Here is a 53056-nt window from a genome sequence, read left to right as displayed (position 1 = left end):
ACGCATTACTCACCCGTTCGCCACTCTCACCAACCAGCAAGCTGGCCGGATCCCGTTCGACTTGCATGTGTTAAGCACGCCGCCAGCGTTCATCCTGAGCCAGAATCGAACCCTCCACAAAAAAACAATGCAGAGAAGCCAATAGATGACTCTCAAAAACAAAATTGACAAGCAATCCTTTTAAGGAAAAGGACACACTCACAAAAACCACGCCCCAATTCAACCCCTCCCAGGGAACCCAACCAAAACAAGGCCGGGCTTGAGGCATACTGGCAATCATTGACTATAAAGAAGTAGTACAAACACGCTCTTGAGTTCTCAAACCACCACCACACATCCACCGAGCAACTCTCTGAAGCAGAGAACCACTCGCTGAGCGGCAGCAAGAGATAAACTTACACGGTCATTGCGATTCGCGCAAATCAAGGCGCGCAAGAACCCGAGGAATCGGCTTTATGACGCGGTTCCTTCGGCGTGTCGCAAACAGCCTTCAAACGCTGTTCTGATATCAGAATATCCCTCTTTGCATTGCTGGGGAGTAACACCACTCACCTGTTCATCGGCATGTCACGAGAATTCATCGTTGGTTCACTGACTCCGGTTGTTGTAATGACACCGATACCGAATATGAATCGATAACTTGGATACTTCTGCAGCCGCGACGTTCCGCAAGTCGTTGCCGACGCATCGGGAAATGGGCATGCAAAGGCTCAGTCACATCAAAAGGCTCTGTTAAACCAAGATTGACATGAATCCATGTCTGGCTACCCCTCAGTCGGCTTCGCCGACAGCTCCCCTGACAAGGGGAGCCAAGAATAAGGGCCATGTCAATCTTGGTTTAACAGAGCCATGCAAAAAGGGGACTTCCCTTGACGGGAAGTCCCCTTTAGGTAGCTATGCAGCTAGAGCCTTACTCAGGCCAGGGTGTTCGGATCGACCGGAACGCCCGGGTTCATCGTGGAGGTGATGGTCGCCTTGGTCAGGTAACGGCCCTTCACGGTGGCAGGCTTGAGACGCTTGACCTCGTCGGCCACAGCCTTGAAGTTCTCGTCCAGAGCGGCCTCGTCGAAGCTCATCTTGCCGATGAGGAAGGAGAGGTTGCCGTTCTTGTCGACGCGGAACTCGATCTTGCCGCCCTTGATGTCCTTGACGGCCTTGGTGACGTCCATGGTCACGGTGCCGGTCTTCGGGTTCGGCATGAGGCCACGCGGACCGAGCACACGACCGAGGCGGCCGACCTTGCCCATCATGTCCGGAGTAGCGACCACGGCGTCGAAGTCGAGGAAGCCGCCCTGAACCTTGGCGATCAGGTCGTCATCACCGACGATGTCGGCGCCGGCCTCGGTGGCCTCGGTGGCCTTCGGGCCACGGGCGAACACGAGGACCTTGGCGGTCTTACCAGTGCCGTGGGGCAGGTTCACGGTGCCGCGAACCAGCTGGTCGGCCTTGCGCGGGTCGACGTTCAGACGGAACACAGCCTCGACGGTCTGGTCGAAGTTGTAGGAGGGCATGCTCTTGAGCAGAGCGATGGCCTCGTTGGCGGTGTAGAGGTTGTTGCGATCGACGCGCTCAGCGGCTTCGCGGTACTTCTTGGAACGCTTTACCATCTGTCTATCTCCTTATCAGTCCGTAACCGTGATGCCCATCGAGCGAGCGGTGCCCTCGATGATCTTCATGCCGGCCTCGATGTCGCGAGCAGACAGATCTTCCATCTTGGTCTCAGCGATCTCGCGAACCTGCGCCTTGGTGACCGAACCGACCTTGTGGGTCAGCGGGTTCTCGGTGCCCTTCTCGATGCCGGCGGCCTTCTTGAGCAGAGCCGCGGCCGGCGGGGTCTTGAGAACGAAGGTGAAGGAGCGATCCTCGTAAACGGTGATCTCGACCGGGATGACCTGGCCCATCTTGTCCTGCGTCTGGGCGTTGTACGCCTTGCAGAAGTCCATGATGTTCACGCCATGGGAGCCGAGGGCCGGACCCAGCGGCGGGGCCGGGTTGGCCTTGCCTGCCTGAATCTGCAGCTTGATCAGCGCTGAGACTTTCTTCTTGGGAGCCATATTATGGTTCTTCTTTCTATAACGCGGTTCAAATGGTCGCCGTCGGCGGTCCCGCTCCCATCATGTGCGGTCTTGACTCGTTATTTTTCCGTACATGGCAAGGGGTTGGTGCCGCGGGCGGTCTCCTCCCGCAACTTATATTGCTGTGCTGTGCTAGCGGGTCTTCCCTCCAGACACAAGCTTTCCTATTATGCGGGGCCACCAGGACAACACGCCGACCATGCATGACAATACAAAAAAGCCCGACCACTGGGTCGGGCTTTAGAAAGGTTCTGAAATTCGTCGGCGCGTGCGGAGAACGCCGTCCGAAACCGAAGGCGTACGAAGGTACCGCGACTGAGGAGCAACGCGGAAGGCGCTCCATCATTGTGCGTCAGTCGAGTTTTTGGACCTGGTTGAAGCCAAGCTCCACCGGCGTATCGCGGCCGAAGATGGACACGAGCACGGTGAGCTTCTGGGTGGTGGGCTCCACATCGGAGACGACGGCGGCCATGGTGGCGAACGGACCGTCGGTGACGGTGACCTGATCGCCCACGGAGTAGGAGACCTCGACGGTGCGCTTCTTGGCGGCGGCCGGCTTGTCGCCAGCGGCCTTGAGTGCCTCGGAAGCAATCATCGGAGCCATCATCTGGACGACTTCCTTACGGGAAAGCGGAGCCGGATCCTTGGTGGGGCCGACGAAGCCGGTCACGCCTTCGGTCTCACGGACCACACGGCGGGCGTTCTCGTCCGGCCACATGCGAATGAGCACATAGCCCGGAACACGCACGCGGGTGATGACCTTCTTGCCCTTTTCGGTGTGCTTCTCGACCTCTTCCATGGGCACCTCGACCTGGAAGATCTGGTCTTCCATACCGAAGGAGGCCACACGGGACTCGATGTTGGTCTTCACACGCTTCTCGTAGCCGGAGTAGGTGTGCAGCACGTACCACTTGCCCTCAAGGGTGCGCAAAGACTTGGAGAATTCGTCGACGGCCTGCTGACCGGCATCGGTCTCTTCGGCCTGCTCGGACTCGTTGATCTCGGTGTCCTCATCGTCATCGAAAGAGACGACGGGAGCAGCCGAAGTTTCGGCAACGGGAGCTTCAGGTTCAGCGGAACCTTCGGTTTCAGCCTCGGCTGCAGCGGCCGGCTCGGCCTCGACAGCCGGTTCTTCGGCGGCAGGAGCTTCGGAAGCTTCAGCAGCGGGTTCCTCGGTGGGCGCGACGGCGTCGAGGTTCTCGAGATTCAGTTCATCACTCATGCGTTGTCATTCACCTTCAGGTTGTACGGATCAGCCGAACACCCAGAGCACGAGCTTGCCCAGACCGAAGTCCATGCCCGTGACCAGGGCCATCAGCAGCAGCACGAAGATGAACACGGCCAGAGACCAGAAGAACAGTTCCTTGGCAGTGGGGGTCACGACCTTGCGAAGCTCGTCGACGATCTGCTTGATGAACAGACCGATACGCATGAAGACATTCGGCTTGACTGCCTTTTCACTGTTGCTCGTCTTAGCCATTCCTGTACCTCGCGTCAGCTACTTGATTATCGAAAGACTTGGCAGGGAAGGCGGGACTCGAACCCACAACCTACGGTTTTGGAGACCGTTGCGCTACCAATTGCGCCACTTCCCTAGGTGAAATCCACCTCGGCGTGCATTCCGTAGAGAACGCTTCGCCATGGCGAAACCGCCGAATCGACATATTAGCGGGTGCCGCGGATTATGGCAAATCGCGTGTTGGATGAGCAGGCCGAGAAACGTTGCCGAATACGCGAACAGCCGCCCGGCACAAGGGCTGAGCGGCTGTGGTGATGCGTGGAGGCATCGGCGTGTCTTATAAAATCTATTCGACCCATTCCTTCATACGACGCATGCCTTCGGCGAGGTCTTCGTCGGCGAGGGCGTAGGAGAAGCGGAGGTAGCCGGGAGCGCCAAAGGCTTCGCCGGGAACGGCGGCCACATGGGCCTCGTCCAGCAGGGCGGCGGCGAAGTCGGCGGAGGTGGCGCACACGGTGCCGTTGGGGCCGAGCGGCTTGCCCAGCAGGGCGGTGATGTCCGCGAAGGCGTAGAACGCGCCGGTCGGGGTCGGGCAATTGACACCCTCGATGTCGTTCAGGGCGGCCACGATGGCGCGGCGGCGCACGTCGAAGGCCTTGCGCATCTCGTAGACCTCGTCCAGGGGACCGGCCACGGCGGCCAGGGCGGCACGCTGGGAGACGTTCGCCACGTTGGAGGTCATGTGGCCCTGCAGCTTGGTGGCGGCCTTGGCCACGGCGGCCGGGGCGATCATCCAGCCCACGCGCCAGCCAGGCATGGCGTAGGTCTTGGCGACGCCGTTGAGCACGAGCAGCTGGTCGCGGCATTCGGGCACGGCGGCGCCGATGTACGTGGTGTGGGCATCGTCGTAGTTCAGGTGCTCGTAGATCTCATCGGAGATGATCCAGATGTGGTGCTCCACGGCCCAGCGGCCGATGGCCTCCACGGTCTCCGGCTTCCACACGGCGCCGGTCGGGTTGTTCGGGGAATTGACGATGATGGCCTTCGTGCGCTCGGTACGGGCGGCCTCCAAGGCCTCCAGGGACGGCTCGAAGTTCACGTCCGCGCCCGCGAACACTTCGACGGGCACGCCGCCGGCGAGCTTGACGGCCTCGGGGTAGCTGGTCCAGTACGGGGTGGGGATGATGACCTCGTCGCCATCGTTGAGCAGGATCTGGAAGGATTCGTAGACGGCCTGCTTGCCGCCGTTGGTCACCACCACCTGGTCGGGGGTGATCTCGTAGCCGGAGTCACGCAGCACCTTGGCCGCGATGGCCTCGCGCAGTTCCGGCAGGCCCGGGGTGGGCGTGTACTTGTAGTTCTTCGGATCCAGGCAAGCGTCAGCCGCGGCCTTGACCACGTTGGCGGGAGTCGGGAAGTTCGGTTCGCCGGCGCCGAAGCCGATGACGTCCAAGCCGGCGGCCTTCATTGCCTTGGCTTTGGAATCGACGGCGAGCGTAGCGCTCGGTGCCACATTGTTGATACGGTCGGAGAGAGTCTGCCAATCAGCCATAGTCATGGTGATTATGGTAGGACTACCGCGCGAGAAAACGCCAGGGTCACACGAGGACGAGGTTGTCGCGGTGGACGAGGGGATGGGCGTACTGGGGCCCGAGGAATCGCTTGAGCTGGGCGGTGTTGCGGCCGAGCATCTGCGGAATCTCCTCGGAATCGAAACCGGACAGGCCGCGGGCCAGATGTTCGCCGGATTCGGCGTCCACCCACACCGGGTCGCCGGCGGAGAAGTCGCCGTGGACCTCCAGCGCGCCGGCGGCCAGCAGCGAGGCACGGCCGCCGCGAATCGCCTCGGCGGCGCCGGCGTCGACCACGATGGAGCCTCGAGGGTCGGCCGCGAAGCCGATCCACAGGCGACGGGCGGAACCGCGGGCCTTGACGGGTGCGAACACGGTGCCCACCGGGTCGCCCATGAGCGCGGGACCGGCGTTCGAGGCGCACGTCAGCACGGTCGGGATGCCGGAGACGGCGGCCACGCGGGCGGCCTCCAGCTTGGTGACCATGCCGCCGGTGCCCACTTTGGAGCCGGAACCGGAAACCTGCACGTCACCCAGAGCGTCGATGACGTTCGGCACGTATTCGATGCGACGGGAGCCGGGTTGCGAGGGCGGCGCGGTGTACAGCGCGTCCACGTCCGTGAGCAGCACCAGCGCCTCGGCACGCACGAGATTGGCCATGAGCGCGGAGAGCCGGTCGTTGTCGCCGAAGCGGATCTCGTTGGAGGCCAGCGAATCGTTCTCGTTGATGATGGGAATCACGCCGAGGTCCAGCAGACGGTCCAGCGTGCGTTCCACGTTGCGGTACTGGGTGGCGCGGATCGTATCCTCCGCGGTGATGAGGATCTGGCCCACGTGAATGCCGAAACGGGCGAACGCCGTCTCGTAACGGGCCATGAGCAGGCCCTGTCCCACGGCCGCGGTGGCCTGCTGGGTGGCCACGTCCGTGGGACGGGAATCGAAGCCGAGCGGGCCGAAGCCGGCGGCGATGGCGCCGGAGGAGACCAACACCACACGCGCGCCCATGAGCCGAACCTGCGCCAGGGCGGCGGCCAGCGCGTCGAGTTTGCCGGGGTCGAGATGACCACTCGGCTGCGTCAGCGAACTGGAACCGACCTTGACGACGATGGTGCCCGCGCCGGCGATGGCCCGGCGGACTTCGGCTTGACTCGGAGTGCTCATGGTTCCTCGATTATGTGCGTCGATTGTTTCGCGAAGGTGGCGGTTGAGGCTGTACCACCTCATGATGAGAGCAGACTACCCCTCAGTCGGCTGCGCCGACAGCTCCCCTCACAAGGGGAGCCGAGATTACTCTTCGTCCGAATCCTCGCCGCGGCCGAAGAGGCTGGTCTCGTCGTGGCGGTCGTCGTCGATGGACGGGTCGGCCCAGTGACCGGCCTTACGTTCGGCCATCATCGCCTCACGGACGGCGGCGCGCGCGTCCATCATCTCGTGATACTGGGCGCGGCGTTCGGAGTTGGAACGGCGACGGGAACGCGGGTCCAGCTCCTCCAGGCGGAGGTCCTTGCCTCGGGTGCCCAGGTTGGAGCCGTCCAGCATTTCGGCGCCGGCGGAGATGGTGGGGTCCCAGTCGAAGTCGACCATGCGGTCGCCGCGGCCGATGCGCACTTCGTCTCCCGGATGCGCGCCCTTGCGGCGCAGTTCATCCTCCACGCCGAGCTTGGCCAGACGGTCGGCCAGGTAGCCCACGGCCTCGTCGTTGTCGAAGTTGGTCTGCATGACCCAGCGCTCCGGCTTGGAGCCAAGCACCTCGAAGAAGACGTCGCCGTTGCCGAGCTCGCGGCGTTCCACCGTGAACTCCAGCGCGTTGCCGCCTTCGTCCGCACGGCGGGAGCGGCGGGACGAGGACTCGAGCGGCTTGATGACCACGCGGGCCTCCTCTTCGGCCTGCTCGCGGTTGGCCACCTCCGCGCGCATCTCCTTGACCAGCGCGGACAGCGCGAAGTTGAGCTCCTTCAAGCCCTCGTGCGAGGCGGTGGAGATCTCGAAGACCTTCAGTCCCATGGCCTCGAACTCCGGGCGTACGAAATCGGCCAGTTCCTTGGCCTCCGGCACATCGACCTTGTTGAGGATGATCAGGCGCGGACGTTCGGGGATCGGGATGGCACCGAGCGGCAGCTCCAGCTTGTCCGCGTAGAGCGCCAGCTCCTTTTCGAGCGCCTGGTAGTCGGACATCGGGTCACGGTCCGGCTCCAACGTGGCGCAATCGATCACATGGGCGATGATCTCCGTGCGCTCGATGTGGCGCAGGAACTCCAGGCCCAGGCCCTTGCCCTCGGAGGCACCGGGAATCAGGCCCGGCACGTCGGCGATGGTGTAGCGGGAGTCGCCGGCGATGACCACGCCAAGGTTCGGCACGAGCGTGGTGAACGGGTAGTCGGCGATCTTCGGCTTGGCGGAGCTCATGGCGGCGATCAGGGACGACTTGCCCGCGGATGGGAAGCCGACCAGCGCCACGTCGGCGATGGACTTGAGCTCCAGAATCACGTCGCGTTCCTCGCCGGGCTCGCCGAGCAGGGCGAAACCGGGGGCGCGGCGGGTGCGGTTGGCCAGGGCGATGTTGCCGAGGCCGCCGTTGCCGCCCTGTGCAGCCACGAAACGGTCGCCTTCGTGCCTGAGGTCGGCGAGCTGCTCGCCGGGGTGCTTGGGGGCGCCCTGTGCGCCTCGGGCGGTGAAGATGACGGTGCCGCAGGGCACGGGCAGGATGAGGTCGGCGCCCTTGGAGCCGTCCTTGTTGTCGCCCAGGCCCATGGTGCCGCTGCCTGCGGTGCGGTGCGGCATGAAACGGTAGTCGAGCAGGCTGGTGGCGTTGCGGTCCGCCACGAAAATCACGGAGCCGCCGTCTCCGCCGTTGCCGCCGTTGGGGCCGGCGAGCGGCTTGTACTTCTCACGACGGATGCCGGCCGAGCCGTTGCCGCCGTCTCCGCCCTTGACGTGGACGGTCACGCGATCTACGAAATCACTCATATGGTTAACCTTACAAAAAAGCCGCGTCCTTACGGGCGCGGCTTTACAAGCTGATGATGAATCGCTCAGGCGGCGATCACGTCAACGACCTTGCGGTCACGACGGACACCGAACTTCACGGAGCCGTCGGTGAGGGCGAACAGCGTGTGGTCCTTGCCCATGCCGACGTTCTGGCCCGGGTGGAAGTTGGTGCCACGCTGGCGAACGATGATGTTGCCGGCCACGACGGCTTCGCCGCCGAACTTCTTCACGCCGAGATACTGCGGGTTCGAATCGCGACCGTTGCGAGAGCTGGACGCACCCTTCTTATGTGCCATGATCCATGGTCCTTTCTATGACTCAGGCGATCGCCGTGATCTTGACGGCGGTCAGCTGCTGGCGGTGGCCCTTGCGACGAGCAACGCCGGTCTTGTTCTTGTACTTCTGGATGTTGATCTTCGGGCCCTTGGCCTCGTCATCAACGACCTCAGCCTTGACGGACACCTTAGCCAGATCGGCGGCGGCCAGCGTGACGTTGGCGCCATCCACCACGAGGGCGACCGGGAACTCCACGGTCTCACCCTTCTTGGCGTCGAGACGATTCACGAGGATGGTATCGCCAACCTCGACCTTTTCCTGATGGCCACCGGCCTTCACAATCGCGTACATAGTAATTCCTTTTATGTTTTGGAAAGCTTGCTTGCCCAACGCGCACCGAGCCTGCGGTCAGACACCGAGTTTCGAATCTACACCTACACACGGACGAAATCAAATGATTTTGTTCCGCGTGTCAAGCGCAACACACCAGCTCCCGCGCCGGTTCTTCGGCCGGGTTGGCCGGGTTGGCGCCGGCCCGATACCGCAGTCCGGCACCGGCTGATGCCGGACCGTTGCCGGCTGGTGTGTTGCGACCGTCAAGACTTTAGAAGTTCAGGGTTGGTTCCATGGTCCGCCCACGCGGGGCCGGACTCAGGCCGCCTCCCCCGCGTTGTTCGCCGCGACCGCGGCGGCGGCGATCTGCGCCAGCTTGGCCTTGACGTCCGGGCTGGAACCAGCCGGTTCGGGGGCCGGCGCGGTGCCGCGTCCATGCTTGTTGGTCTTGACGAACGGGTCACCGCCCCTCAGGGCGTACGGATCGTCGTAATCCGCCGAGACCGTGGGCTGGTCGTGGAGGATGAAGCCGCGGCCCTTGCAGGTGGGGCATTCCTCCGAGAACGCCTCGACCAGACCCTGGCCGATGCGCTTGCGCGTCATCTGCACGAGGCCGAGCGAGGTGACCTCCGCCACCTGATGCTTGGTGCGGTCGCGTGCCAGGCATTCGATGAGGCGGCGCAGCACCAGGTCGCGGTTGGCGGGCATGACCATGTCCACATAGTCGATCATGACCATGCCGCCGATGTCGCGCAGGCGCAGCTGGCGGGCGATCTCCTCAGAGGCCTCCAAGTTGCAGCGCGTGACCGTCTCCTCCAGGGACTTGCCCTTGCCGATGAAGCGGCCGGTGTTGACGTCGATGGTGGTCATGGCCTCGGTGCGGTCGATGACGATGGAACCGCCGGAGGGCAGGTAGACCTGGCGCTCCATGCCCTTCCTGAGCTGGGAGTCGATCTGCCACTTGTCGAACACGTCCTTGCCCTCGTGCTCGGCCGGGTCCCACTTCTCCAGCTTGTCCTTGAGGTCCGGGGCCATGGTGTCGAGGTATTCCTCGATGCGGTCGTAGACCTTGTCACCTTCCACGATGAGCTTGGAGAAGTCGTCGTTGAAGATGTCGCGCACCACGCGGATGGCCACGTCCGGCTCGCCCTGCAGCAGCTTCGGGCGACGGCCGTGCCAGAACTCCTCACGCTTGGCGTTGATGCGCTCCCACTGGCGCACCAGCGATTCGAGGTCCTTGACGATGGCGTCCTCGGAGGCGCCCTCGGCGGCCGTGCGGATGATCACGCCCATGTCCTTCGGGGCGATCTTGGAGACGATGTTCTTCAGGCGCGAACGTTCGCGCTCGGACAGCTTGCGGCTCACACCGGTCATGCCACCGGAGGGCACGAGCACCAGGAAGCGGCCGGCGAGCGTGACCTGGCTGGTCAGACGGGCGCCCTTGTGGCCGATCGGGTCCTTGGTGACCTGCACGAGCACCGGGTCGCCGGACTTGAACGCCAGCTCGATGCGGCGCGGCTGGCCTTCGAGGCGGGCGGCGTCCCAGTTGACCTCGCCGGCGTACAGCACGCCGTTGCGGGCCTGACCGATGTCCACGAACGCGGCCTCCATGCTCGGCAGCACGTTCTGCACGCGGCCGAGGTAGATGTTGCCGACGGTCTGGACCTCCTGGATGTCGGAGACGTAATGCTCCACGAGCACGTTGTCCTCGACCACGGAGATCTGGGTGTGATGGTCGCGTTCGCGCACCACCATGAGGCGGTCCACGTTCTCGCGGCGGGCCAGGAAGTCCTGCTCCATGAGCTGGGACTGGCGGCTGCGTTCGCGGCGGTTGTCGCGGCGACGCTGCTTCTTGGCCTCGAGACGGGTGGAGCCCTCCACGTCCGTGATCTCGTCGATGTACTGCTGTTTGCGGGAGCGGCGGATGACCTGCTCGCCGTTCTGGTCGTCGGCGTTGTCGCCGCCCTTGCCACGGCGACGGCGACGGCGACGGGTGACGGTCTGTTCCTCGTCATCCTCGTCACGATCCTCGCGGCGACGGGAACGGGCGTCCTCGTCGGCGTTGGTCTCGGCGTTCTCCTCCTCGCCGGACGCGGACGCGGCCTCGCTGCGGGAGCCGCGGCGACGGCGACGGCGACGGGTGCGGCCGGAATCGGCCTCATCCTCGCCATCCTCCTCGGCGATCGGGTTGTAGACGATGTCGTCCAGCTCGAGGTCCTCCTCGATCTGCTCGACTTCGGCAGCGGCACGGCGCTCCTGGGCGTTCAGACGGCGGGAGCGGCGGGAACGACGCGATTCTGAGGCGTCCGCGGACTCGTCCGAATCGGACTGGCCTTGCTGGCTCTGCTGACCCTGATCCTGGTTCGCGGAGGCACGACGGCGGGTGCGGCGGGAATCGGATTCCTCGCCTTCGTTCTCGTCATGCTCGTCGCCGGAGTCCTGATCGTCACGGTCATCGCGCGCGGGACGCTCGGCGCGGTCATCGCGATTGGCGCGACGGGAGCGGCGGCGGGATGGACGCGCGGAATCGTCGTCCTCATCCTCGTCGTCGGCGGCACCGTCGCGGGAATCACGGCGGTCGTCCGCACGGCGGGAGTCCTCATCAGACTGGTTGCGGGAACGACGGGAACGACGGGACGGACGCGGCTCGTCATCGTCATCGTCGGTGGCGGCGGAATCGGTTTCATCGCCGTCATGCAGGGGTGCGGCGGGCAACACCGGCTCCTGGAAGAGCAGGGAGGTCATCGGCTTGGCGCGACGGGGCGTGTCATGGCCACCGATCGGCAGGGAATCAACGGCGTCCAGCAGACGCTCGTCGGCGGAATCCTCGTGGTCGCCGCGGGGGGTGCGATCGTCACGGGAATCACGGAAGTCGCGCTCGTCATGCTCGTCGCGGAAATCGACGGAACGACGGGAACGACGGCGAATCGGACGATCCTCGTCGTAGTCGTCATCGAACACGGCGGTACGACGGGAGCGGCGCGACGGACGCGGCTCGTCGTCATCCTCGAAATCGGCGGCACGGCGCACACGGGAACGGCGAACCGGACGGATATCGGCCTCGTCATCCTCGGCGGCACGGCGGGACGGGGTGTCCTGAGCCGCGGAATCGTCCTTCGTCTGGGCCTGGGTGATGGCGGACAGAGAGGGGGCCTCGAACAGGGGCGCGGTGCGGGCGGAATGCTCCTGGACCTGCAGCTCGAGGGAGGCACCGGCGGCACCGGCGCCACGCACCACGCGGCGACCGCCACGACGGCGACGCACGGGGGCGGGGGAATCGGCCGGCTGGGATGCCGAGCTTGCGGAGGAAGCGGCGTTCACCGTGTTTTCGGTGCCCGCGACGGCCTCGGAAGCGGCATTGGATACGGTTGAATTATCGGTTTCGCCGTTGACGAAACCCTCACGGTTGTCAGTGGGCACAATGCTCCTCGCGACGCGCTGCATCACGGCGCCATCCAGGCCTGTACGCATGTCACACCGTGCTCTCACCACGGCCGCGCGGTTCCGCGCTTGCGTAGAGGCAACTTCGTCTCAAGTCTGTCCTGCGAACGGCGGACACCGGCGCTTGCGTTGTCTCACTTTCGAGAGCCGCAAGGGGATCGACGCCATCTCGCACGCTGACGGTCATGCAGAACCGCCGTCTTTCAGTATGCCACACTTTTCGACGGCGACGTGCCCGGCCCCGAAAGCCCGACCGCGGGAGCGTTCACACGAGCCAGGCAAGCAGCAGGTCGGCCAGCAGCGTCAGGTCGGATTCGGGCACCTGCTCGTCGTGCTTGTGGGCCAGCAGCGGGTCGCCGGCGCCGAGGTTGACGGCGGGGATGCCGAGCTGGGAGAAGCGGGCCACGTCGGTCCAGCCGAGCTTGGCCAGCGGCTCGCGGCCGGTGCGTTCGCGGACCAGTCGGACCAGATCCTGGGCCAGCGGGGCGGCGAGGCCCGGACGCGCGGACGGAGATTCGTCCTTCATCTCGATGCCATAACCCTCGAAGACGCCGCCGGTGGCCGTGTGCTCGCCGTTGCCGAGTTCGGCGCCGGCGTCCGCACCCATCATCAGGGCCTTGGCCTCGGCCAGCGACTTGTCCGGCGCGAATCGGTAGTTGACGTGGACGCGGCACTCGTCCGGGATGACGTTGGTGCCCTTGCCGCCGGAGATGAGCGTGGCGTTGAGGCCCTCGCGGTAGTCGAGGCCGTCCACGTTCACGGTGGCGGGCTGGTAGGCGTTGAGTCGGTTCAGGATGTCGGCGGCCTTGTGGATGGCGTTCTCGCCCATCCACGCGCGTGCGGAGTGCGCGGCCACGCCGTGGGTGACGACGTCGAAGCGGATCGTGCCGTTGCAGCCGCCCTCGATGCCGCAGTTGGTGGGCTCGCCGATGATGGCGAACTCGCCCTGGATCCAGTCGGGATGGGCTTCGACGACCTTCCTCAGGCCGTTCTTCTCGGCGGCGACCTCCTCATGGTCGTAGAAGACGTAGGTGAGGTCCACCTTGGGCGTGGTCTGCGGGGTACGGCCGTCGAGGATGGCGGCGAGGTAGAGCATGACCGCGTCCGAGGCCTTCATATCCGTGGCGCCGCGGCCCCACAGCACCCGTTCGCCGGGATGCGCCTCGGCGATGTCCTCGCGGATGAGCGGGTCGCCGGGTTCCAGCCAGCGCGGCGGGAAGTTGTCGATGACGGGGACCGTGTCGATGTGGCCAGCCAGGATCACGCGGCTCGCCTTGCCGAAGTCGGTGGAGGCCACCACGGTGTCGCCGTGACGGCGGACGGTCAGGTGGGGCTGCCGCTTGAGGAAGGCCTCGGTCTCGTCGGCGAGGGGGCCTTCGTCATCGGAGACGGAGAAGTTCTCCATGATCTGGGTGAGCAGGTCAGCGAGCTGTTCGTCCCGGGAGACGGCGGGATTCAGGGTAATCGGCTGGGTATTCGTCATGCCCACCAGCGTACCGCGCGGGCGGCGTGCGTCCCAGCAAGGCCCGGTACTTGAGATTTGGCCGCCGAAATCATGCAGGTGTGCCACACTGGGGGCGGAAAGCAGGGAGGAATATGACAGGTCTGATCAGCGCCATGCAGGGCTTCTGCGTCATCGGCATCGTGATCTTCGTGGGATATGTGGCGGCGCATATGCGCATCGGCGGTCCTTCCGCGCAGATGGTGCTCAACCGGTTCTCGTTCTTCGTCTCCAGCCCGTGCCTGATGTTCGCGATCCTGTCCAAGGAACCGATCTTCGACATCTTCCATCCTTCGATCATCGTGGCGTTTCTCTCCGCGGTGCTTGTGGGCGTGGTGTTCCTGATCCTGAACCGGATGTTCTTCCATCTGAAGGCCCCGGACGCCACCATCGGCGCGCTCAATTCGCTGTACCTCAATTCCAACAACATCGGCCTGCCGGTGGCCACGTACATTCTGGGCAACGGCGCGCTGGTGGCGCCGATCCTGGTGATGCAGCAGGCGCTGTTCACGCCGATCGGTCTGACGGTGCTGGACGTGACTACCAAGGGCAAGGTCTCGATCAAGGAGATCGCCAAGCAACCGCTGCACCAACCACTGCTCATCGGCTCGCTGCTGGGCATCGTGGTCTCCGCGCTCAACGCCAAGCTGGGCTGGTTCCCGGTGCCGAACTTCATCTACGACCCCATCAACATGATCGGCGAATCCGCGGTGCCGATGATCCTGATGGCGTTCGGCATGTCCCTGCACGGCACCAAGCCGCTGCAGAAGAAGGGCGATATCCCGGCCATCTTCACGGTGGCGGTGCTGAAGAACATCGTGATGCCGATCATCGCGTTCCTGCTGGCGTACTTCGTGATGGGCTTCCGCGGCGCCGAACTGTACGCCTGCGTGGTGCTGGCCGCTCTGCCGACCGGGCAGAACGTGTACAACTACGCCGCCCGGTACAACGTGGGCCTCACCTTCGCGCGCGACGGCATTCTGTTCAGTACGATGACCAGCCCGGTGTTCATCGCGATCATCGCGTTCCTGCTGAGCTGAGCGGCCGCGGACGTTCCCTACGCGCGCAGGGCAATGAGGCGGGCGACGTTTTCGGCGGCGCGGGCTAGGTTGGCGGGGCCATCGGCCAGCGCCTTGTCGAGCGTGACGGCGCCGGGCACGATGCCGAACACCGCGTCGATGCCGAGTCCGTAGAGCTGGTCGATGCCCTCCCCCACGTAGCCGGCGAACGCGATGACGCCGATGTCCGGATTGCCCTGATGCGCGGCCTGCGCCACACCCATCGGCGTCTTGCCGTACTGGGTCTGGAAATCGATGCCGCCCTCGCCGGTGAAGCAGTAGTCCGCGCCCTTCGATTTTGCGGCGAGCCCCACGGTCTCGGACACGATCTTCACGCCGGAGCGCATCTGCGACTTGGTGAAAGCGAGCAGGCCCGCTCCAAGGCCGCCCGCCGCGCCGGCACCGGGCGTATGGGCCACGTCGAGGCCGAGCTGGTCGTTGATGATGGCCGCGTAGTAGGCCAGGTTGGCGTCCAGCTGCCTGACCATGTCCGGCGCGGCGCCCTTCTGCGGTCCGAACACGGCGGAGGCTCCCTTGGGGCCGACCAGCGGGTTGGTCACGTCGGAGGCGATGAGGATTTCCGTTTCGGCAATGCGAGGGTCAAGACCGGAGCTGTCGATGGTGACGAGCCGGTTGAGGAATCCACCGCCGCGCGGGATGGGATTGCCGTCCGCGTCGAGGAAGCGCACGCCGAGGGCTTCGGCCATGCCGGCGCCGCCGTCGTTGGTGGCCGAGCCGCCGATGCCGATGATGATGCGGCGGGCGCCGTCGTCAAGGGCCGCCTTGATGAGCTGTCCGGTGCCGTAGGTGGTGGTGACGAGCGGGTTCTTGGTGGAGTCGTCCACGAACTGGATGCCGGATGCGGCGGCCATTTCGATGACGGCGGTGTTCCCGGAACCGAGCACGCCGTAGGCGGCGCGCGTGGAGCGCTGGAGCGGATCCAGCACGTCCGCATGGCGCAGGGAACCGCCGGTGGCATCCACGAGCGACTGGACGGTGCCTTCGCCGCCGTCGGCCATGGGGACCATCACATACTCGGCCTCGGGGAACACGGCGGCGAGCCCCGCGCGGATGGCTTCGGCCGCCTCACGTGCGGTCATGCAGTTCTTGAACGAATCAGGTGCGATAACGAACTTCATTGTCAGTTTTCCTTGCTTGGTTTTGGTAAGCCGGCGCCAATGCATCTCCGAGAGGACTACCCCTCAGTCAGCTTCGCTGACAGCTCCCCTGACAAGGGGGGCACGAAAGCGGCACCGGATTGGCGATTTTCTTCCGGATGGAATACATCCTCTTAGAACAGACCGGTGGTCAGGCAGGCCACGGCGGTCATGGTCAGGCCCACGAGGCTTTCGAACGGCACGGACTTCATGCGTTCGCCGACCGTCATCTTCATGGACTGTCCGGTGACATGGAAATAGTTGCCGTGCGGCAGATGGTCGATCACCGTGGCGCCGGCCTGCATGGTGACGGCTGCGGCCACCGGGCTCACGCCGAAGTCCAGGATCGAGGCGCCGAACGAATTGGAGCCGAGGATCACGCCGGTGGAGGTGGACGCGGTGGCGGCGGCCATGAGGATGCCGGCCAGCGGGGCGAGCACGGAGCCGGACACGCCCCACGCCTTGATGAGGTTCACGATCTGCGCGGACAGGTCGGAATTGGTGATGAGGCCGCCGATGGCGCCGGCGCCGATGAGGATGAGCACCACATCGGTCATGCGGCCGATGCCGGCCTTGGAGTAGTCGAGCAGGTGACGGCCCTTGCCCATGGCGAACAGGCCCACGACGGCGGCGAACGGCAGGATGTACATGGCGTCCACCTGGAATCGGGTGAGCAGTTCGATGTTCAGCACGTTGCCGATCGGGTTGACGAGCAGCAGCGCCACGGCGATGACCGGGGCCACGAGCGCCCGCCCGATCGACGGCAGGGAGGCGTCATCCGCGGCGTCGTTGGCATCGGCCTCGGCGGCGGTCGGCGCGGCGCCGCGGCCACGCAGCAAGGTGGCGAGCAGCACAGCCATGGCCAGGCCGCAGACGGCCGGAACGAAGCTGCCGATCATCACCGAGGAGTGGGGCACGTCGAAACCGGAGGCGGCGGCGATGGCGTTCGGGTTCGGGGAAATGATGTTGCCGGCCTTGCCGCCGCCGGAAAGAGCCACAAGCAGCGCCACCTTGGAGATGCCCAGCCGGTTGCCGACCTCCAGCGCGATCGGCGCCACGATGAGCACGGCCACGGGGATGAACACGCCCACCGCGCAGATGATCATGGTGGCGAGCGCCAGCGAGAGGATGGCGAATCGCTCGCCGAATACGGTGACGATGGTCTTGGCGATGCGGTTGGCGGCGCCGGATTCCATCATCACGCCGGCCAGCACGCCCGCCGCCAGCACACGCACGATGGTGCCGACCACGCTCTGGCCGCCCGCGACGATCACGTTGACGGTCTGAGGCAGCGTCGCGCCGCCGATTACGCAGCCGACCACCGCGCCGAGCATGAGCGCGTACGTGGCGTTGAGTTTCTTCAGAATCAGGACGATCGCCACGGCCAGGCCCAGCAGGGCGGCCCACCAAGCGATAGCGACACCTTCCACCATGGTGAATCTCCTTTGATCGTGTATGTGTGGATGGTTTTCAGTATCGCGCACTCTTCCTATCCCAACAACCATCCTCGGACCAGAGAATACCCGCTTTTCGACCGGTTGACTGTTACCGGTACCATGGATAGGAGAAGGCTTCGTTAAACCAAGATTGACATGAATCCATGTCTGGCTGCTACCCCTCAGTCGGCTTCGCCGACAGCTCCCCTGACAAGGGGAGCCAAGAATAGGGGGATACGTCGATCCTGGTTCAACAGAGCCTAGGAGAACCGGCAGCCGGCGGTCCGCCCGCCCGAACGGATGGACGGGACCGCTACGCGAAGGAGCGCGAGATGGACATCGACCCGCACATCGCCACCACCATCGTGGAGAACATCAAGGGCGTGCTGCAGCACGACATCAACTTCTTCAACACGGAGGGCCGCGTCATCGCCAGCACCGACCCCACACGCATCGGCACCGACCACGAGGCGGCGCTGCTGGCCGCACGGACCGGTCGGATCGTGGCGGTGGACGCCGAGCACCCGTTCGCCGGCGCGCGCGACGGCATCAACGTGCCGGTCATGCAGAGCGACACGGTGATCGCGGTGGTCGGCATCACCGGCGAGCGTGCCCGCGTGGAGCCGTTCGGCAACGTCATCAAGAAGATGACGGAAATCCTGGTGCGCGAGAACCTGGAGCAGGTCTCCCGGTTCGATCGCCGCATGATGATGACGAACCTGACGAACCTGCTCATCGCCCCGCAATCGGATGCCGCGCCCATCGGCTATCTGGCCTCCACGCTCGGCGTCGATCTCGAACGACCGCGCATCGTGGCGGTGGGACGCCTGGAACACGGGACCGGCGGCGATGCCGGTGCCACGCAGGACGGCACCTATGATGCGCTGGACGCGCTGCTTGGCAGCGATGCCGAGCATCTGTACACGATCTACGGCGGCGAATACCGCCTGCTGCTGGACTCCGCACACCTGAATCCGGACGAAGCCCGCGACCTGCTCGTCCGGTTGGGCGACGCGGCGGCGCGCATCAACGGCAGGCGGCTGGCGTTCGGCATGGGAGACACGGCCCACACCGCGGTGGAATACCACCGTTGCTATCAACAGGCCCGCACGGCGGCGCTGTGGTCCGTATTCGCCGGCGACCGTGCGCGAACCGGGATGGCGGACGCATCGGCCGCGGGCGCCATGGATACCGCCGGTGTCGGCGTCAACGTCGGCACCGCAGCGACGCAGGTCATGGCCTACGACGACATGGGTATCGGCCTCGCGCTGTGCTCAGTGCCCGACGACACCGCCGCGCGATTCGTCCGGAATGTGTTCGGCGGGCTCACTGAGGAGGAGATCGACGAGGCGGACGCCGTGTTCGACGCCTACACGCGGCACAACGGCAGCATCTCGCGCACCGCCGAGGAGCTGTTCCTGCACAAGAACACCGTGCAGAACCGATTGAACAAGATCACCCGCCTCACCGGCTACAATCCACGCGAGCTGGCCGATCACACCACTTTGGCCGCTGCCTTCATGCTGCGACGGCTCATAAGCATGGCAGACAGCAGGATTCGATAGCATCGCAGCTCACAAAAAACGCGAGGCTACTCCCCCAGCCGGAAGTCGCGCAGGGAGTCGAGTACCGGATAGGCGGCGTCGGCGGGCAGCGGGGTGCGGGCGCAGGCGTTGATGCCTATGGCGTGGGCGCCGGCCGCTAGCGCGGAGGTGACGCCGCTGGCGGAATCCTCGAATACCAGGCAGTCGGCGGCCGGCACCCCGGCCAGACGGGCGCCACGCAGGTAGGGCGCGGGATCGGGCTTGTGCGGGATATCGTCGTCCCCGCTGACGATACCGACGAACGCGCCTTCCGGAGCCGCGGCCACCACGCGCGAGGCGAGCGAGAACGGCGAACCGGTGACCAGCACCGAGGGGATGCCGTGCCGGCGCAGCCCGGTCAGCACATCCCATGCGCCCGGAGTCCACGGCACATCGTCGCCGTACATTGCGGTGACATCCGCCACCAGAGCGGCGACGATCACGTCCGCGTCGAGCCGCACGCCCGCCTCCTGCAGCACCTTCGCACACACCGGCAGCGGCGCGGCCGTCATCCTGAGACTCAATCCCTCGTTCCAGGCCACGCCGTTCGATTCGGCGCAATGACGTTCGGCGGCCACCCACAGCGGGTCGGAGTCGACCAGGGTGCCGTCCAGGTCCCACAGCACGGCCTTGGGCGTCCATGCGGCAGAACCACGATGCTCATATTTCACTCGGCACACAGCTCCCCCATTGCGGTCTCCGATTGATCACCCTACAAAGCAAGTCGGCTCTGCCGAACCAAGATTCGACATCAATCCCATGGATCCATCGATCTTGGTTCAACAGAGCCGAACCGATCAGGCCGCGTGCAGAACCGTCTGGTACACCGGCTGCAGGGTCACGGACTCCAGTCCCGCCGTCTGCTGGTCGACGTTCTCCATGCGGGCGGCCATCGCGGATTCCACGTTCACGTTCGCGCCTTCCTTGATGGGCGTGATGGTGAGCACCAGCTGGTTGCGGTTGTCCTCGAGCTGCTGCACGTATTCCTTGAGTCCGATCTCCCACACGTCGCCGTTGCAGAAGTTGTCGTCCACCAGGGTGCGGCCGCACCACAGCCAGCCGATGTCGCCCGAGTAGCGCACGCGCAGGCGCATGTCCTCCACGCCGTCGGCGGCGAGCAGATCGTCGGGCAGGTCGATGACGTAGCGCGTGTCGGACAGTTTCCGCACGACGGGCTCCGCGGCGACCGGCTGGTACCGTACGCTCTGCTCGGCCAGGAAACCTGCGGGATAGGAGCTCACGGTGACGTTCGGCCGAGTGGATTCCACGACGATTCGTCCGTCCAGTTCGTAGACGGCGGCACCGTCGTTGACGATGCTGGGCCGGGCCGGATCCTGTGCGACCGGATCGCCGGCGAACACCAGCGCCTTGCCTCCGATCACGGTCATCGCATCGGCCTTGGCACGGCTCAGGCACACGATGTCCACCGCATGGCCGGCCTCGTCCGAAATCGGGAAGGATTCCACATCCGCATCCGCCGGCACATGGTGCACGGTGCCGTCAGCGAAACGGAACCAGCAGTCATCCATGCCATCGGGCCTGAGGAACACGAAGGTGCGGTGTGCCGCACCGGCAGGGGCGATCACGGTGACCGGCTGCGCGGTGGCGGCGGTCAGCGCGACGCCGTCGAGATCCATGTTGAACGGCAGGATGCAGTTCTCGTCGGAGGCCAGACCGATGCCGTCGAACCGCACGGTCTCGCCGGAAGCCAGCGTGACCTCGACCGATTCGCCGTGCTTGGCCGGCATGCTGGCGTGGTCCTGGAAGTTGTTGAGGAACACGAAGCCGCGTTCGCCATCGGTGCGCACGCACCAGCGCAGGGCGTCCATGTCGGTCGGGGCGATCGACTCCTGGCCTTCCGGCACGGCCACACCCAGCGGGCACAGACGTTCGGCAAAGGCCAGCGCGAAGTAGTGCACGGCCTTCATGCGGCGGTAGGATTCGCGCGCCTGACCGAATTCGCCGAGCGCCGCCTGGAAGTCGTAGGAGATCTTCGGCAGCTGGCTTTCGTTCAGGTAGATGCCGTCGCTGATCGGGTTCGAGCCGCCCTGGAACATGTAGTAGCCCAGGAAGTTGCAGCCGGAGGCCATCTTGATGTTGGACATGGCGTCCACGGACTTCATCGGCAGGACGAAGCGGTAGTTGTACGAGCTGAACATGCCGCCGCCCATCTCGCAGCAGGCATACGGCTTGGTTTCCGGCTCGTAGGTGGGGGCGAATTCCTCGCCGCGCGGGCAGTCGTTGGAGTGGAAGTCGCGGTACACGTATTCGTCGGTGACCGGATGCTCGCCGGGACCCGCGTAGAACAGCCACGGACGGTATGCGTAGCCGCCCCACAGCGGCAGTACGTCGTCGGGCACCGGGGAGCCGCCCCAGCCGGTGTTGGTGTAGAACGGCACCGAGATGCCTTCCTCCTCGGCGATGCGGCGCAGGGCATGCACGTAGGCGAAGCCGTCATGGCCGCCGGGCACCCATTCGTTGGTGATGCCGGTGGTCATCTCCCACGGGGAGGAGGAGTGCATGTACTCGTTGTCCAGCTGGGCGGCGACGATCGGGCCGCCGTCCTTGAAGTACAGGCCGTCCAGCTGTGCTGCGATGTGCGCGTACAGGTCGCGCACCTTGTCCAGGAAGCCGGGGTCCACGGAACGGACCTCGTACGGCTTGCCGTACATCCAGTCCGGGATACCGCCGTTGCGCACCTCGCCGTGGTCGAACGGGCCGAGACGCACGATGACCTTGAGCCCGTGCTTGGCGCACAGCCGAATGAAGCGGCGGATGTTGCGACGGCCGGTGAAGTTCCACTGGTTCTCGTGTTCCTCGTGATGGTTCCAGAACACGTAGGTGGCGATGACGTTGATGCCGCCGGCGACCATCTTGGCGAGCTGCTCGTCCCAGCGCGAGGGGTCCATGCGCGAGTAGTGGAACTCGCCGCAGACCCCGTAGAACGGCTTGCCGTCGAAGGTCATGTAGTAGTTGGTGAAGTCCACGGCGGTGCCGTCCGGGGCCACTCCCCAATCGTTGCGGGTGATGGAGAAGGGGGTGATGGCCTTCGGCGTGAAGCCGGTCAGGTCGAGGGTGTTGGACATGGGTTTTTGCCTTTCGGAGATAAGAAGCATGAGATGGGAGTGGCGGGAGCAGTGGCTCGCCCCTGGCCCAGCAATTACGGACTCGCCTACGGCGAAGAACGAAACGAAGTTTCGTTAGTTCGCTTACCGCGTCAGTCCCGCAATTACGGACCTCGCTACGCGAGGGCTCAATATAACCTTCGCTCGGCTATCGCCTCGCTCAGGCTGAGCCTACGAACAGTCCACTGGACTGTTCGCTTAACGGCTCAGCCTTTAACCGATCCGGCCACGAGGCCGGCGACGATCCACTTCTGGCAGAAGATGAAGAAGAGGAACACGGGGATGAGGGCGATGGTGGTGATGGTCATGAACAGCGGCCAGTTGGTGCTGAACTGGCCCATGGCGTTGAACACCTGCAGCACGAGCGTCTGCTTCTCGGTCGAGGAGATGTAGATGTTCGGGGTCATGAAGTCGTTCCACGTCCACATGGTCTCGAAGACCACCACGGTGACCAGGATCGGGCGGATGAGCGGCAGCACGATCTGCCAGAAGATGCGGAACGGGCCCGCGCCGTCGAGGCGTGCGGCCTCGAACAGTTCCTGGGGCAGGCCGCGCATGTACTGCACGATGAGGAAGTAGCAGAAGGTGGCACCGGCCAGGTACAGCACAATCAGGCCGAGCAGGGTGTCCACCAGACCGAACTGCGCCTCCATCTTGTACTGCGGGATGAGCAGCGTCTGTCCGGGGATCACGAACGAGAGCATGAGGAAGGCGCCGATGCCGGCCGTGAGCCTGCTGCGCTTCTGCACCATGCCGTAGGCGGCGAGTGCGCCGATGATGACCATGAAGAACACGCCCACCACGGTGACGATCAGCGTGTTGATGGTGGCCTGCACGACCGGCAGGTTCTCCAGCGCGTAGGCGTAGTTCTCAAGCGTGAAGTGCGTGGGCAGACCGAACGGGTCGGCGGCCATGTCGCCCGAGTTCTTGAAGGTGTTGACCACCACCACATACAGCGGCACGGCGCAGATCAGGGCGATGGCGATGACCACCACCGAGCGGATGGCGGAACGGATGCGTTCGCGCTGGCTCATGGACAGTCCGTGTGAGGCGGGCGCCGCGGGGGAAGTCTGCTGCATTGTCTGCTGTGCGGTCATGACAGCCTCTTTTCGATCAGCGAGGTGACGATTTGCTGCAGTGCCACGAGAATCACGCAGCACAGGAAGAACATCACGCCGAGCGCGGATCCCACGCCGTAGCGGCCGGAGCCGATGCCGGTGACGATGATGGACTGGGTGACGGTGTAGGTGGCGTTGCCGGGGCCGCCGGTGGTGAGGGTGAACGGCAAATCGTAGACCTTGAGACCGCCGGTCAGAAGCATGAAGATGGAGACGCCCATGGCGGGCACCATCTGCGGCAGGGTGATGTGGACGAACTGCTGGCCGCGCGTGGCGCCGTCCACCGAAGCCTGTTCGTACAGGTCGGCGGGGATGGCCTGCAGATAGGCGAGGTACAGGGTGGCGTGCCAGCCGACCTGGGCCCATACGGCGATGAAGATCACGCAGAACTTGGCGAGCGTCGGGTCGGACAGCCACGGCACCGGGCTGATGCCGAGCTTGCCGAGCACCGTGTTGACCGCGCCGGTGCCGAGCGGGGAGAAGATGTACTGCCAGACCAGGCCGAGCACGGCCATCGACGGCACCGAGAAGAAGAAGAACAGGGAGCGGGCGAAGTTGCGTCCGAAGAACTTCCGGTTGAGCGTCACGGCCAGGGGCAGGGCGATGGCGGTGATGAGCACGGTGGTGGCGATGGTGTAGAGCAACGTGAATCCGAGACCCGCGAGCAGGGTCTGGTCCTGGAAGATCGCCTGGTAGTTGGCGATGCCGACGAACTTGGCGTTGGCGAAGTCATAGCCGTCGTAGTCGGTGAGGCTGAAGACGATGCTCTGCAGGAACGGGATCAGCACGATGACGATGTACACCGCGAGCAGCGGGAGGAGGAACCTCACCGAGGTCAGGTTCTCCATGAGGTTGCGGCGTTTGCGGTCCTTGGCGTGGATGGCTTCGAGGTTCCGGTCCAGACCGATGGCCCGGGCCGGGGCCGCGCCCGCCGCGGAGGAGGCGGGCGCGGAGATCATTGCGGTTGCCTGTGACATGTCGTTCACCTTCAGGACAGCGTCTTGAGCTTGGTGTCCAGGTTGGCGGTGGCCTGGGCGGGGGTGATGGAGCCGAGAGCCACCTGCTGCAGCTGGGCGAAGGTCTCGGCGCGCAGGGCGCTGCGGCCGCTGGTGGGCCAGCCGAGGGTGTTGAGGTAGACGTTGCCGGTCTTCAGGTACAGGTCGTACGGCTCGGTGAAGGTCGCGTCGATGTCCGGCGTGTAGTTCTTGGTGGCCGGGATCAGGCCGAGGTTGTCCTGGATGAGCTTGAGGCCCTCCTCGGAGGAGAGGAAGTCGAGGAAGGATTCGGCCGCCTCGAGCTTCTTGCCGTCGATCTTGGCGTTGATGGCGTAGCCGGAGTCGGCGGAGCCGGGGGCGAACGGCGTATCTCCCTTGTGCAGCATCGGCATGCGGCCGAACGCGAAGTTGATGCCGGCGTTCTTGAAGGTGTTCACGTCCCAGTAGCCGGAAGGCATCACGGCGAGGCGTCCGGCGGCGAATTCGGAGCGGACCTGGTCGTCCGCGAGGCCGGTGACCTCGGAGCCCATCACGCCGGCGCCGAAGAGCTTGGCCCATTCCTTGTAGTACTTGGTGTAGCTCTTGGCGAACGTGGAGTCGCCGTCGCCGATCTGCTGGTCGATGCTCTTGGACTGCTTGGAGGAGTCGTAGCCGATCCAGCCTTCCACCAGGGCGCCGAGGCCGGCCTTGGGCTCGAGGTAGGGCTTGTCCACGCCGGCGTCCTTCAGGGCCTTGAGCATGTCGATGAACTCGTCCCAGGTCTCGGGGATGGTGTCGTAGCCGGCCTTGGCGAGCAGGTCCTTGTTGTAGGCGTAGGCGTTGGTCCATGCGGTCACGGACATGCTGTAGACCTTGCCGTCGATGGTGGATTGCGCCTTGTTCGTGTCTCCGATGCGGTCCATGAACGATTCGTCGGTCAGGTCCTTGGCCACGCCGTTCTTGACCAGGTCGTTGAGCTGCTCGGGCGGGGCCACGTAGACGTCGGCGAGCTGGCCGCCGGAGATGCGGGTCTGGAGCGTCTGCTGGTAACCGGCCTGGGCGCCGTTGGTGGTGCTGAACTTGATCTTGATGTCCGGGTTCTTCTTCTCGAAGGCGTCGATGATCGGCTGGTACAGGTCCTGGGTGTTGTTGGCGAAGAACGAGAGCTCGGTCTTGCCGGAGGCGGAGCTCGATCCGCAGGCGGCCAGGGATGCGATCATGGCGACGGCGACGCCCGCACCGATCAGTGATTTCAGGGACTTCATGGGAGGTTTCCTTTCTTCAGGGCGAGCTCGCGCCAGCCCACCGGCATTGGTGGGTTTCGCATGCCCGTCAACAGTTATGGATTTCTTGAGGGGAATGACTGCTGTGTCATCCCTCTATGTTGTTGTTTGTTGATACTATCGTATGGCTGTTTTTGATGTGTTTGTTTGCTTTTCCTGCTTACGAATAGTGAAAAATTGCTTTTGCATTATGGGAGGGGAGTCAGCCTTTCCGCTGTTGCGTGCGTTCATGGCATGTCTCCTTCGCTTGCTGAACCCCAATGGGCCGGGCATCCGGCATATCGGGAATGGATGACTCCAGTATCCCGCCTTGATACTGTTCTAACAACCATTCGCAGACCATATATTTGCTTGGTTTCCCGCATTTGACTGTTACGGAGACTACCCCTCAGTCGGCTTCGCCGACAGCTCCTCTGACAAGGGGAGCCAAGAATGGGGGATGCGTCAGACTTCGGGCAGCACCATCATAAAAAGGCCGGCTCCCCTCGGAGGTGGGGAACCGGCCGAAATCAGACGCGCTGGCGGTCACGAGGGCCGCAGGCGCCTAGCTTGCACGGAGAGCGGTCGGGCGCGTCACAGCACGTGACGGTTGGCGATCTCGTCGGCGAACAGGTTCGCCTGGATGTGGCTCGGGTCGAGGCCCAGGGCGTCCCGCAGGAACTCCGCGGCCTTGGCCTTGTCGCCGTTGCCGATGTTGGCCAGCGCCATGAGGTACAGGCAGTGGATGCGGTTCATCTTCGTGTAGTCGTTCTCGAAGATGAGGAAGTCCGGCAGCGAGACGGCGAAGTAGTCGATCTTGACCTTGTCGTCGAGGTGCTGCTCGCCGTAGTCCAGCAGGCGGTAGAAGCGGGCGTTGGCGGGGCCTTCCTCGCCGAGCGCCTTGTGGGCGAGACCCTGGAAGAGAATCATCTCGGCGGGCTGGTCGTTGTAGTACATGGCGCCCTTCACCTCGTCGGGGCCGATGGCGGCCTGGCGGAATTCGGCTTCCGCGGCCGTCTCGTCGCCGAGGTGGCGTTCCACCACACCGAGGTAGTAGTGGATGTCGTTGTCCTTCTGGCCTTCGAGCTTGCCTTCGCCGAGGTTGTGCGGGTAGGACAGGGTCCGGGTGAGCAGGTCCTTGGCCTTGGCCCAATCGCCGGCGGACATGGCGTCCTTGGCGAGCAGGGTCAGCGCGATGCGGTACTGGCCGGTGATCTTGCCTTCGCCGCCCTCCCACGGGTGGAAGCGGCGCTGGCCCATGAGCTCGTAGGCCTTGGCGTAGTTGCCGGTCTGGTTGAGCACGGTCAGGTATTCGATGTACAGGTCATCGCGTTCGGCCACCACGTCGAGATGCTTCTCGAACTCCTCGAGGCGCTGGTCGTAGGTCCAGCCGACCTTGCGGTGCAGCTGGTCGAGCTCCAGGAACACGCGGGCGTCGGATTCGTCGAGGCGGTAGGCCTCCTCGATCTCACGGCCGGCGGAGGCTGCGTCGCCGCGCTTGTTGTAGTAGGCGAGCGCCAGGTTGCGGTGCACGGTCGGGAATTCCGGGTCGCGGTCTCGCGACTGCTCCCACAGGGCGATGGCCTTCTCGGCCTGGACCTTGTCGTAGTACAGGCAGCCGAGGTAGTACGGGGCCTTGGCGCCGTCCACCACTTCGATGGCCTTCTCCAGAGGCGCGATGTCCTCCAGCTTGTTCGGGAAGCAGTAGTCGCTCGGTGCGGCCTCGGCGGCTTCGAACGCGGCCTTGGCCTCGGTGTCGCGGCCGAGTTCGGCGAGGTAGTAGCCCTCGTAGTACTTGACCATCGGCTTGGTCTGGTCGGCCTTGGCGAGCAGGCCCAAGGCTTCCTCGTAGGCGCCGAACAGGGCGTAGTCGCGGGCGGCCTGCAGGTAGTTCTCGTGGAAGCCGCGCATGAGGTCGGCGAGTTCGGCCGGATCGGCGCCGGCGATCACGCGCTCGTTGCCGGAGACGAAGTCGAACTCGTCGATCTTCAGGTTCTCGGCGAGCGCCGCCGCGGCCTCGTCCGTACGGCCGAGCCTGCGCAGCACGTACGCGCGCAGTCCGCGGGCCTTGATGTTCATGGTGTTGCGGGTCAGGGCGTTGTCCACGTACTCCAGCGCGTCCGCGAAGTCGCCGCGGCGGGCGGCGATGGCGGCCATGTAGAAGAAGGCGCGCTCCTTCTGCGTGTCGTCCCAGGTGGCCTTGAAGAAGGCGTCGAAGGCCTTGTCGTACTCGCCCTGGTAGAAGAGGGCCAGGCCGAGGTTGTAGTGCGGTTCGGAATCGTACGGCTGGGTGTTGTGCTTGGTCAGGCGCTTGATGGCGGTGCGGAAGTGGTTTTCGGCGCACTTGAACACGCCGCGGCGCAGCTGCAGGCGACCGTAGGCGTTGTTGATGCGGGCGTCCTCCGGGTCACGCTTGAGGCCTTCGAGGTAGTACGGGTCGGGCATGTAGGTAGCGTGACGGTACTGCTCCAGGTGCAGGCCGGCGAGCAGCAGCTCCTCGTTGGTGGCGATCTTCTCGGGCTCGTCGGCGGCCTTGGCCGGCTCCGGCAGCTTCTCGATCTTCTTGGGCTGCGGGGTGTAGTCGATGAGGACCTTGCCGTCCGCGTCGGCCACGGTGGCGGTGATTTCGGTGGCCGGCACGTCTCCGGTCTCGAATTCGGCCTTGACGATGTCGTTCGGGCTGATGGTGCCGGTGTAGGAGTACAGCGTCCTGCCGTCCTTGGCGGTCACGGTGACGGTGGCGTTCTCATACATGCTCGTGGCGTACACGGTCACGCGGCCCTGGCCGGCCTTGAGGCCCTGCGCCTCGATGCCTTCGGTCTCGCCGGCGGCGCCGAACGTGTCCTCCGGGCCGATCTCCAGGTTCACTGCGGCCTTGATGGAGGCGTTCTTGACCTGGCCGACCTGCTTGTACGGCATGAAGTACTGGGTGAAGGTCTTGCCTTCGTACGGCTTGAGCCAGGTGAAATCGGGCTGGTTGTCCGTGAAGACGCCGGTCATGAGCTCCACGTACGGGCCGTTGGCGTCGGTGAGGTTGCGGTCCCAGGCGCGGCCGAAGTCGCCGTTGCCCCAGGTCCACTGCTTCTTGCCCGGAGAGACGTGGTGGTCGGCCACGTGCAGGATGCCGGCCTGCTCGCCGAAGTCGTAGCCGCCCACGAAGTTGTAGTCGGAATGCGCGGCCATGTAGGAGGTCGGCACCGGCACGTTCTTGTAACGGCCGATGTCCACACCCTCGGAGTAGTCGTGCTTGTAGTAGGTGCCGGTGGCGATCGGGTAGCGGGAGACGTCGCGCTTGCCGTGGTCCATGACGGCGATGACGTCCGGCGGCATCACGGTCTTGGTGTGCTGGTTGACCGGAACCGCCGGGTTGGCCCACCACAGGAAGGTCTGCGGCAGCGAGGTGCCGTTGTACAGCTGCGCGGAGATCTCGATGTACGCCTTGCCGGGATGCAGGGCGATCTTGGTGATGACCTGGGTGCCGTACATCTGGTCGGTGTCGTGGCACAGCACGGCCTTGCCGCCGTCCGCCAGCTCCTCGACCTTGTAGTCGACCGGCAGGTAGGTGGTCGGGCGGTGGTGCTGCGGCCAGTTGAACTCGATGCCGCCGGAGATCCACGGACCGGTCAGACCCACGAGCGCGGGCTTGATGACGTCGTTGCGGTAGACGAAGTCGTAGCCGTTGGTCTTGTCCTTGGCATACTGGATGCGGCCGCCGAGCTCGGGCAGCACGGTCACCTCGAGGTATTCGTTCTCGATGATGACGGCCTTGTACGCCTTGTCGTGCTTCTCGTCGCTGATGGTCTCGATGACCGGGTACGGGTAGACGCGGCCCGAGCTGCCCTGGTAGACGCGCTTCTCGATGAACTCCGGGTTCTTGTCCGCGGCGCCGATCTCATAGGTGGGGATGGTGATGACGGTGTCTGTGATGGTGACGGCCATGATGTGCTCCTCCGTCGGATGCTCATGCTGGTTACGTAATGTGTAATCCATTGATTACTTGCTTACAGACTAAACCTGTTTTTCTGCGCATTCTAAAGTTTTCCTGCCATGTCATAGAGAAAAATTGCGCATGCCGAAGTCTTGCGGATTCATTATGATGAACACAATCGGACACATCGCCGAGCGGGTCGAGGACGGCCTCGCGGCGTGAGAGGTTGGAGACACCCATGAAACCTGCGGAGCACAACATCGACAACGCGGACTCGGAGTTCTACATCTACACCCCCAGCAAAACGGCGTTGAGCACGTTCATGTACCCGCTGCGCGCGGGACTGTTCCATTACGAGGCCGGCTACCGGCAGGAGCGCAGCTCGTTCGACAGCTTCCTCATCATGGCCCTGCGCAGCGGATCGTTCACCGTCCGCACCGATCAGGGCGAGCAGCAGGCCCGGAAGGGTGACTTCGTGCTGCTGGACTGCTACGGGCACCACTCATACGGCACCGACGAGGACAGCGAGGTGCTGTGGCTGCATTTCGACGGCACGATGGCGCGCGCCTACTTCGACCTGATCAACGGCAAGCTCGGCTCGGTGTTCTCGCTGCGGGATCCGAACTACGCGCTGACCAGGATGTCCAATATCTACGAGACGTTCCATACGGCATCGCGCGTGAGCGAGGCTCAGATGGCGAAGTACATCACGGACATCCTCACCGAATTCGCGATGGCCGCCTCCGACAGCGACGCCACCGTGCAGCGGCAGCCGCACGCCATCGAAGACGTGCTCGCCTATATCTCCAATCATCTGAGCGACCCGCTGCCCATCGACGAACTGGCGGCGCGCGCGTTCATGAGCGAATACCATTTCATCCGCGTCTTCAAGAAGAAGACCGGATACACCCCGCACGCCTATATCGTGGACGCACGCATGCACGCCGCGAAGTACCTGCTCATCAATTCGGACATCCCGTTGAAGCAGCTGTGCGAGGAGTGCGGCTTCACCGACACCAGCACGTTCTGCGCCGCGTTCAAGCGCAAGAACGGCGTCTCCCCCATCGAATTCCGCCGGCAGAGCGAGGTGGGACGATGACTCCCATGACGATGCGCATCGGCAATGCCGGCAGCGACGACGACGGCACCAGTCCCGGCATCAGCGCGCAAGTGACCGATTACGGGGCGCGGCTGATGTCGGTCATCGTGCCGGATCGCGACGGCAATCCCACGAACGTGCTGCTGGGGCTGCCCTCGGCGGGCGACTACGAACACGACGACTGCTACCTGGGCGCGATCATCGGCCGCAACGCGAATCGCATCGCCGGCGCACGGTGCATCATCGGCGGCGAAACCTACCAACTGGCGGCCAACGAGGGCATCAACAGTTCGCACAGTGGACCGGACGGCTACGAACATCGCCGCTGGACCGTCATCGAATATGGGCAGGAGTACGTGACGCTGGCCTTGACCTCGCCGGACGGCGACCAGGGATTCCCGGGCACGATGGATATCCGGGCCTGCTACGGCGTTGCCGGAAACGCGCTGGACCTCGTCATCGACGCGGATTGCGACCGGACCACCATCGCCAACATGACCAACCATGCCTACTGGAACCTTTCGGGAGAGGACAGCGGGGACATGCTCGATCAGGAACTTCAGATCTTCACCGACCGCTTCTGCCCGACCGATGAGCGGTTCATTCCGCTGGCCCATGCCCCGGTCGAGGGCACGGCGATGGATTTCCGTACGCCGCGTGTCATCGGCGAGGCCCTGCGGTCGGGACTCGATGCGGGCGATGCCCAGATTCTTGCCGCACGCGGATACAACCATGCGTTCGTGTTCGAGGACGCCGCAGGGCAACTGCCGGACGCCGCCGTACCCGAGCCGAGCCGGTTGGACGGGAGCAAGCCAGACGGACCGGGCCATCCTGATGCACCAGATGCATCCGGCGCATCAGACAGCCCGCGCAAGCCGGCCAACAGCAACGGACTGCGCAAACTGGCGAGCGCGTACAGCCCGCGCACCGGCATCCGCATGACGCAATACGCCGACGCCCCGGCCGTGCTCTTCTACAGCGCCGGATTCATGGAAGATGTTCCCGGCACCAGCGGGCACACGTACGGCCCGTCGGCCGGCTACGCCCTGGAGCCCGGCTTCGTGCCGAACTCCATCAATGACCCATCCGAACGCTCCCCCGAGCTGCCCGCCGGGCAACATTACCGGCTCCACATCCGTTGGGAATTCACGGTGGAGGGCAGTTCCCCGCACCAGTCCATCCCCGCCGGAAAAGATTAAGGAACGGACGGGCACCGGCACCACCTTGACCGAATCCACGCAGGCCAGCCTCGCGTGACGCCCAACAGGAACGATAAGAGTCTACTTGGCCGCGTATGCGCCGGCCAACTCGCGAAGGCGGGCGGCGAAGCGGGGCCAGTCAGTCTTCATGGCGGTCAGGAGCTTGCGGTTCGGCACGTCGTCGATCGGCACCCAGCAGATCTCCTTGCTTTCGTCGTCGTTCGCACGCGGCTCGACATGGTGGCCGGGCTTTTCGAACGCGAAGACGGTGGTGTACGCCCACGGCCCGTGATCCTCACGGTAGGAGCCGACCACCTCGATGTCCTCGGGGGTGATGTTCGCCTCCTCGTAGCTTTCGCGCAGCGCGCCCTCGATGGGCGATTCGCCGTCCGCCGTGGCGCCGCCGGGGATGCCCCACGTGCCGCCTTCCGCGCTCCATGCCGCGCGATGCTGCATCACCACGTCCGTCACCTTGCCGGTGGCCGGGTCGCGGCGGGCCAGTAGGATGCCGGACGCGCCGTTGGTGCCCCAATGCTTGCGGCCGCAGGCGCAGTCCACCCAACCATCGCCGGGCTGGTGCACGTTCTCCACGGGCGGCAGGTTATCCTTGCCCGCCGCCGGGATGCCGGCCGCATCCGCTGCTTCGGGCGCGCTTTCGCCGCGCTTGACGTTCCACAGGTCGGTCCAGTCCACGCCGAGTTCGCGAGTCAGCTTGCGCAGGAGCGGCAGGCTGATGCCGATGATGCCGTGCGGGTCGCCTTCGATGCCGTCGATGAACGCGCCGCCGAAGCCTTCCAGCGTGAACGATCCGGCCACTTCCAACGGCTCGCCGGTGGCGATGTACCGTTCGATGTCCTTGTCCGTGAAGTCGCCGAACTTCACGACGGCGTGGCTGGCCCCGCGCGCCACGCGACCGGTGGCGAAGTCGATGACGCAGTGGCCGGTCCACAGCTCGCCGCTGGCCCCACGCATCCTGCGCAGGCGTTCGCGCGCGACTTCGGCGCTGTGCGGCTTACCGTAGCATTCGCCGTCCAGCAGGAACATCGAATCACAGCCGATGATGAGCGGGCCGACCGTGGCGCGCGTAAGTCCCGGCTGCATGGCGATGACGTTGGAGATGGGTTCGGTGACGGTCGGCATGTCCACGCCGGAGAAGTCACGGGTGGTGGCGATGCGGTCCTTGGAGTAGTCGATGGACTGGGATTTCTCAGCAGTGGCGTTTGGCGCGCCGGAGCCGGACTCGGCGGCGTCCTCGGCCTGCACTTCGGCGGCGCGCAACGGGTAGGCGATCACGCGCTCGCCGGTCGCGGCGGCGGCCGTCGCGGCCACATTGCGGTAGGCGCGGTGCACGGCCTGAGCCTTGGCTTCAGCCAGGATCATCACCCGCTGATCGACGGTCAGGTCATCGACCGTCACGCCGGCGGTCCGGGCGGCGGACTCCAGCGCGGCGGGCTCATCCACATGCGAGACGCGAATCGTGGGGCAGATGCCGGCCGCATACAGCACATCGCGGCGCGGCTTGGACTTGGACGCAAGAATCAGCGGAATGGACATTCAACCCTCCTGGCTTAGGTTCACTACCTTGCATTGTATGGATTGGCGCGGGCATTGGCCCTGGCCGCATCCTTACATCTTCGACACGCCCGGGTGAAGTTCCGTGCAACGATTCGCGAGCTTCGCACGTATATACCTGTGAACGCGACGAAAGGGAGACGGTCATGGGTTGGTTTACGGCGGCACGAAGGGGCGGAGGCGGGCGTAACGGTACGTCCGCCGGAACCTCCAAAGCCGCCAATGCCGCCGACGGCCGAGCCAACGCACATGTCACGTCCGACGACACGGCCTGGCCCGCCAAAGCCACCGGCGACGCCAATGCCCGCGACGAAACCCATGTCGCGACCGACGAGGCTACCGAAACCCGCGCCGCGACCGATCGTCGTCTGATTCGCGCCATCGTCCGCCATAGTTCGCAGGAAGCGGCCGATCAGTTGGTGCGCGCGTATTTCGATGACGTGTGCGCTTTCATCTGGCGCACGACCGGCGACCGCGACCATGCGCTCGACCTCACGCAGGAGACAATGATCGCCGTCCTACGGGCGCTATCCACCTACGACCCCGCCAAGGCGTCGGTGCGCACCTGGATGTACGCCATCGCCTCACGCAAGGTGATCGACGCGCGGCGGGCGCAACGCATCACGACCACGCCGTTGGATCCACGGCCCAGCACTGACACCGGCATCGGCACCAGTGACATCGTTGGCAACGCCATTGCCAACGGCACCGCCGAGCCCGTCGCCGGCACCAAGCAGGCGCGGGATCCGGCCGAATCGCAGGCCGACGCCGACCTGCTGGCCCGAATCGAGACGTTCGTCTCCCGATTCGACGCCGGCACCCAAGAGATCTTCCACCTGCATACGGCCGCAGGGCTCACGTTCCCGCAGATCGCGCAGGCCCGCGGCGAGCGCACGGAGGCCGTGAAGGCCCGCTACTACCGACTTATCCAAGCGATTCGAAAGGAGTTCGGCGATGAACGAGCAGACTGATCGCAACATCACCGCGGATTCCGTTGACCGTTTCGACGGCAGCGGCCGTACGGTCAGCACCACGGCCAATGCCACTGTCAACGCCACTGCGGACACCATCAACCGGGCCGCCGACCGCGGTGACTTCGACCGTATGGAATCCCGCATCATGCAGGCCCTAGCGGCACGTACGGCAGCCGCGGCCGCTACGGACGAGCCCGAGTTCGGGGCGCGCACGGTTGCCGGTACGACCAATGTCGGCGTTGCCACAGTGCCGTATGCCGGCCATACTGACGGCAATGCCTCATACGATGCCCTCGTTACGCACGCAACTGTCCCGCACAATGCTCCGGAGAACACATCGGCAGACGAAGCCGTCAACACTGCCATCGCCAACGCTTTGGCAGCCTCGCCGCTGCGCCGCGAACACGCGATCGCAACGGCGGTCCAAGCGGGAGTGCCCAAGCGCGTCACCCTGTGGTCCACGTTGCGCGAGGCGCGCGGCTCCCTGCGCCTGCGGGACCTGTTCTTCGGCGCATGGGACTGCGTGGCCGTGGCACTGGTGATGACCGTGGCCGTCTGGCTGATCCCGTTCCTGCGGATACTGTCCGACGGCGCGCGCGTCTTCACCGACCCCGGCATCCTGTACGCAAGTATGTTCCTGGCCGCACCGTTCCTGTACGAGGCCACGCATCTGCTGGTGCGCTGGCGCGAGCACGAACAGCGGACCGACGAACTGCTGCGCACGATGCGCTGGTCGTTCGTCCGCCTGTGCGCGCTGCGCATGCTGGTGATGGGCGCGGTGGCGGCCACGCTCATCGTGGCATACGGGCTGTGCGTCAACGCGGTCGGCATGCAGATGGGACTCGTCGAATCGGGCGGCATAACCGGTGCGGCAGGCATGCCGAACGCAACCGAAACGGCCGGATTCCTCATGACGACAAACGCCCCGATCTCCCGGTTCTCGCTGGCGACGTTGCTGGGCGTGGCGTTCAGCGCGCTGTTCCTCTTCGGCATCGCGCAGTTGGCGGCGGATGTGCGCTGCCGATGGCCGTGGTCGATGGCCGTGGTGCCGACCGCATGGGTAGTGCTGGGCGCGGTGCTGCTGGTCTGGCACGACGTACTGACTCCGCTGCTGACTGGTCTGCCGCCGACGGTCGCGCTGGTCACCGCCGTGGCGACGGGCATCGCCTACTTCGCGGCGATGAACCGATTCGTACGCCTCTCCCCTGCCGTCGCGCGGTTCGCCTGATTGTCACGTCTGACTGTACCAAAACCAGAATTGGCTCAATACCTTTAACTACCCCTCAGTCGGCTCTGCCGACGGCTCCCCTGACAAGGGGAGCCAAGAAAAGGTGCTGCTCGCTTCCACCCGAAAGGACCTACCATGCTCACTGTTGACAACGTATCCAAGAAACTGTCCGGCAAAACCATCCTGCACGACATCAACCTGGAGTTCGACCACGGCGTCTACGGCCTGCTCGCCCCGAACGGCGCTGGCAAGACCACGCTGATGAAGCTCATGACCACGCTGCTCTTCCCCGACACCGGCGCGATCCGGCTGGACGGCGAGGACATCACGGCCCTCGGCGAGCGCTATCGCGGCCAGGTCGGCTACTTGCCGCAGGATTTCGGCTACTACCCGAACTACACGCCACGCCAGTTCCTGCGCTACATCGCCGCACTGCAGGGCATGCCGCGCGCCGGGCTTGACGAACGCATCAACACCCTGCTGGACATGGTGGGGCTCGCGGATTCCGCGAACAAGCGGATGCGAACGTTCTCGGGCGGCATGATCCAGCGCGTCGGCATCGCGCAAGCGCTCGTGCATGACCCGCGCATCCTCATCCTCGACGAGCCCACAGCGGGCCTCGACCCGAAGGAGCGCGTGCGCTTCCGCAACATCATCCACTCGTTCGCCGCCAATCGCATCGTCATCCTTTCCACCCATATCGTCTCCGATCTGGAAACGATCGCAGGCCATATCGTGATGCTGCGCGACGGCACGGTGTTCGCCAACGCCGCGCCCGCCGACATCTGCAAGTCGATGGAGGGCAAGATCTACGAGGTACCGGCGGACATGCCGCTGCACTTCGGACAACGATTGCTGTCCGAAGTGCAGTACGGCGGCGTGACGCGGCTGCGCATCTACTCGCCCGAGCCCATCGCCGGAGCCTCGAGTCTGCCGGCACCGGGCATCGTGCCCACCGGCCCGGTCGCGGTGGCGCCGAATCTCGAAGACGCTTTCCTGGTCATCTACGGAGGCTGAGATGAGCACGTCACAACCTGCACGGCACGCACGGCTCCAATCGGGCGTCAGCGTGACGGACTTGACCGCTGCCAGGATCGCAGCCGCCGGCGCAACCCGAACCGCCCTGCATCCTCTGCGATTCACCGGCACCGAGTTGGTCAAAATCGCGCGACTGCCGTTGGTGTGGGCGTTCGTCGCCGTGTTCGCACTGGTGAATCTCATGCTGGCCGCGACCGTGCCTGCGAACACCGTCGCGCTGCATAATTACGCGAGCGCCGTCACCGTGACCATCGGCGGCAGGACCGGCACCGACTTCAGCCGGAAGCTTGCGCAGGTCGATACCGGTTCCGTCAAGTCCGGCAACGGCACTGTCGCCGACATCACCAACGACACCGCTGCCGGCGGCACGACGCCCGGCGTGCCTGCCGCAACCAACACGTCTCCCTCCCAGTCAACCGCCGGCACCGACGATACCGCCGCCGACAGCACGGCAGCCGACGCATCGCCAACCCAAGAAACCAACGCCACCGACGCAATCGTTATCACCGCACGAATCCCCGCCGATTCCACGCTGACGGACGACGAACTGCACCGACAGCTCACAGCCGTCACCGCGGGCGTGACGAACACGCTCGCCTCCTACGATCCGTCACCCATGCGCGATGCGATGCTCACGCAGGTCGCCGGCGATCCGGTGGCCACCTGGCTGATGCAACGCAAGTACGATGCCTATGCCGCTCGCGTGACGCATCTGACCGCAACCGGGGCGGCGATGGACCTGGCGGCCGGGACGGCCACCGATGACACGTTGCTGCACTGGTCTCGCATGACCGGCTATCTGTTCTTCGAAACCTGCGCGCTGGCGGTGCTGCTGATGGCGTTGGCGCTCGGTTCCGAACGCACGTCCGGCACCGAGCAGCTGTTGATGACCACCCGCACGGGCCGACGGCTCACGGCGCCGAAAATCGCGGCGGGACTCATCGCCACGGCAACGGCGTACCTGATGCTCGTGGCGGCGATCGTGGTGCCGTATCTCATGGTGTTCGATGTGCGCGGCGTGTGGAGCGCGAGCGTGTCCAGCCAGTTCAACACGGTGTTCGGGCAACAGCCGTTCATCACCTGGTGGGATCTGACCATCGGACAGTACCTGTTCGTGAGGCTGGCGCTGGGATTGGCGGTCACGTTGTGCTTCGCGCTGTTCACGGCGGTGTTGGAACTGCTGATTCGCGATACATTCGCGGTGGCGGGACTCGCGGGAGTGGCCGTACTGCTGGTGATCGGGCTTGTGGGCGCGGCGCGTTCATTGGGACTGCCGTGGCTTGCGTGGGTCGGCGGATTCAATCCGGTGGGCGTGCTGCTGCTGCGTGAACAGTGGTTCACCGAACTCGGGCTCGACGCGCCGACCGCGTTCTGGGAGACCGGCGTGACCGCGTGCTCGTTGATGTATCTCACGGCTGGCGTGCTGCTGGCGCGGCGTTCGTTCAATCGTAAAGACCTGAAATAGCAAAGGAGCCATCATGACATTGTTCGCAGCGGAGATGCGCAAGATCTGGCGCCCGCTTCCCGTACTGATTCTCATCGCGATGGGTGCGTTGTGGACGTTCGTCGGCATCCTGCCGGCCTTCGACGACTACACCGCCACCGAGGCCTACGAGCCCGGCACCTCACTTGCCCTCACCGGCGAGCGACGGCTTATCAAGCGGTATGGCCCACTCACCGACAAAGCCACTATTGACAGGATGAAGGCCGATATTCCCCGTCTCGAAAAGCAGGTGACACGCGATATCCAAGCGCACCCGAACGAGGCCAAGACACTCAGAATCAACGATTTCGCCGGCTATGAGCGCTGGAACGACTCGATTGTTGGCAGAACGCCGTTCTACCCAACCAGTGCGCCCAATACTCGCACCGACGGCAAGACTTCGACCGGTGCGAGTACGGCTGAAAGCGCGGCCATCGCCGCCGCCAAACGGGCAAAGGACCCGATAGAGCACATGAGCGAGAAGCAGCAACGTGCCATGGGAGAGGCCGAACACATCATCCTCAGGGATTCCGAGGCGTTGCAGGATCTGTACAACATCAGCCTGCTGATGAGGCATTTCCCCATCACGCAGGCCGACGCGCAGCACAATCTGACCAATTCGGTGGAGATGCTGCGGTCCACCGCCAGCACCGATCATCCGATCACGGCATTGCAGAAACAGTTCGAACACGATTACCGGGCGGAGGCGGAAAACGGCTGGTCGGCCGCGATCTCCGGCGGATGCGCGACCACGGACATCACCGGCAAGACGGTCACGAACGAGACCGACGGCGAGTCGAACGGCAGCGGCGGGACCGGGACCGGTGATGCCGCCAACGGTGCGACAGACAGCACCGGGGACAACAAATCCAGCCCCGCGGGCGACAACGGCACCAATGACAACGGTTCCAGCGCGAGCGGGACTGGCGATACCGGTGCCGCGGACGCCAGTAGTTCCGAATCAACAAACGATAGCAACAACAGCGACACCGCAGACGACGCCCAGCTCGGCACCGGATGCGACCCGAATGACGCCTCGCTCGGTTCGCAGTCATACCGCGTGCCCGGCACGATGCCGAAGGCCGTGACCGAGCGGCTGGCCCGTTACGCCGCGGACCCCGGCCGATCCAGCTACATACAGTACAACGTGGTGGAAAAAACGTGGGCGTATGCGACCATGGTGGCCGTGTTCTCGGTGATCGCCTCCGCCGCGATGACCGTGCCGGTGATGGTGCGCGACCGCGGCCGTCGCATGACGCAACTGCAATGGGCGTCGCGTGCGGGCCGTGCCGGACAGCACGCGCGCGTGGCTGCGACGGCGGCCAGCTCGCTGATCATCGGCGTGACTTCGCTGGCCGTGTTCGGCATTCCGCTGACGGTGATGTTGCGCGACTTCCTTGCCGTGCCGGTGCTGAATCTCAGCTCTAATGCGGCTATCGCCGGAATCTCGCTCGAATACCTGTTTGGCGCGCCGATCGTGCCGTGGGCCTATTGGACGTTCGGGCAGTACTTGGCGATCATCAGCGCGACGGTGCTGGTGCTGACGCTGGCGGTCACGATGCTGGGCGCGTGGCTGTGCCGGTCGATGCGCTCGATCATCCGGATGCTGCTGGTGATGGTGCCGCTACTGTCCCTCGTGCTGCTGCCCTCACGGTTCATCTACTTCCAGAACATGTTCCTCATGGGCAACTGGTTCACGAACCGGCTGACCGTGCCGGGGTTGGAGGCGTGGATGCCGTTGGGCGTGCTGGCGCTGTCCGCGGCGGCTTGGGTGTTTTCGACGTTCCGGCTCAGTCGCCGCGAATTGTTGATGAGCTGACCGGCTGCGTCGGTTCTGCAGCCGGTATGAGCCACTGCCGACCGCTGTACATCAATGCCGGCCGACGCGAACCGTCACTAAGTATGCGGCCCGACCATGGCCTCGCATACTTAGTGAGGTTTTACAGAGCAAAACAGACACTATGTATGCGGATGCTTCGTTCAGCCGCATACATAGTGTCTGTTTCGTGGTTGTTCAGCAGTAGGAGGGCCGATAAGGAGTCACACCGATCGGGCTCCTCCCCTAGCGCCGTTCGATCTCCACACCCTTGGTGTTGATGGGCAGGTGCAGCACGCGCCAGTGCCCGGATGCCAGCTGAGTGGCGGCCACCTGGTCGATGGCCTCGCGTGCGTTGCCGTAGTGCAGCACGAGCACGCACGGGCCGGCACCGGAGACGGCGGCGGCGTAGCCCTTGGCACGGAACAACTCGATCAGTTCGGCGGACGGCGGCATCAGTGGCGTGCGATACGGCTGATGCAGTCGATCCTGCGTGGCCGTGAACAGCAGCGCATTGGCCTGCGCGGCCGCGGTGGCGAACGCGGCGGGAGTCACCTGACCGGCACCTGCGCCTGTGGAGTTTCCGCCCAGCGCATCGGCGCCACCCTGGGCCTCGGCCTGTGCCAGCACCACCGGATTCATCGCGGCCGGCAGCAGTCCCACACGGGACACGTTGTACACCGCGTCCTTATGAGGCACTTCCTTAGGCAGCGCCTGACGCGCCTTTTCGGTGGACAGCTCGTAGTCCGGCACGAACACGGCCGCGGTGATGGCCGGGTCGACCGGGTAGTTGACCGTGTGGAAGCCGCCATGCAGCGGTTCGCCGCCGGGGATGGCCACCGAGCCGACGCCTTCGGCGGTGGCGAAGTCCCAGGAGACGGTCAGGCCACCGAATACGGCCGGAGCCACGTTGTCCGGATGGCCTTCGATCTGCGCGGCCATGTCGAAGATGGCCGGACGGTTGAGCTCGCCGGGCTGGGCGAAGGCCGCGGCAGCCGCGATGCCGGCCACGATGGCCTCGGCGGAGGAACCCATGCCTCGGGCCTGCGGAATGTTGTTGGTGGCCTCGAGCGTGAAGCCGAGACGTCCCAGACCAAACGTGGCGCAGGCGCGGCGGAAGGTGGAGACCACCAGGTGGGTTTCGTCGCGCGGGAGCGTGTCCTCACCCTCGCCGTGGATGAACACGTGGGCGATGCCGTCGGCGGGGTCGGGATTGAGCGTGAAGGTGAGCTCGTCGTGGTAGTCGAGTGCCAAGCCCACGGTGTCGAAGCCGGAGCCGAGGTTGGCGGACGTGGCGGGCACGCGCACGCGCACCTGTGAACAGATTGGATTCATGGTTGTTCCTTAAAAAAACGAGCTCCCCTCAGCCTGCTCCGCAGCCGGCTCCTCTCAGAGAGGGGAGCCGAAACCACATACACAGGCTCCCCTCTGTGAGGACGTTGCCGTAAAGCAAACAGCAGAGCTGTTTGTAGGCAATGTGCGAGACGACAGTCGAGCCAACAACATGCGAACGAAGTTCGTCCGTAATTGCAGGACGAGCTGTCAGCGAAGCTGACTGAGGGGAGCTCCACGCTACCGGGAATCACACTGCGTGCGATGCCGTATTATGCTGCGACGCTCACTACTGTTGAAGCACGAAATCAGTCCAGCACGCGCAGGATGGACGGTTCGCCGGTCACGAAGTCGAGCGCCTGCACGGCCTTGACGGTCTCGCGCAGCGTCTCCTCGTCGGTCAGGTGGGTCACCACGCGCAGCTGCTGGATCTCGCCGTCATAGCCGGGGTCGGTCATGGTGGGCTTGAGGTCCTGATTCACGCCATTGATGGACACGCCGTTCTTGGCGAACTCGGCGGCGATGGCAGCCAGCACGCCCGGCTTGTCGTGGATGAGGAAGCGCACGGCGAACGCGGCCTTGGAGGCGTTGATCGGGGCCTTCTTCAGGTTCTTGTACAGCGGGATGGACGGACCGGTGCAGCCGGCGGCGATGTGACGGGCCTCGGTGACCACGTCGCCCACCACGGCGGAGGCGGTCGGGGCGCCACCGGCGCCACGGCCGTAGAACATGAGATCGTCGGCGGCCTCGGCCTTGACGAACACGGCGTTGAACGAACCGTGCACGGAGGCCAGCGGGTGGGTCTCCGGGATCAGGGCCGGGTAGACGCGGGCGGAAACGCCGGCCTCGCCGTTCTCGACCACGGCGAGCAGCTTGATGACCTTGCCCTCGGCGGTGGCGGCGGCGATGTCGTCGGCGGTGATCTTGGTGATGCCCTCGACGGACACGTCGTCGATGGTTACGGAGGTGTGGAAGCCGAGCGTGGCCATGATGGCGGCCTTGTTGGCGGCGTCGTAGCCCTCGATGTCGCCGGTCGGGTCGGCTTCGGCGTAGCCCTTGGCCTGGGCGTCCTTCAACACGTCATCGAACTGGAGGCCCTTGGTGGTCATCTCGTCGAGGATGTAGTTGGTGGTGCCGTTGACGATGCCGAGCATGCTGGTCACCTTGTCGCCCACGAGGGACTCACGCAGCGGGCGCAGGAACGGGATGGCGCCACCCACGGCAGCCTCGAAGTAGATGTCCACGCCCTTGGCTTCGGCCGCGGCGTAGATCTCCGGGCCGTACTTGGCCAGCAGCGCCTTGTTCGCGGTGACCACGGAGGCGCCGGACTCGATGGCGGCAAGCACGAACGTGCGGGCCACGGTGGTGCCGCCGATGAGCTCGACGACGATGTCCGCGTTGGTGGCCACGCTCATGGTGTCCGTGGTGACGATGGACTGGTCGATCCACGGGAACTGCTCGGTTTCCTTCGGATCCAGGCATGCCACGCCGGTCAGCTCGATCGGACGGCCGATGCGGGCGGACAGCTCGTCCTTCTGCTCGACGATGAGGCGGGCGGTCTGGGAGCCGACCGTGCCGGCGCCCAGCAGGCCTACGCGAATCGGGGTTTCGTTCTTTTCTGCCACTTGAGGGGTCCTTCCAAAGAGGTATTGCTCCACGGCCATTGTACGGATTGATTCCTACAGCGGCCGGGAATCGTCCATTCGACTTGCTTGCCTTTGCCGGTACCGGCTCACTCGCTCACGTCGAGGGCGAGCAGGTCATCGATGGTCTGGCGGCGCAGCATCACGTGCGCGCCGGACTCGCTCACGGCCACGACCGCCGGGATGAGCGCCTGGTTGTAGTTGGATGCCATCGTGCGGCCGTATGCGCCGGTGACCGGCACGGCCAGGATGTCGCCGCGCTTCAGGTCGGCGGGGAGCCTCACCTCGTGCACCACGATGTCGCCGGACTCGCAGTGCATGCCGCACACGCGGGCAAGCATCGTCTCGTCGGAACCTTCGCGGTTGGCGAGGCGCGCGGTGTAGTCGGCGCCGTACAGGGCCGGGCGGATGTTGTCGGACATGCCGCCGTCCACCGAGACGTACACACGCTCGCTGATCGGGTTGCCGGCGGAATCCTTGGCGTCGGACAGATGCACATGCTTGATGGTGCCCACGCGGTACAGCGTCACGCCGGCGGGGGCCACGATGTAGCGGCCGGGCTCGAAGCTGATGGCCGGGGCAGGCATGCCGAGCGCGCGGTTGGTGGCGGTCACGGCCTCGGCCAGGCGGGTGAGCTCCACGTCGATGTCCATCGAGTCCTCGCCGTCCGTGTAGGCCACGGAGTAGCCGCCGCCGAGGTCGATCTCCGGCAGGGTGAAGGCGTCGGTGGCGTACAGGGTCTTGCGCAGCAGCATCATGCGCTTGGCGGCCTGGATGAAGGCGGTCGCGTCGTGGATGTTGGAGCCGATGTGCGAGTGCGCGCCGACCAGTTCGAGTACGTCCTGGTTGGCCAGGATGGTCTTGAGCACGGCGATGGACGGACCGTCGGCGATGGCCGTCATGGCCTCGGCCAGCGCCTTGTCCTTATCGGAGACCTCTTCGTGGGAGAGGTCGTACGGGTACTTGACGTCGTACTGCAGCTGGCGTTCGTGATGTTCGGCCGGCTCGTTCGGCGCGGCAGCGGCTGCGGCGTTGGCGGCCGGCGCGATGCGCGCGTTCGTGACGGCCGGCGTCACGTCGGCGAGATTGTTCAGCACCGTGTCCAGCACGGAGGCGTCCGCACCGGACGGCAGCAGCGGCACGCCGAACTTCTGGTCCTCATGCGCGGTGGAGATGTACTCGTGGCCGCCGGCGTGGACGCCCACGGTGACGCGCAGCATCACGCGGGCGCGCTTGCCGAGCCTGCGGGCGATGGCGGCGATGCGCTCGGGCTCGTTCGGCTCGTCCACCACGATCTTGGCGAAGCCCTGCTCGATGGCGAGGGCGATCTCCTCGTCCGACTTGTTGTTGCCGTGCAGCACGAGGCGGCGGCCGGGTACGCCCGCGGCGAGGGCGATCTTCATCTCGCCCATCGTGCAGGTGTCCACCAGCATGCCTTCGGCGGTGACCAGGCGCACGATCTCCTTGGACAGGAACGCTTTGCCAGCGAAGCTCACATGCGTGGTGGAGTTGTTGAACGCCTTGGCCGCGGCGGACACGAAGTGGCGTGCGCGGGCGGCCACCTCGTCGGTGTCGATGAGGTAGAGCGGCGAGCCGAACTCGTCCAGGAGCGATTCGGCGGTGCGGCCGTGGAACGTGATGGCGCCGGTCGCAGGGTCAATGGCCGTGGCGGCCGGCCAAATCGGTGAAATAGGCATGATGCAGGTCCTTTTACTTGGACTACCCCTCAGTCACGCAGTGCGTGACAACTCCCCTGACAAGGGGAGCCGAGGGAAAAAGTCACATCTTCTCCGGAGCGGTGACGCCGAGCAGGTCGAGGCCGGCGGCGATCACGTCGCGCACGGCGTCGTTGAGCTTGAGGCGTGCGGCGGCGCGGGCGGGCTCCGGGGCCTTGGCGATGCGCGCGGCCTCGGCCTCGTCGCCACGGGTCTCCGGGTCGGTCAGCTCCATCGGCACCACGCGCTCGACGTTGTACCACTTGTGGTACGCGGCGGCCAGGTCCTCAAGGTAGTGGGCCACACGGTGCGGTGCACGGGCGTCGCCGGCCAGGGTCAGCAGGGCCGGCCACTGGGCGAGCGCGGCGAGCACCTCGCCGTCCGCCTCGGTGTCGAGCAGGCTCAGGTCGGCGCCCTCGTATGTGATGCCGGCGGCCTCGGCATTGCGGTCCACGTTACAGGAGCGGGCGTGTGCGTACTGCACGTAGTAGACCGGGTTGTCGTTGGAGTGGGAGGCAAGCAGGTTGAGGTCGATGTCCACCGGGGAGTTGTAGTCGGTGCGGGCCAGCGAGTAGCGGGAGGCGTCCGTGCCGATGGCCTCGACCAGGTCGTCGATGGTCACGACGTTGCCGGCGCGCTTCGACATGCGCACGGCCTTGCCGTCCTTCAGCACGTTGACCAGCTGGCCGATGAGGATCTGCATGTTCTCGCCGGGCTTGTCGCCGAAGGCGGCGCACATGGCCATCATGCGGCCGATGTAGCCGTGGTGGTCGGCGCCGAGCATGTAGATGGCCACGTCGGCCGGGTCGGTGGCGCGGTGGCGCTTGTTCCAGTAGTACGCGATGTCCGCGGCGAAGTACGCGAACTCGCCGTTGGACTTGATGATCACGCGGTCCTTGTCGTCGCCGTGCTTGGTGGATTCGAACCAGGTGGCGCCGTCCTTCTCGTAGATGTCACCGCGCTCGCGCAGTACCTCGATGGCGCGCTTGACCTCGCCGTCGGAGTACAGACTGTTCTCGTGGAACCACACGTCGAAGTGGACGCGGAAGTCCTTCATTGACTTGCGGATCTCGTCGAACATCATCGGCACGGCGCGCTTGCGGAACTCCTCGCGCACCTCGGAATCGGACTCGCCGATCGGCTCGCCGTCGGCGTTGAGGCCCTGGTCCTCATGCTGCAGCGCGGTGAGCTCCACGCCGTCGGCCTTGGCCTCGTCCTGGACGCGGCGGGCGATCTCGTCGATGTACGCGCCCTTGTAGCCGTCGAACGGGGTCTCGGTCTGGTAGCCGGCCTCGCCGAGGTCGTTGGCACGGGCCCAGGCGGCCACGAGCGACTTGGCGAAGCGGTTGATCTGCTCGCCATGGTCGTTGAAGTAGTATTCGCGCACCACCTTGGCGCCGTTGGCTTCGAGCACGCGGGCCATCGAGTCGCCGGTGGCTGCCCAGCGGGTGCCGCCGATATGGATCGGGCCGGTGGGGTTGGCGGAGACGAACTCGAGGTTCAGGGTCTTGCCGGACAGGTGGTCGTTGCGGCCGTAGGTGGAGATGCCGTGCTCGTCGGCGGGCGCGTTCAGCACTTGGTCCACCACGGCGGCGGCCGACGCGGAGTCAAGGGTGATGTTGATGAAGCCGGGGCCGGCCACTTCCACGGACTTGATGCCGTCGGCCTCGGCGAGCGCGGCGGCGAACGGTTCGGCCAGGTCGTGCGGCCTCATGCCGGCTTTCTTGGCCAGCTGCATGGCGATGTTGGAGGCCCAGTCGCCGTGGGCGCGGTCCTTCGGGCGCATGACGGCGAGCTTCTCGACGGGCGGGATCAGATCGTCGGTGAGGGTGCCGGCCTGACCGGCGGCAACGAGGTTGTGGGCAATCTTGGAAATCAGTTCACTTAAGGCTTCAGGACTCATTCTTTCAAGGATACCGGCAACGGTGACGTTTGCGGCGTGCGGGCCACCCTGTCCCGGCGGGCCTGGCTGAGCATACGACCCGATACATGCCGACTGACGGTATGTATATAGTGCAGGGCAGCACAGCATCCAGCCAAGGAAACATCATGACCAATCCGCAATCCACCCGTTCGCCGCTGCTCGGCCGCGACTTCATCCTGCTCGTCGCCGGACAGGGCATCTCGCTGTTCGGCAATCTCATGCTCCGTTTCGCGATGGCCATGTGGGTGCTGGACGAGACCGGTTCGGCCACCATATTCGGCTCCATTCTGGCGATTTCCGTGGTGCCGATGATCGTGCTCTCCCCCTTCGGCGGCGTGCTGGCCGACCGTGTGAACCGCCGCACCATCATGGTGGCGCTCGACGCCATCTCCGCCGTGCTGGTGCTGGCGAGCGCGCTCACGTTCGCCGCGGTGGGCTTCAGCATCGTGGCCATCACGGTGATGCAGGTGGCCCTGGCCGTGCTCGGTGCGTTCGAGACGCCGACCGTGCAGGCCACGCTCCCCCAGATGTTCCGCGATTACGGCCAAGGCACGTTGCGGCAGGCGATGGCCGTGGTCAATCAGGTTCAGCAGCTCGGCTCTCTGCTGCCGAGTTTCCTGGGCGGCGTGCTGTACGCGATGTTCGGCATCCGGCCGATGATGGTCGTCACCATCGTGAGTTTCGCCGCGGCGGCCGTTCTCGAATGCTTCATCCGTCTGGCCGCGCCCGACCGCGGCGATGAGGAGCTGCCCACGCCCCTCGAGGATCTCAAGGCCGGCATGCGGTTCCTGGTTAGGGACCGGCCGAACGTGTTCGCACTGCTGCTGTTCGCGGCCTCGCTGAATTTCGTGATCATCGGCAATTCGGCGGTGGGCTTCCCCTACGTCATCCGCACGGTGCTGGGCTTCGACGCCACGGTCTACGGCGTCGCGGACGGCTTGGTGGGCGTATCCGGCGTGGTGGGCGCGTTCGTCGCCGGGCTGTTCGCGGCGAAGCTCACGATGCGCGGGTTCCCCTTTGCGATGGTGGGGTTGACGGTGTCGCTCCTGCCGCAGGGCATCGTGTTCCTGCTGCCGGTGTCCGCCTGGGTGAAGCTCGTGGTGCTGGTGGGCTTCACGTTCGGCACGATGGTGGCGAGCTGCTTCTCGAACCTCATCGCCGTGCCGACCATCCAGCTCAGCACGCCGGACGCCATGACCGGCAAGGTGATGGCGATGGTGGCGGCGGTGAGCATGTGCGCGCAGCCGCTCGGCCAAATGGCCTATGGCTGGGCGTTCGACCAGCTGCCCGTGGCCGCGGTGCTGTTGGCCTCGGCCGGATTGCTGGCATTGGGTACCGTAGTGTCCGTGCCGCTGTCCAGGCGGTTCGAGGCATAACAAAACCGGCCTCCCCTCTAGGAAAGCCGGTTGCGATGTCGTCAGTTAGCCTCAGTCACGCGGGGCGCGGGCCGAATCAGTCGAAATCGGCGCCCAACGCCTCGAGCTTGCCGCGGAAGTCCGCATAGCCACGGTCGATGAGCGAGATGCCGTGCACATCGGACGGGCCGGAGGCGGCCAGCGCGGCGATCAGGTGCGAGAAGCCGCCACGCAGATCCGGCACGTCGATGTCGCGGCCGGTCAGCGGGGTCGGTCCGAAGATCACGGCCGAATGCTTGTAGTTGCGCTGCTGGAAGCGGCAGGGCAGGGATCCCAGGCACTCGCGGTACAGCTGGATCGTGGCGCCCATCTGCACGAGCGGCTTGGTGAAGCCGAAACGGTTCTCGTAGACAGTCTCGTGCACGATCGACAGGCCGTTGGCCTGGGTGAGGGCCACCACGAGCGGCTGCTGCCAGTCGGTCATGAAGCCGGGGTGCACATCCGTCTCGATGGCCACGGGCTTCAGGTCCCCGCCCGGATGCCAGAAGCGGATGCCCTTGTCGGTCACTTCGAACTTGCCGCCCACCTTGCGGAACACGTTGAGGAAGGTCATCATCTCCGGCTGGGTGGCGCCCTTGACGAAGATGTCGCCGCGCGTGGCGAGTGCCGCGGCGGCCCAGGAGGCGGCTTCGATGCGGTCGGTCAGCGAGGTGTGCGTGAAGCCCTGCAGCTCCTTGACGCCCTCGATGCGGAACGTGCGGTCCACGTCCACGGAGATGATCGCGCCCATCTTCTGCAGCACGGCCACGAGATCCATGATTTCCGGCTCGATGGCCGCGCCGGACAGCTCGGTCTTGCCTTCGGCGAGCACGGCGGCCAGCAGCGTCTGCTCGGTGGCGCCCACGGACGGGTACGGCAGGTGGATCTTCGCGCCGTGCAGACCGTTCGGGGCGGTGATGTGGATGCCGTCCTTATGCTCCTTGTCCACCGTGGCGCCGAGCTTGCGCAGGGTCTCCAGGTGGAAGTCGATGGGTCGGCCGCCGATCGCGCAGCCGCCGAGCGCCGGGATGAACGCCTCGCCCAGGCGGTGCACCAGCGGGCCGGAGAACAGGATCGGGATGCGGGAGGAGCCGGACAGCGTGTCCACGTCCGCCACGTCCGCCAGCTGCACGTGCGAGGCGTCGATGGTCACGATGCCCTCCGCGCCGTTGACGTCCACGCTCACGCCATGCAGGCGCAGCAGGTCGGAGACCACGTGCACGTCGCGGATCTCCGGCACGTTCTTCAGGACCGACTTGCCCGGTGCCAGCAACGCGGCCACCATGGCCTTGCTGACGAAGTTCTTCGCGCCACGCACCTTGATGGTGCCGTTCAGCGGCTTGCCGCCCTCAACATGCAGCACATCGTTCGGATTCTCAGCCACGCCAACTCTCCCATTCCTCATCCGGTTCGGCGAAACACTATCGTCCAGTCTGCCATAACCCATGTGCGCACATGGTGAAAGGCGACATGAATGCGCTCCCAGCAGAGCAATCGCCCGTAATGCCGCCGACCGGCATCATTCGTTGGTACAGTGGCCTGTGGAGGGCCGGCCGAAGCGGACCGGGCCGCCAGGTGGGGCCAAGCCGCGCGAACCGCGCATCACAGGCTCCGCCGCACGCAGGTCACGCCAATACCTGACACCTGCCACAAGCAAAGGAGCATTTATGACCACCGTCGCCGTCATCGGCTGCACGCACGCCGGCACGTTCGCCGCCACTTCGATTCTCGCCGAGCACCCTGATTGGACCGTTCACGTCTTCGAGCGCAACGGCACGCTGTCCTTCCTGTCCTGCGGCATCGCGCTGTGGGTGGGCGACCATGTGTCCGACCCGAAGAAGATGTTCTACTCCTCCCCCGAGGCGCTGGCGCAGGCGGGCGCGACCATGCACATGCGCACCGACGTGACGTCCGTGGACCTTGGCGCCAAGACCCTCACCTACCGCGCGCTGGAGTCGGACGGCACCGATTCGCCCGACGAGCAGACGCTCGCGTTCGACAAGCTCGTGGTGACCACCGGCTCCCGTCCGGTGATTCCGCCGATTCCGGGCATCGACAGCCCACATGTGCTGCTGTGCAAGAACTGGGACCACGCCATCGCCATCAAGGAGAAGGCGAAGACCGCCAAGTCCGCGGTGGTGATCGGCTCGGGCTACATCGGCGCCGAAATCGCCGAGCAGTTCAGCCTCACGGGCGTCAAGACCACGTTGGTGGACGGACTGGACCGCCCGCTGGCCAACAACTTCGACAAGGCCATCACCGACCAGGTGGCCGCCGCGTTCGAGGAGCACGGAGTGACGCTGGCGCTAGGCCAGAAGGTGGTGGAGTTCCGCGACAATCCGGACAACACCGTCACCGTGGTCACCGAGAAGGGCGAGTACACGGCCGAAATGGCGATTCTGGCGGTCGGATTCCTGCCGAACACCGACCTGCTCAAGGGCAAGGTGGACATGCTGCCGAACGGCGCGATCGTAGTGGACGACTACATGCAGGCCTCTGTGCCGGACGTGTACGCCGCCGGCGATTCGGCCACCGTGTTCTACAACCCCACCGGCAAGCACGACTACATCCCGCTGGCCACCAACGCCGTGCGCCAGGGCCTGCTCGTGGGCCGCAACATCGAGACGCCGACCGTGAAGTACATGGGCACGCAGGCCACCTCCGCCGTGCAGCTGTACGACCTGTCGCTGGCCGCCTCCGGTCTGACGAAGGCCGGCGCCGAGCGCCGAGGCCTCACGGTGCGGGAGACCGAGCTCGTGGACGACTACCGTCCGGACTTCATGCTCACCACCACGCCGGTCACCTCGATCCTGACGTGGGATCCGGAGACCCGCCAGGTCAAGGGCGGACAGTTCTGCTCCAAGGCGGACATCTCCGGCGCCGCGAACGTGATCTCCATGGCCATCCAGGCCGGTTTCACCGTGGATCAGCTGGCCAATGTGGACTTCCTGTTCCAGCCGAACTTCGACAAGCCCGTGTATTACGTGGGCGCCGTGGCCATGAAGGCCGCCGCGGAGTGATTCCGATTCCAAAAATGACGGGAATCCTGCCCCGGTAAGGTGTTCCGCCACCGGTAAGGCGCGTCTTCCGTACAAGGCTCTTTTCCTGGTGCGGCGGACACACCCATGGCGTTACTTTTCGCGAAATGAGGCCATAGTTCGTGAAAAAGGCACGCTGAGCGCTCGTCAGCGTTACCTTTTCACGAAACATGGGTTTATTTCGAAAATAGTAACGCTGACAAGTGCACGGCGATAGTCGCTAGCTACTGCAAGACCTATACGACTTCAAGGAACTTAAAGACTCACCTTGATCTTGTGGGCGAGTTCGGCGTCCCACATGGCACCGGTGGCGGACATCACCGAATCCGCGCCGGCCTTCTTGTACGCCGCGTAATCGGCGGGCGAGACCACGCCGCCCACGCCGTTGATGGCGAAATCGAGGCCGGTCTTCTCGCGGATGGCGGCGAGACGGGCCACCATGTCAAGGCCGGCGCCGCGAATCGCATTGCCGCACACGCCGGAACGGTCACGGCCCGCGCCGGGCAGGGCTTGGTTGCCGTCCTTGTCCACAAGGCGCGCGGAGATCGTGTTGATGGTGCTGAAGCCCTGCACGGTGCCGCGGCCCACAGTGGAACGCACCATGAGCTCAAGGTCATCGTCGCTGGGGATATACGCGAGCTTGATCATCAGCGGTGTATCGCCGATTGCCTGCTTCACGGCCTCGGTGATGCGGCCTACGAGCAGCGGATTGTGGCACAGGAGACGGTTGTGTCCTTCGTTCGGGCAGCTGGTGTTCATCACCATCAGCTTTGCGCCGGTCTCCTTGATCAGACGGGCCGTGGTGGCGTGGTCGGCGATGTAGTCGTCCTCGCTCATGCCCTCCACACGTGAGCCCTGGAAGCTCGGCACCAGCACTTGGCCCGGGCCGGCCGCGGCAATGGCGGCCTTCATGTCCGGCTGCCAGACATCCGGGTCCTGCGAGGGCACGCCGAAGCTGTTGGAGATGGAGATGGGCAGATCATAGTTGGTGTCCGCCAGCACGCCTTCGTCGAGTTCAGCGCTGCCGGGGGTCAGCGAGCCGTCCGCCGACTTGGGATGCACGGCCAGCACGTTCGGGAACGGGTTGCAGCCCCATGCGCGCGAGCGCACGGTCTTGTAGGTGGCCAAGTCGAAGCCCATGCGGAAGGCCGCCGTGGTGTAGCGGCTGTTGAGCAGCGGACCGGCGGGGATGCCGAACGCCAGGTTGACCGGCTGACCGAGGAACGTCTCGGTCTGGGCGGCCGCGGAGGCGGAATCAGCCGAGGCGGCTGAAGCGGCGCCATCCTCTGCCAGCGCCTGCGCGAACGCCCCGAACGGGCCTTGCGCGTAATTGTCCTCGTAAGTGCGGTTCACATCGTAGAAAGGCTCGAAATCACTCATGACTCAACCATAAAACACACCGCGCCAACGGCTCACCGCCATCCCGCTATTGCGTCGCGCGCGAACCGGCTCACCCGACAAATCGCCCCCACCATCGCGGCGACGCAGACTGACGCACCCGAGCTGGCCCCATGAGCCCCGATCGTCACCCCATCATCGCGCCGATGAAGGAGACGATCGCGACGACGGCGTTGAGCACCACGAACGCGATGAACGCAGGCGAGGTCCAGCCGGCGTAGGTGTCCGGGATGGAGCGGTTCTCACGGCGGTATTGCGCGAGACTGCGGCCGTAGAGCACCAGCACGATCGCCGAGCCGATCACGCCCGCCAGCGCGAGGATGATCGAATACACCAGATAGCCGTTGTCGCTGAGCTGGCCGGCGAACAGCGTATCGATCACGCCGGAGAGGATCGCGTTGTTGAAGATGTGTAGCGCGATGGACCAGACCAACGAATATTCCATCGCCACGAAGCCCAGAATCAGGCCGAACAGGAAGGCAAACGTGCCCTGCACCACGTCGTCGTGGAAGAGGCCGAAGGCGAGCGCGGAGGTGAAGATCGCGAAGTTCTTGCCCAGCGGCTTGAGCTCCTTCATGAGCACCCCGCGGAACATCACCTCCTCGCAGATCGGCCCGACGAGACCGATGTACAGCCACATGCTCACCGTCACGGCGGATTCGTTGATGCTTTCGGACGTGGGCGAGACCAAATCGACGCCGCCCATCGACAGCAGCATCTGCACCAGCGAGACGCTGCCCTGCACGCCCAGTCCGAGCACGATGAACACGAGGAACCATTGCGGGCGCATACGTCCGCCGCCGTATCGGCTTACGCGGCCGCGCTGGTTGGGCTCGCCGTACGTGTCCAGATGCGGCCCGCCGAGCCAGAATTCGCGGGTGAGGATGTCACGGTGACGCATGAGCAGCAGGAACCCGA

The 53056-nt window shown here is 65.0% G+C and carries 38 protein-coding genes, 1 tRNA gene and 1 rRNA gene (1 of these 40 running past the window's edge); 11 read left to right on the top strand and 29 right to left on the bottom strand.

The genetic code is table 11. The features are described 5' to 3' along the window. From KIH81_RS07630 to dapE, 13 genes are all read right to left on the bottom strand, one after another. Window positions 1–121, bottom strand: a 16S ribosomal RNA gene (locus KIH81_RS07630); the annotation flags it as partial. Window positions 122–914: 793 nt separating this feature from the next. Next, window positions 915–1607, bottom strand: a complete 693-nt coding sequence (gene rplA, locus KIH81_RS07625; RefSeq protein ID WP_109056810.1) for a 50S ribosomal protein L1 — start codon at window positions 1605–1607, stop codon at window positions 915–917. Window positions 1608–1622: 15 nt separating this feature from the next. Next, window positions 1623–2054 carry a 50S ribosomal protein L11 gene (gene rplK, locus KIH81_RS07620; RefSeq protein ID WP_003829785.1) on the bottom strand — a complete coding sequence of 144 codons (432 nt, stop codon included), beginning with the start codon at window positions 2052–2054 and terminating at the stop codon, window positions 1623–1625. Window positions 2055–2427: 373 nt separating this feature from the next. Beyond that, on the bottom strand, window positions 2428–3297 hold the full coding sequence (gene nusG, locus KIH81_RS07615; RefSeq protein WP_214304816.1) for a transcription termination/antitermination protein NusG: 870 nt from the start codon (window positions 3295–3297) through the stop codon (window positions 2428–2430). 30 nt (window positions 3298–3327) lie between these two features. After that, complete coding sequence (secE, locus tag KIH81_RS07610) at window positions 3328–3555, bottom strand: preprotein translocase subunit SecE (protein ID WP_109056808.1); 228 nt, start codon at window positions 3553–3555, stop codon at window positions 3328–3330. A gap of 39 nt (window positions 3556–3594) precedes the next feature. Continuing rightward, window positions 3595–3670 (bottom strand) — tRNA-Trp (locus KIH81_RS07605). Window positions 3671–3880: 210 nt separating this feature from the next. Continuing rightward, on the bottom strand, window positions 3881–5086 hold the full coding sequence (locus KIH81_RS07600) for a pyridoxal phosphate-dependent aminotransferase (RefSeq protein WP_214304815.1): 1206 nt from the start codon (window positions 5084–5086) through the stop codon (window positions 3881–3883). A 46-nt stretch (window positions 5087–5132) separates the two neighbouring features. After that, on the bottom strand, window positions 5133–6266 hold the full coding sequence (proB, locus tag KIH81_RS07595; RefSeq protein WP_214304814.1) for a glutamate 5-kinase: 1134 nt from the start codon (window positions 6264–6266) through the stop codon (window positions 5133–5135). Window positions 6267–6392: 126 nt separating this feature from the next. Next, complete coding sequence (gene obgE / locus KIH81_RS07590) at window positions 6393–8072, bottom strand: GTPase ObgE (protein ID WP_214304813.1); 1680 nt, start codon at window positions 8070–8072, stop codon at window positions 6393–6395. Window positions 8073–8137: 65 nt separating this feature from the next. After that, window positions 8138–8389: a 50S ribosomal protein L27 gene (gene rpmA, locus KIH81_RS07585; protein WP_034527102.1), complete on the bottom strand. Its 252-nt coding sequence runs from the start codon at window positions 8387–8389 to the stop codon at window positions 8138–8140. A gap of 22 nt (window positions 8390–8411) precedes the next feature. Continuing rightward, a complete protein-coding gene (gene rplU, locus KIH81_RS07580; protein WP_109056804.1) occupies window positions 8412–8720 on the bottom strand; it encodes a 50S ribosomal protein L21 in 309 nt (102 codons plus the stop codon). A 300-nt stretch (window positions 8721–9020) separates the two neighbouring features. After that, the gene (locus tag KIH81_RS07575; RefSeq protein WP_217624898.1) at window positions 9021–12146 is read right to left on the bottom strand and encodes an Rne/Rng family ribonuclease; all 3126 of its coding nucleotides are present in this window, start codon (window positions 12144–12146) and stop codon (window positions 9021–9023) included. Between the two features lie 262 nt (window positions 12147–12408). Then, window positions 12409–13626 (bottom strand): succinyl-diaminopimelate desuccinylase, encoded by a 1218-nt coding sequence (gene dapE, locus KIH81_RS07570; RefSeq protein ID WP_214304811.1) that lies wholly within the window; start codon window positions 13624–13626, stop codon window positions 12409–12411. Window positions 13627–13739: 113 nt separating this feature from the next. Here dapE and KIH81_RS07565 point away from each other — a divergent pair, with 113 nt between their 5' ends. Next, complete coding sequence (locus tag KIH81_RS07565; protein WP_214304810.1) at window positions 13740–14684, top strand: AEC family transporter; 945 nt, start codon at window positions 13740–13742, stop codon at window positions 14682–14684. A gap of 17 nt (window positions 14685–14701) precedes the next feature. On the opposite strand, the gene KIH81_RS07560 is transcribed toward KIH81_RS07565, so the two are convergent. Both KIH81_RS07560 and KIH81_RS07555 read right to left on the bottom strand, forming a co-directional pair. Further along, window positions 14702–15841 carry a glycerate kinase gene (locus KIH81_RS07560; RefSeq protein WP_214304809.1) on the bottom strand — a complete coding sequence of 380 codons (1140 nt, stop codon included), beginning with the start codon at window positions 15839–15841 and terminating at the stop codon, window positions 14702–14704. A gap of 152 nt (window positions 15842–15993) precedes the next feature. Continuing rightward, a complete protein-coding gene (locus tag KIH81_RS07555) occupies window positions 15994–17292 on the bottom strand; it encodes a GntP family permease (protein WP_214304808.1) in 1299 nt (432 codons plus the stop codon). A 335-nt stretch (window positions 17293–17627) separates the two neighbouring features. Here KIH81_RS07555 and KIH81_RS07550 point away from each other — a divergent pair, with 335 nt between their 5' ends. Beyond that, a complete protein-coding gene (locus tag KIH81_RS07550) occupies window positions 17628–18860 on the top strand; it encodes a CdaR family transcriptional regulator (RefSeq protein WP_214304807.1) in 1233 nt (410 codons plus the stop codon). Between the two features lie 26 nt (window positions 18861–18886). Here KIH81_RS07550 and KIH81_RS07545 read toward each other — a convergent pair whose 3' ends face one another. The 6 genes from KIH81_RS07545 to KIH81_RS07520 form a co-directional block, all read right to left on the bottom strand. Beyond that, entirely contained in the window at window positions 18887–19549 is a 663-nt protein-coding gene (locus tag KIH81_RS07545; RefSeq protein WP_214304806.1) for an HAD family hydrolase, read from the bottom strand. Window positions 19550–19675: 126 nt separating this feature from the next. Beyond that, entirely contained in the window at window positions 19676–21964 is a 2289-nt protein-coding gene (locus KIH81_RS07540) for a beta-galactosidase (protein WP_214304805.1), read from the bottom strand. A gap of 245 nt (window positions 21965–22209) precedes the next feature. After that, entirely contained in the window at window positions 22210–23037 is an 828-nt protein-coding gene (locus KIH81_RS07535) for a carbohydrate ABC transporter permease (RefSeq protein WP_214304820.1), read from the bottom strand. A 59-nt stretch (window positions 23038–23096) separates the two neighbouring features. Then, complete coding sequence (locus tag KIH81_RS07530) at window positions 23097–24098, bottom strand: carbohydrate ABC transporter permease (protein ID WP_236029413.1); 1002 nt, start codon at window positions 24096–24098, stop codon at window positions 23097–23099. 11 nt (window positions 24099–24109) lie between these two features. Further along, window positions 24110–25360, bottom strand: coding sequence for an ABC transporter substrate-binding protein (locus KIH81_RS07525; RefSeq protein ID WP_214304804.1), 1251 nt, complete (start codon window positions 25358–25360; stop codon window positions 24110–24112). Between the two features lie 591 nt (window positions 25361–25951). Further along, entirely contained in the window at window positions 25952–29296 is a 3345-nt protein-coding gene (locus KIH81_RS07520; protein WP_214304803.1) for a tetratricopeptide repeat protein, read from the bottom strand. Between the two features lie 227 nt (window positions 29297–29523). Here KIH81_RS07520 and KIH81_RS07515 point away from each other — a divergent pair, with 227 nt between their 5' ends. Next, window positions 29524–30384, top strand: coding sequence for an AraC family transcriptional regulator (locus tag KIH81_RS07515; RefSeq protein WP_214304802.1), 861 nt, complete (start codon window positions 29524–29526; stop codon window positions 30382–30384). Further along, window positions 30381–31583, top strand: a complete 1203-nt coding sequence (locus KIH81_RS07510; protein WP_214304801.1) for an aldose epimerase family protein — start codon at window positions 30381–30383, stop codon at window positions 31581–31583. Before KIH81_RS07515 ends, KIH81_RS07510 begins: the two co-directional genes overlap by 4 nt. A gap of 81 nt (window positions 31584–31664) precedes the next feature. Here the strand turns inward: KIH81_RS07510 and KIH81_RS07505 are convergent, their stop codons facing one another. Beyond that, window positions 31665–33137 (bottom strand): Maf family protein, encoded by a 1473-nt coding sequence (locus tag KIH81_RS07505; protein WP_214304800.1) that lies wholly within the window; start codon window positions 33135–33137, stop codon window positions 31665–31667. A 164-nt stretch (window positions 33138–33301) separates the two neighbouring features. On the opposite strand from KIH81_RS07505, the gene KIH81_RS07500 reads away from it, so the two are divergent. The 5 genes from KIH81_RS07500 to KIH81_RS07480 all read left to right on the top strand — a co-directional run bounded on the left by KIH81_RS07500 (window position 33302) and on the right by KIH81_RS07480 (window position 39697). Further along, the gene (locus KIH81_RS07500; RefSeq protein ID WP_214304799.1) at window positions 33302–34126 is read left to right on the top strand and encodes an RNA polymerase sigma factor; all 825 of its coding nucleotides are present in this window, start codon (window positions 33302–33304) and stop codon (window positions 34124–34126) included. Continuing rightward, window positions 34110–35357, top strand: a complete 1248-nt coding sequence (locus tag KIH81_RS07495; RefSeq protein ID WP_214304798.1) for a hypothetical protein — start codon at window positions 34110–34112, stop codon at window positions 35355–35357. The genes KIH81_RS07500 and KIH81_RS07495 overlap by 17 nt, the downstream gene beginning before the upstream one ends. 135 nt (window positions 35358–35492) lie before the next feature. Further along, window positions 35493–36374: an ABC transporter ATP-binding protein gene (locus KIH81_RS07490; RefSeq protein WP_214304797.1), complete on the top strand. Its 882-nt coding sequence runs from the start codon at window positions 35493–35495 to the stop codon at window positions 36372–36374. 1 nt (window position 36375) lies between these two features. Beyond that, a complete protein-coding gene (locus KIH81_RS07485; RefSeq protein ID WP_214304796.1) occupies window positions 36376–37860 on the top strand; it encodes a hypothetical protein in 1485 nt (494 codons plus the stop codon). A 13-nt stretch (window positions 37861–37873) separates the two neighbouring features. Then, window positions 37874–39697 (top strand): hypothetical protein, encoded by a 1824-nt coding sequence (locus KIH81_RS07480; RefSeq protein WP_214304795.1) that lies wholly within the window; start codon window positions 37874–37876, stop codon window positions 39695–39697. A 243-nt stretch (window positions 39698–39940) separates the two neighbouring features. Here KIH81_RS07480 and KIH81_RS07475 read toward each other — a convergent pair whose 3' ends face one another. From KIH81_RS07475 to argS, 4 genes are all read right to left on the bottom strand, one after another. After that, window positions 39941–41029, bottom strand: a complete 1089-nt coding sequence (locus KIH81_RS07475; protein WP_214304794.1) for a homoserine kinase — start codon at window positions 41027–41029, stop codon at window positions 39941–39943. Between the two features lie 305 nt (window positions 41030–41334). Further along, complete coding sequence (locus KIH81_RS07470) at window positions 41335–42651, bottom strand: homoserine dehydrogenase (protein WP_214304793.1); 1317 nt, start codon at window positions 42649–42651, stop codon at window positions 41335–41337. A gap of 107 nt (window positions 42652–42758) precedes the next feature. Then, on the bottom strand, window positions 42759–44366 hold the full coding sequence (locus KIH81_RS07465) for a diaminopimelate decarboxylase family protein (protein ID WP_214304792.1): 1608 nt from the start codon (window positions 44364–44366) through the stop codon (window positions 42759–42761). Between the two features lie 82 nt (window positions 44367–44448). Continuing rightward, on the bottom strand, window positions 44449–46287 hold the full coding sequence (argS, locus tag KIH81_RS07460) for an arginine--tRNA ligase (protein ID WP_214304791.1): 1839 nt from the start codon (window positions 46285–46287) through the stop codon (window positions 44449–44451). Between the two features lie 146 nt (window positions 46288–46433). Between argS and KIH81_RS07455 the strand changes: the two genes are divergently transcribed. Continuing rightward, window positions 46434–47684, top strand: a complete 1251-nt coding sequence (locus KIH81_RS07455) for an MFS transporter (protein ID WP_214304790.1) — start codon at window positions 46434–46436, stop codon at window positions 47682–47684. A 76-nt stretch (window positions 47685–47760) separates the two neighbouring features. Here KIH81_RS07455 and murA read toward each other — a convergent pair whose 3' ends face one another. Beyond that, the gene (murA, locus tag KIH81_RS07450) at window positions 47761–49086 is read right to left on the bottom strand and encodes a UDP-N-acetylglucosamine 1-carboxyvinyltransferase (RefSeq protein ID WP_109056779.1); all 1326 of its coding nucleotides are present in this window, start codon (window positions 49084–49086) and stop codon (window positions 47761–47763) included. A gap of 283 nt (window positions 49087–49369) precedes the next feature. Here murA and KIH81_RS07445 point away from each other — a divergent pair, with 283 nt between their 5' ends. Further along, a complete protein-coding gene (locus KIH81_RS07445; protein WP_214304789.1) occupies window positions 49370–50722 on the top strand; it encodes an FAD-dependent oxidoreductase in 1353 nt (450 codons plus the stop codon). Between the two features lie 273 nt (window positions 50723–50995). Here KIH81_RS07445 and KIH81_RS07440 read toward each other — a convergent pair whose 3' ends face one another. Next, complete coding sequence (locus KIH81_RS07440) at window positions 50996–52120, bottom strand: beta/alpha barrel domain-containing protein (protein WP_214304788.1); 1125 nt, start codon at window positions 52118–52120, stop codon at window positions 50996–50998. Window positions 52121–52265: 145 nt separating this feature from the next. Then, window positions 52266–53056, bottom strand: partial view of a CPBP family intramembrane glutamic endopeptidase gene (locus tag KIH81_RS07435; RefSeq protein ID WP_420829136.1) — the 3' portion only. The gene runs 232 nt beyond the window's last position; only the last 791 of its 1023 coding nucleotides appear in the window; its start codon lies beyond the right edge, outside the window; it ends in the stop codon at window positions 52266–52268.

Origin of the sequence: Bifidobacterium miconisargentati (genome assembly GCF_019331675.1) — a bacterium.
GTDB lineage: Bacteria > Actinomycetota > Actinomycetes > Actinomycetales > Bifidobacteriaceae > Bifidobacterium > Bifidobacterium miconisargentati.
Note: the sequence above shows the minus strand (reverse complement) of the source record. Positions and strands in the feature narration are given on the sequence as shown.

What these genes read in the sequence shown, in the direction of transcription:
- rplK (WP_003829785.1), bottom strand. Translation starts at nt 2,054, where the DNA reads ATGGCTCCCAAGAAGAAAGTCTCAGCGCTGATCAAGCTGCAGATTCAG.
- KIH81_RS07490 (WP_214304797.1), top strand. Translation starts at nt 35,493, where the DNA reads ATGCTCACTGTTGACAACGTATCCAAGAAACTGTCCGGCAAAACCATC.
- rplU (WP_109056804.1), bottom strand. Translation starts at nt 8,720, where the DNA reads ATGTACGCGATTGTGAAGGCCGGTGGCCATCAGGAAAAGGTCGAGGTT.
- KIH81_RS07565 (WP_214304810.1), top strand. Translation starts at nt 13,740, where the DNA reads ATGACAGGTCTGATCAGCGCCATGCAGGGCTTCTGCGTCATCGGCATC.
- KIH81_RS07485 (WP_214304796.1), top strand. Translation starts at nt 36,376, where the DNA reads ATGAGCACGTCACAACCTGCACGGCACGCACGGCTCCAATCGGGCGTC.
- dapE (WP_214304811.1), bottom strand. Translation starts at nt 13,626, where the DNA reads ATGACGAATACCCAGCCGATTACCCTGAATCCCGCCGTCTCCCGGGAC.
- KIH81_RS07510 (WP_214304801.1), top strand. Translation starts at nt 30,381, where the DNA reads ATGACTCCCATGACGATGCGCATCGGCAATGCCGGCAGCGACGACGAC.
- KIH81_RS07455 (WP_214304790.1), top strand. Translation starts at nt 46,434, where the DNA reads ATGACCAATCCGCAATCCACCCGTTCGCCGCTGCTCGGCCGCGACTTC.
- KIH81_RS07550 (WP_214304807.1), top strand. Translation starts at nt 17,628, where the DNA reads ATGGACATCGACCCGCACATCGCCACCACCATCGTGGAGAACATCAAG.
- KIH81_RS07500 (WP_214304799.1), top strand. Translation starts at nt 33,302, where the DNA reads ATGGGTTGGTTTACGGCGGCACGAAGGGGCGGAGGCGGGCGTAACGGT.
- KIH81_RS07535 (WP_214304820.1), bottom strand. Translation starts at nt 23,037, where the DNA reads ATGAGCCAGCGCGAACGCATCCGTTCCGCCATCCGCTCGGTGGTGGTC.
- KIH81_RS07540 (WP_214304805.1), bottom strand. Translation starts at nt 21,964, where the DNA reads ATGTCCAACACCCTCGACCTGACCGGCTTCACGCCGAAGGCCATCACC.
- KIH81_RS07515 (WP_214304802.1), top strand. Translation starts at nt 29,524, where the DNA reads ATGAAACCTGCGGAGCACAACATCGACAACGCGGACTCGGAGTTCTAC.
- KIH81_RS07505 (WP_214304800.1), bottom strand. Translation starts at nt 33,137, where the DNA reads ATGTCCATTCCGCTGATTCTTGCGTCCAAGTCCAAGCCGCGCCGCGAT.
- obgE (WP_214304813.1), bottom strand. Translation starts at nt 8,072, where the DNA reads ATGAGTGATTTCGTAGATCGCGTGACCGTCCACGTCAAGGGCGGAGAC.
- KIH81_RS07575 (WP_217624898.1), bottom strand. Translation starts at nt 12,146, where the DNA reads ATGCAGCGCGTCGCGAGGAGCATTGTGCCCACTGACAACCGTGAGGGT.
- KIH81_RS07465 (WP_214304792.1), bottom strand. Translation starts at nt 44,366, where the DNA reads ATGCCTATTTCACCGATTTGGCCGGCCGCCACGGCCATTGACCCTGCG.
- KIH81_RS07475 (WP_214304794.1), bottom strand. Translation starts at nt 41,029, where the DNA reads ATGAATCCAATCTGTTCACAGGTGCGCGTGCGCGTGCCCGCCACGTCC.
- rplA (WP_109056810.1), bottom strand. Translation starts at nt 1,607, where the DNA reads ATGGTAAAGCGTTCCAAGAAGTACCGCGAAGCCGCTGAGCGCGTCGAT.
- KIH81_RS07560 (WP_214304809.1), bottom strand. Translation starts at nt 15,841, where the DNA reads ATGAAGTTCGTTATCGCACCTGATTCGTTCAAGAACTGCATGACCGCA.
- KIH81_RS07525 (WP_214304804.1), bottom strand. Translation starts at nt 25,360, where the DNA reads ATGAAGTCCCTGAAATCACTGATCGGTGCGGGCGTCGCCGTCGCCATG.
- secE (WP_109056808.1), bottom strand. Translation starts at nt 3,555, where the DNA reads ATGGCTAAGACGAGCAACAGTGAAAAGGCAGTCAAGCCGAATGTCTTC.
- KIH81_RS07495 (WP_214304798.1), top strand. Translation starts at nt 34,110, where the DNA reads ATGAACGAGCAGACTGATCGCAACATCACCGCGGATTCCGTTGACCGT.
- KIH81_RS07480 (WP_214304795.1), top strand. Translation starts at nt 37,874, where the DNA reads ATGACATTGTTCGCAGCGGAGATGCGCAAGATCTGGCGCCCGCTTCCC.
- proB (WP_214304814.1), bottom strand. Translation starts at nt 6,266, where the DNA reads ATGAGCACTCCGAGTCAAGCCGAAGTCCGCCGGGCCATCGCCGGCGCG.
- KIH81_RS07440 (WP_214304788.1), bottom strand. Translation starts at nt 52,120, where the DNA reads ATGAGTGATTTCGAGCCTTTCTACGATGTGAACCGCACTTACGAGGAC.
- KIH81_RS07555 (WP_214304808.1), bottom strand. Translation starts at nt 17,292, where the DNA reads ATGGTGGAAGGTGTCGCTATCGCTTGGTGGGCCGCCCTGCTGGGCCTG.
- rpmA (WP_034527102.1), bottom strand. Translation starts at nt 8,389, where the DNA reads ATGGCACATAAGAAGGGTGCGTCCAGCTCTCGCAACGGTCGCGATTCG.
- KIH81_RS07530 (WP_236029413.1), bottom strand. Translation starts at nt 24,098, where the DNA reads ATGTCACAGGCAACCGCAATGATCTCCGCGCCCGCCTCCTCCGCGGCG.
- KIH81_RS07520 (WP_214304803.1), bottom strand. Translation starts at nt 29,296, where the DNA reads ATGGCCGTCACCATCACAGACACCGTCATCACCATCCCCACCTATGAG.
- argS (WP_214304791.1), bottom strand. Translation starts at nt 46,287, where the DNA reads ATGAGTCCTGAAGCCTTAAGTGAACTGATTTCCAAGATTGCCCACAAC.
- KIH81_RS07445 (WP_214304789.1), top strand. Translation starts at nt 49,370, where the DNA reads ATGACCACCGTCGCCGTCATCGGCTGCACGCACGCCGGCACGTTCGCC.
- KIH81_RS07600 (WP_214304815.1), bottom strand. Translation starts at nt 5,086, where the DNA reads ATGGCTGATTGGCAGACTCTCTCCGACCGTATCAACAATGTGGCACCG.
- nusG (WP_214304816.1), bottom strand. Translation starts at nt 3,297, where the DNA reads ATGAGTGATGAACTGAATCTCGAGAACCTCGACGCCGTCGCGCCCACC.